Origin of the sequence: uncultured Thiohalocapsa sp. (genome assembly GCF_913062725.1) — a bacterium.
GTDB lineage: Bacteria > Pseudomonadota > Gammaproteobacteria > Chromatiales > Chromatiaceae > Thiohalocapsa.
This window is the reverse complement of record NZ_CAJXWY010000012.1, coordinates 1-57393: the sequence shown is the minus strand read 5'-3', so window position 1 is coordinate 57393 and position 57393 is coordinate 1. Positions and strand designations below refer to the sequence as shown.

50 protein-coding genes and 1 tRNA gene (1 of these 51 only partly in view) are annotated in these 57393 nt (G+C 66.7%); 20 read left to right on the top strand and 31 right to left on the bottom strand.

Going from position 1 to position 57393, the window contains the following annotated elements:
• A protein-coding gene (locus QZ588_RS05010) for a putative DNA-binding domain-containing protein (protein WP_295540508.1) crosses the window boundary here: on the top strand, nt 1-593 show its 3' portion. Its footprint begins 253 nt before the window's first position; the window shows 593 of its 846 coding nt (coding positions 254-846); the start codon falls outside the window, past its left edge; it ends in the stop codon at nt 591-593.
• A gap of 152 nt (nt 594-745) precedes the next feature.
• On the opposite strand, the gene QZ588_RS05005 is transcribed toward QZ588_RS05010, so the two are convergent.
• A complete protein-coding gene (locus QZ588_RS05005; RefSeq protein WP_295540505.1) occupies nt 746-1873 on the bottom strand; it encodes an FIST N-terminal domain-containing protein in 1128 nt (375 codons plus the stop codon).
• Nucleotides 1874-1934: 61 nt separating this feature from the next.
• A complete protein-coding gene (gene parE, locus QZ588_RS05000) occupies nt 1935-3821 on the bottom strand; it encodes a DNA topoisomerase IV subunit B (protein ID WP_295540503.1) in 1887 nt (628 codons plus the stop codon).
• A 127-nt stretch (nt 3822-3948) separates the two neighbouring features.
• Between parE and QZ588_RS04995 the strand changes: the two genes are divergently transcribed.
• From QZ588_RS04995 to folE2, 3 genes are all read left to right on the top strand, one after another.
• Entirely contained in the window at nt 3949-4260 is a 312-nt protein-coding gene (locus QZ588_RS04995) for an exodeoxyribonuclease VII small subunit (protein WP_295540502.1), read from the top strand.
• Nucleotides 4261-4329: 69 nt separating this feature from the next.
• Nucleotides 4330-5259 (top strand): farnesyl diphosphate synthase, encoded by a 930-nt coding sequence (locus QZ588_RS04990; protein WP_295540500.1) that lies wholly within the window; start codon nt 4330-4332, stop codon nt 5257-5259.
• Between the two features lie 234 nt (nt 5260-5493).
• Nucleotides 5494-6306: a GTP cyclohydrolase FolE2 gene (folE2, locus tag QZ588_RS04985; protein ID WP_295540498.1), complete on the top strand. Its 813-nt coding sequence runs from the start codon at nt 5494-5496 to the stop codon at nt 6304-6306.
• Between the two features lie 66 nt (nt 6307-6372).
• Here folE2 and QZ588_RS04980 read toward each other — a convergent pair whose 3' ends face one another.
• Complete coding sequence (locus tag QZ588_RS04980; RefSeq protein ID WP_295540496.1) at nt 6373-8331, bottom strand: ATP-binding cassette domain-containing protein; 1959 nt, start codon at nt 8329-8331, stop codon at nt 6373-6375.
• 118 nt (nt 8332-8449) lie between these two features.
• Between QZ588_RS04980 and QZ588_RS04975 the strand changes: the two genes are divergently transcribed.
• The 3 genes from QZ588_RS04975 to QZ588_RS04965 all read left to right on the top strand — a co-directional run bounded on the left by QZ588_RS04975 (nt 8450) and on the right by QZ588_RS04965 (nt 10231).
• On the top strand, nt 8450-9157 hold the full coding sequence (locus tag QZ588_RS04975; protein WP_295540494.1) for a Crp/Fnr family transcriptional regulator: 708 nt from the start codon (nt 8450-8452) through the stop codon (nt 9155-9157).
• A 230-nt stretch (nt 9158-9387) separates the two neighbouring features.
• Entirely contained in the window at nt 9388-9786 is a 399-nt protein-coding gene (locus QZ588_RS04970; protein WP_295540492.1) for a NifB/NifX family molybdenum-iron cluster-binding protein, read from the top strand.
• A 67-nt stretch (nt 9787-9853) separates the two neighbouring features.
• The gene (locus QZ588_RS04965; RefSeq protein WP_295540491.1) at nt 9854-10231 is read left to right on the top strand and encodes a hypothetical protein; all 378 of its coding nucleotides are present in this window, start codon (nt 9854-9856) and stop codon (nt 10229-10231) included.
• 14 nt (nt 10232-10245) lie between these two features.
• Here the strand turns inward: QZ588_RS04965 and QZ588_RS04960 are convergent, their stop codons facing one another.
• Nucleotides 10246-10965 carry an OmpA family protein gene (locus QZ588_RS04960; protein ID WP_295540489.1) on the bottom strand — a complete coding sequence of 240 codons (720 nt, stop codon included), beginning with the start codon at nt 10963-10965 and terminating at the stop codon, nt 10246-10248.
• A gap of 193 nt (nt 10966-11158) precedes the next feature.
• Between QZ588_RS04960 and QZ588_RS04955 the strand changes: the two genes are divergently transcribed.
• The 4 genes from QZ588_RS04955 to QZ588_RS04940 all read left to right on the top strand — a co-directional run bounded on the left by QZ588_RS04955 (nt 11159) and on the right by QZ588_RS04940 (nt 13825).
• On the top strand, nt 11159-11752 hold the full coding sequence (locus QZ588_RS04955) for a DUF2878 domain-containing protein (RefSeq protein WP_295540487.1): 594 nt from the start codon (nt 11159-11161) through the stop codon (nt 11750-11752).
• Nucleotides 11745-12524, top strand: coding sequence for a DUF1295 domain-containing protein (locus QZ588_RS04950; RefSeq protein WP_295540485.1), 780 nt, complete (start codon nt 11745-11747; stop codon nt 12522-12524). The genes QZ588_RS04955 and QZ588_RS04950 overlap by 8 nt, the downstream gene beginning before the upstream one ends.
• Nucleotides 12525-12641: 117 nt before the next feature.
• Nucleotides 12642-13265, top strand: a complete 624-nt coding sequence (locus tag QZ588_RS04945) for a DUF6134 family protein (RefSeq protein WP_295540483.1) — start codon at nt 12642-12644, stop codon at nt 13263-13265.
• A 104-nt stretch (nt 13266-13369) separates the two neighbouring features.
• The gene (locus QZ588_RS04940; RefSeq protein ID WP_295540482.1) at nt 13370-13825 is read left to right on the top strand and encodes a lipocalin family protein; all 456 of its coding nucleotides are present in this window, start codon (nt 13370-13372) and stop codon (nt 13823-13825) included.
• An 87-nt stretch (nt 13826-13912) separates the two neighbouring features.
• Here QZ588_RS04940 and QZ588_RS04935 read toward each other — a convergent pair whose 3' ends face one another.
• Complete coding sequence (locus QZ588_RS04935) at nt 13913-16594, bottom strand: bifunctional acetate--CoA ligase family protein/GNAT family N-acetyltransferase (RefSeq protein ID WP_295540480.1); 2682 nt, start codon at nt 16592-16594, stop codon at nt 13913-13915.
• A gap of 72 nt (nt 16595-16666) precedes the next feature.
• On the opposite strand from QZ588_RS04935, the gene QZ588_RS04930 reads away from it, so the two are divergent.
• The 4 genes from QZ588_RS04930 to QZ588_RS04915 all read left to right on the top strand — a co-directional run bounded on the left by QZ588_RS04930 (nt 16667) and on the right by QZ588_RS04915 (nt 20415).
• Nucleotides 16667-17599: a histone deacetylase family protein gene (locus QZ588_RS04930; protein WP_295540478.1), complete on the top strand. Its 933-nt coding sequence runs from the start codon at nt 16667-16669 to the stop codon at nt 17597-17599.
• Between the two features lie 175 nt (nt 17600-17774).
• Entirely contained in the window at nt 17775-19229 is a 1455-nt protein-coding gene (locus QZ588_RS04925; protein ID WP_295540476.1) for a deoxyribodipyrimidine photo-lyase, read from the top strand.
• Between the two features lie 246 nt (nt 19230-19475).
• The gene (locus QZ588_RS04920; protein WP_295540475.1) at nt 19476-20111 is read left to right on the top strand and encodes a V-type ATP synthase subunit D; all 636 of its coding nucleotides are present in this window, start codon (nt 19476-19478) and stop codon (nt 20109-20111) included.
• Nucleotides 20112-20214: 103 nt separating this feature from the next.
• The gene (locus tag QZ588_RS04915; protein ID WP_295540472.1) at nt 20215-20415 is read left to right on the top strand and encodes a hypothetical protein; all 201 of its coding nucleotides are present in this window, start codon (nt 20215-20217) and stop codon (nt 20413-20415) included.
• Between the two features lie 87 nt (nt 20416-20502).
• Here the strand turns inward: QZ588_RS04915 and QZ588_RS04910 are convergent, their stop codons facing one another.
• Both QZ588_RS04910 and QZ588_RS04905 read right to left on the bottom strand, forming a co-directional pair.
• Nucleotides 20503-23676: an efflux RND transporter permease subunit gene (locus QZ588_RS04910; RefSeq protein WP_295540470.1), complete on the bottom strand. Its 3174-nt coding sequence runs from the start codon at nt 23674-23676 to the stop codon at nt 20503-20505.
• A 54-nt stretch (nt 23677-23730) separates the two neighbouring features.
• Complete coding sequence (locus QZ588_RS04905; RefSeq protein WP_295540468.1) at nt 23731-25056, bottom strand: efflux RND transporter periplasmic adaptor subunit; 1326 nt, start codon at nt 25054-25056, stop codon at nt 23731-23733.
• A 307-nt stretch (nt 25057-25363) separates the two neighbouring features.
• Here QZ588_RS04905 and QZ588_RS04900 point away from each other — a divergent pair, with 307 nt between their 5' ends.
• Nucleotides 25364-26665 carry a hypothetical protein gene (locus tag QZ588_RS04900; RefSeq protein WP_295540467.1) on the top strand — a complete coding sequence of 434 codons (1302 nt, stop codon included), beginning with the start codon at nt 25364-25366 and terminating at the stop codon, nt 26663-26665.
• Nucleotides 26666-27075: 410 nt separating this feature from the next.
• Nucleotides 27076-28083, top strand: a complete 1008-nt coding sequence (locus tag QZ588_RS04895) for a sodium-dependent bicarbonate transport family permease (protein ID WP_295540465.1) — start codon at nt 27076-27078, stop codon at nt 28081-28083.
• A gap of 188 nt (nt 28084-28271) precedes the next feature.
• On the opposite strand, the gene QZ588_RS04890 is transcribed toward QZ588_RS04895, so the two are convergent.
• The 3 genes from QZ588_RS04890 to QZ588_RS04880 form a co-directional block, all read right to left on the bottom strand.
• Nucleotides 28272-28586 (bottom strand): hypothetical protein, encoded by a 315-nt coding sequence (locus QZ588_RS04890; RefSeq protein WP_295540463.1) that lies wholly within the window; start codon nt 28584-28586, stop codon nt 28272-28274.
• A 179-nt stretch (nt 28587-28765) separates the two neighbouring features.
• Complete coding sequence (gpmI, locus tag QZ588_RS04885; RefSeq protein WP_295540461.1) at nt 28766-30445, bottom strand: 2,3-bisphosphoglycerate-independent phosphoglycerate mutase; 1680 nt, start codon at nt 30443-30445, stop codon at nt 28766-28768.
• Nucleotides 30446-30666: 221 nt separating this feature from the next.
• The gene (locus QZ588_RS04880; RefSeq protein WP_295540459.1) at nt 30667-31002 is read right to left on the bottom strand and encodes a hypothetical protein; all 336 of its coding nucleotides are present in this window, start codon (nt 31000-31002) and stop codon (nt 30667-30669) included.
• A gap of 275 nt (nt 31003-31277) precedes the next feature.
• Here QZ588_RS04880 and QZ588_RS04875 point away from each other — a divergent pair, with 275 nt between their 5' ends.
• Nucleotides 31278-32588, top strand: a complete 1311-nt coding sequence (locus tag QZ588_RS04875) for a dicarboxylate/amino acid:cation symporter (RefSeq protein ID WP_295540458.1) — start codon at nt 31278-31280, stop codon at nt 32586-32588.
• A 51-nt stretch (nt 32589-32639) separates the two neighbouring features.
• On the opposite strand, the gene QZ588_RS04870 is transcribed toward QZ588_RS04875, so the two are convergent.
• The 16 genes from QZ588_RS04870 to QZ588_RS04795 all read right to left on the bottom strand — a co-directional run bounded on the left by QZ588_RS04870 (nt 32640) and on the right by QZ588_RS04795 (nt 51576).
• On the bottom strand, nt 32640-33845 hold the full coding sequence (locus QZ588_RS04870; protein WP_295540456.1) for an O-succinylhomoserine sulfhydrylase: 1206 nt from the start codon (nt 33843-33845) through the stop codon (nt 32640-32642).
• A gap of 55 nt (nt 33846-33900) precedes the next feature.
• Complete coding sequence (purF, locus tag QZ588_RS04865; protein WP_295540454.1) at nt 33901-35412, bottom strand: amidophosphoribosyltransferase; 1512 nt, start codon at nt 35410-35412, stop codon at nt 33901-33903.
• Between the two features lie 205 nt (nt 35413-35617).
• Nucleotides 35618-36109, bottom strand: a complete 492-nt coding sequence (locus tag QZ588_RS04860) for a CvpA family protein (RefSeq protein ID WP_295540453.1) — start codon at nt 36107-36109, stop codon at nt 35618-35620.
• Nucleotides 36110-36311: 202 nt separating this feature from the next.
• Complete coding sequence (locus QZ588_RS04855) at nt 36312-37010, bottom strand: SPOR domain-containing protein (RefSeq protein ID WP_295540452.1); 699 nt, start codon at nt 37008-37010, stop codon at nt 36312-36314.
• Between the two features lie 71 nt (nt 37011-37081).
• Nucleotides 37082-38419: a bifunctional tetrahydrofolate synthase/dihydrofolate synthase gene (gene folC / locus QZ588_RS04850; protein ID WP_295540543.1), complete on the bottom strand. Its 1338-nt coding sequence runs from the start codon at nt 38417-38419 to the stop codon at nt 37082-37084.
• Between the two features lie 3 nt (nt 38420-38422).
• A complete protein-coding gene (gene accD, locus QZ588_RS04845; RefSeq protein ID WP_295540451.1) occupies nt 38423-39331 on the bottom strand; it encodes an acetyl-CoA carboxylase, carboxyltransferase subunit beta in 909 nt (302 codons plus the stop codon).
• Nucleotides 39328-40155: a tryptophan synthase subunit alpha gene (trpA, locus tag QZ588_RS04840; protein ID WP_295540449.1), complete on the bottom strand. Its 828-nt coding sequence runs from the start codon at nt 40153-40155 to the stop codon at nt 39328-39330. The genes accD and trpA overlap by 4 nt, the downstream gene beginning before the upstream one ends.
• Nucleotides 40152-41381: a tryptophan synthase subunit beta gene (gene trpB, locus QZ588_RS04835; RefSeq protein ID WP_295540541.1), complete on the bottom strand. Its 1230-nt coding sequence runs from the start codon at nt 41379-41381 to the stop codon at nt 40152-40154. Before trpB ends, trpA begins: the two co-directional genes overlap by 4 nt.
• Before the next feature lies 1 nt (nt 41382).
• Nucleotides 41383-42012: a phosphoribosylanthranilate isomerase gene (locus tag QZ588_RS04830; RefSeq protein WP_295540447.1), complete on the bottom strand. Its 630-nt coding sequence runs from the start codon at nt 42010-42012 to the stop codon at nt 41383-41385.
• Nucleotides 42013-42043: 31 nt separating this feature from the next.
• Nucleotides 42044-42871, bottom strand: a complete 828-nt coding sequence (gene truA, locus QZ588_RS04825) for a tRNA pseudouridine(38-40) synthase TruA (protein WP_295540446.1) — start codon at nt 42869-42871, stop codon at nt 42044-42046.
• A 164-nt stretch (nt 42872-43035) separates the two neighbouring features.
• Nucleotides 43036-45420, bottom strand: a complete 2385-nt coding sequence (locus QZ588_RS04820) for a FimV/HubP family polar landmark protein (RefSeq protein ID WP_295540445.1) — start codon at nt 45418-45420, stop codon at nt 43036-43038.
• Between the two features lie 149 nt (nt 45421-45569).
• On the bottom strand, nt 45570-46685 hold the full coding sequence (asd, locus tag QZ588_RS04815; protein ID WP_295540443.1) for an aspartate-semialdehyde dehydrogenase: 1116 nt from the start codon (nt 46683-46685) through the stop codon (nt 45570-45572).
• Nucleotides 46686-46828: 143 nt separating this feature from the next.
• Nucleotides 46829-47917, bottom strand: a complete 1089-nt coding sequence (gene leuB / locus QZ588_RS04810; protein ID WP_295540441.1) for a 3-isopropylmalate dehydrogenase — start codon at nt 47915-47917, stop codon at nt 46829-46831.
• 101 nt (nt 47918-48018) lie between these two features.
• Nucleotides 48019-48660: a 3-isopropylmalate dehydratase small subunit gene (gene leuD, locus QZ588_RS04805; RefSeq protein ID WP_295540540.1), complete on the bottom strand. Its 642-nt coding sequence runs from the start codon at nt 48658-48660 to the stop codon at nt 48019-48021.
• 8 nt (nt 48661-48668) lie between these two features.
• Entirely contained in the window at nt 48669-50075 is a 1407-nt protein-coding gene (gene leuC / locus QZ588_RS04800; RefSeq protein WP_295540439.1) for a 3-isopropylmalate dehydratase large subunit, read from the bottom strand.
• Nucleotides 50076-50226: 151 nt separating this feature from the next.
• Nucleotides 50227-51576 (bottom strand): replication-associated recombination protein A, encoded by a 1350-nt coding sequence (locus QZ588_RS04795; protein WP_295540438.1) that lies wholly within the window; start codon nt 51574-51576, stop codon nt 50227-50229.
• Between the two features lie 209 nt (nt 51577-51785).
• On the opposite strand from QZ588_RS04795, the gene QZ588_RS04790 reads away from it, so the two are divergent.
• Nucleotides 51786-51862: transfer RNA gene (locus QZ588_RS04790), tRNA-Arg, on the top strand.
• A gap of 165 nt (nt 51863-52027) precedes the next feature.
• Here QZ588_RS04790 and QZ588_RS04785 read toward each other — a convergent pair.
• A complete protein-coding gene (locus tag QZ588_RS04785; protein ID WP_295540437.1) occupies nt 52028-53524 on the bottom strand; it encodes an OFA family MFS transporter in 1497 nt (498 codons plus the stop codon).
• Between the two features lie 276 nt (nt 53525-53800).
• Complete coding sequence (locus tag QZ588_RS04780) at nt 53801-54211, bottom strand: hypothetical protein (protein WP_295540436.1); 411 nt, start codon at nt 54209-54211, stop codon at nt 53801-53803.
• 1 nt (nt 54212) lies between these two features.
• Here QZ588_RS04780 and QZ588_RS04775 point away from each other — a divergent pair, with 1 nt between their 5' ends.
• Nucleotides 54213-54338 carry a hypothetical protein gene (locus tag QZ588_RS04775; RefSeq protein ID WP_295540435.1) on the top strand — a complete coding sequence of 42 codons (126 nt, stop codon included), beginning with the start codon at nt 54213-54215 and terminating at the stop codon, nt 54336-54338.
• 93 nt (nt 54339-54431) lie between these two features.
• On the opposite strand, the gene QZ588_RS04770 is transcribed toward QZ588_RS04775, so the two are convergent.
• From QZ588_RS04770 to QZ588_RS04760, 3 genes are all read right to left on the bottom strand, one after another.
• Nucleotides 54432-54617, bottom strand: coding sequence for a hypothetical protein (locus QZ588_RS04770; protein ID WP_295540434.1), 186 nt, complete (start codon nt 54615-54617; stop codon nt 54432-54434).
• A 390-nt stretch (nt 54618-55007) separates the two neighbouring features.
• Nucleotides 55008-57056, bottom strand: coding sequence for a DUF262 domain-containing HNH endonuclease family protein (locus QZ588_RS04765; protein ID WP_295540433.1), 2049 nt, complete (start codon nt 57054-57056; stop codon nt 55008-55010).
• A gap of 34 nt (nt 57057-57090) precedes the next feature.
• Nucleotides 57091-57393 (bottom strand): transposase (locus QZ588_RS04760; RefSeq protein ID WP_295540432.1); only part of this gene is annotated, 303 nt, incomplete at its 5' end.

Genomic DNA, 57393 nt, shown 5'->3' with positions numbered 1-57393 from the left:
CCCTGATCCGGGACTTCATGGTGCAACACCGGGCGGCGACGCCCTTGTTTCTCGAAATCTCCCAGGAGTTCCTGGACTATCTCGGCACCACCCGCGCCCGGCAGGCCACCGACGACCCGCCCTTCCTGCTGGAGCTGGCGCACTACGAATGGGTGGAACTGGCGCTGGGGGTCAGTGACGACGAGCCCGACCCCAGCCGGGCGAACCCCAACGGCGATCTGCTGGACGCCGCCCCGGTGCTCTCGCCGCTGGTATGGAACCTGCGCTATCGCTTTCCGGTGCATCGCATCGGACCCGAATTCCAGCCCGACGCGCCCGCCGACGCCCCCACCCATCTGGTGGTCTATCGCAACCGCGCCGAGCGCATCGAGTTCCTCGAAGTCAACGCCGTCACGCACCGCCTGCTGGCGCTGCTGGAGGACGCCACCCCGCGCACCGGCCGCGAGGCCATGCAGGTCATCGCCGCCGAGCTTGGGCATCCGGCGCCGGACAAGGTCATCGCCGCCGGCGCCCGCATGCTCGCTGACCTTCGCCGCCGCGACGTCATCCTCGGCACCCGCTGGCTGGACCCCGGCTCGCCGGACGCGATTTAGCGTAGGTCCGGGGCCAACGCCGACTGACCCGGCGCTCGCACAGTCCCACGGCCACGGGCGGCCGTCGCGCCTGCGACGGGTGTGCGCCGGCGCCACCAGGGCGCCCCTGCTGACGGGCGGAGACCGCCGCCAGCACCCGCCGCTGACGGTAGTCAGGTGAACAGGGTCAGCACACCCGTGTAGCCGTAGAGCCGGTCGCGGAAGATCTCGCCGTTGGCATAGAAGCCCACCAGCGGAAAGTCGCCGAGCTCGTCGCGAATCTGCTTCAGCTCCTGGGAGTCGTCGCCGAAGAGGCTGGCGCCGCGGCCGAGACAGGACACATAGACGCCGCCCCGCGGTGGGCCGCTGAGGCGGGCCTTGAGGTGCGTGAGCATACGGCTCAGATCCTCGCGGGCGCTGGCGGCATCGCGCCGGCAGAACATCATGTCCCGGCCCTGCTCCACCAGATCGCCGATGCCGAGCAGCTTGCGCTCGGTGTCGGCGCCGATGAGATTGCGCACCAGATAGTCGCCGGTGTCCGAGCCGGGGATGGGGAGCCCGGCGAAGATGTAGCCGGCGACGCGGGAGAGATCGCGCGCCAGGACTTCGCCGATGTCCTCGTTGAAGACATCCAGCGCCGGGCGGTTGTCCAGGCGAATCAGCACATTGCGCTCGGACTCGGTGATGGCATGGTGCGGGCCGATGGGTGAGCAGCCCTGGCTCAGGTTGGTCTGGATGCCAACGGCGTCGGTGAACAGGACGCCGGCCACGCCACCCTCTGCAGGCGTGTCCGCCACCACCCGCGCCGTCTCCCGGGCGCTGGCGAGGCCGCCGACGAGGAAGCCCGTGGTGGTGCGCTCGGCGATGCCGCTCACCAGGGTCTCGGTCAGGGGGTTCGCCGGGTCGCCATGGACCAAGCCGATGAAGGGACCGCTGAAGGGCTCGTTATTCGGCCCGAGCCACTCGGCCAGCAGGTCGTCGAGCACCGCCGCGTCCTCGCGCACCGGCGGAAACACCCGAAAGGCCTCCGCCGGCAGGTCCGCGAGCATCGCGGCGATGGCAGGCCGCTCGTAGTACTCGACGCCGGTGGCGCAAATGCCGATGCCGACGGCGCCCACCCAGTGCTCGGCGCCGGTAACCTCCCGCAGCCGGGCGAGGACCGTATCGAGATGTGGATTCACGGCCTCGGTGACGTAGATAAAGCCGAGGTTCCCGCGGGCGTCGACGAGACCGTCGGCCACCTGCGCGAGCGCGGCTTCCCAGTCGTCAGCGGCGGCATGAGCGTAGCAAAATGGCGTCATGGCGGCACCTGCAAGTGTGGTTGATGGCGATGGGCGCGGTGGGTGTCGGCGGCGGCTGGGCTTACACCGCCGCCAGGTCACCCTTCTCCTGCAGCCAGGCGCGGCGGTCGGCGGCACGCTTTTTTGCCAGCAGCATATCCATCAAGGTGCCGCTGCCGTCGTCGGGCACAACCGTCAGCTGCACCAGGCGCCGGGTATCCGGGTGGATCGTGGTCTCCCGCAGCTGGGCCGGATTCATCTCGCCGAGTCCCTTGAAGCGTTGCACACTGACCTTGCCCTTGAGCTTCTCGGCGGCGATGCGATCCAAAATGCCCTGGCGCTCGTCGTTATCCAGGGCGTAGAACACCTGCTTGCCCACGTCGATGCGATACAGCGGCGGCATGGCCACATACACATGCCCCTCCGCCACCAGCCGCGGGAAGTGCCGGTAGAACAGGGCACACAGCAGGGTCGCAATGTGGGCACCGTCGGAATCCGCATCCGCCAGGATGCAGATCTTGCCGAAGCGCAGTCGGGTCAGGTCATCACTGCCCGGGTCGACGCCGATGGCGACGGCGATATCATGCACCTCCTGGGAGCCCAGTACCTCCGCCGGGTCGACTTCCCAGGTGTTCAGAATCTTGCCCCGCAGCGGCATGATCGCCTGGAACTCCCGGTCGCGCGCCTGCTTGGCGGAGCCGCCGGCGGAGTCGCCCTCCACCAGGAAGAGCTCGCTGCGCTCGGGATCGGTGCTGGTGCAGTCGGCGAGCTTGCCGGGCAGCGCCGGTCCCTGAGTGACCTTTTTGCGTGTGACCTTGCGCCCCGCCCGCAGTCTGGCCTGGGCGCCGGCGATGGCGAGCTCGGCGATGCGCTCGCCATCGGCCACGTGCTCGTTCAGCCACAGACTGAACGCATCCTTGACCACGCCGGATACGAAGGCGGCACACTCCCGCGACGACAACCGCTCTTTGGTCTGACCGGAGAACTGCGGCTCCGTCAGCTTCACCGACAGCACCCAGCTGGCCCGGGCCCAGACATCCTCCGGTGCCAAGCGTACACCCCGGGGCAGCAGATTGCGGAACTCACAGAACTCCCGCACGGCCTCGGTGAGCCCGGTGCGCAGGCCGTTCACGTGGGTGCCGCCCTGCACCGTCGGTATCAGGTTCACGTAGCTTTCGCTGACGGGGTCACCGTCCTCGGGCAGCCAGGTGACCGCCCAGGCGGCGGCCTCTGTCCTCCCCTCCATATTACCGACGAAGGGCGGTGACGGTACCGTCGACAGCGTTGCCAGGGCCTGCTGCAGGTAGTCCTTGAGACCGTCCTCATAACACCAGGTGCGCTCTTCTCCGCTCGCCTCATCCCGAAAGCGGACCTCGAGGCCGGGACAAAGCACGGCTTTGGCCCGCAACAGGTGGGTGAGCTGGCGGACCGAGAACTTGGGCGAGTCGAAATACGCCGGATCCGGCCAGAAGTGCAGCCGGGTGCCGTTGTTGCCGCGCCCGACGCTGCCCACCGCCGCCAGCGCCGTGCGCTTGTGCCCATCGGCGAAGGCCATATGGTATTCCTTGCCGTCGCGCCTGATCCAAATCTGCAACTGCTTGGAGAGCGCGTTCACCACCGAGACACCAACACCGTGCAGGCCGCCGGCGAAACGGTAGCTGTTGCTGTTGAACTTCCCCCCCGCGTGCAGCTTGGTGAGAATCACTTCGACGCCCGGCAGCCCCAGCTGTGGATGGACGTCGACAGGCATGCCGCGGCCATCGTCGGCCACCTCGCAGGAGCCGTCGGCGAACAGGGTGACGTCGATGCGTGTGGCATGCCCTGCCAGCGCCTCGTCGACACTGTTGTCGATCACCTCCTGCGCCAGGTGGTTCGGGCGGGCGGTATCCGTGTACATACCCGGGCGCTTGCGCACCGGGTCAAGGCCGCTCAGGACCTCGATGGAAGAGGCGTCGTAGGTGCCTTTCATCGGCGGGGCAATACTCCTGCGCAAGGGTCCACCCCCGGCCCGCTCACCAGTCGGCGGTGGGCGCGCGGAAATTGACCACAAAATTCCCCTAAGCTACCGTATCCGCGATGCATCACACAAACCACACATGAGCAAGAACACTGTCACAGACGTCACCGACGCCAGCAACCCCAACGCAGAGACCAGCACAGGCGAGCCCGCCGACATCGCCGAGCCGCCGCAGTTCGAGCGCGCCATGGCGGAGTTGGAGGCCCTGGTGGAGCGCCTCGAGGGCGACGGGCTCACGCTGGAGGAATCGCTCGCGGTGTTCGAGCGTGGCATCGGCCTCACCCGTGCGTGCCAGCACGCGCTCGACGCCGCCGAGCAACGCGTGCGCATCCTCACCGAGTCGTCTGAGACGGCGGCCCCGGAGCCCTTCGGCGATGACACACGCGACTGAGCCGGGTGCGCAGCCGTCGCGGCGCCGGCCCGTTGCAACCAGAAGCCGATCCCGCTGCAGGAATGCCCCATGAGCGAAGACCCCCTAGGCCCGCTGATGGCGCAGTGCCGCGCGCGCATCGAAACGGTGCTCGACGCCTCGCTGCCGGCCGCCGACACCTCGCCCGAGCGCCTGCATGCGGCCATGCGCTACGCCGTGCTGGGTAGCGGCAAGCGCGTGCGTCCCATTCTCGCCTACGCCGCCGCCCGCGCCACCGGCGTCTCCTGGGAGCGTGTGGACGCAGCCGCAGCGGCACTGGAGCTGATCCACGCCTCCTCGCTGGTGCACGACGATCTGCCGTCGCTGGATGACGACGATCTGCGCCGCGGCCGCCCCACATGCCACAAGGCCTTCGATGAGGCGACGGCGTTGTTGGCCGGGGACGCCTTGCAGACGCTCGCGTTCGAAGTGCTCGCCACCGATCCGCACAACCCGCCCGCAGCGCGGGTGGCCATGGTCGCGCGCCTGGCGCAGGCGGCGGGCGCCGGCGGCATGCTCGGCGGCCAGGTCCTGGATCTCGCCTCGGAAGGCCGACAACTCGATCTGGACGCGCTCAAGAACCTGCATCAGCACAAGACCGGGGCGCTGATCCGCGCCGCCGTCGCCATGGCCGCCATTGCGGCCGACACGCCGCCGCATGGGCAGGCGGCGGATCAGGATCCGGCGCAGGCCCAGGCACGGGCCGCCGCGATGGACCACTACGCGGCCTGTATCGGGCTCGCTTTTCAGGTGCAGGACGATTTGCTGGATGTGGAGGGCGACACCGCGGTCATCGGCAAGACCAGCGGAGCCGATGCGGCGCACCACAAGGCCACCTACCCCTCGCTGCTCGGCGTCGAAGCCGCCCATGCCGCCGCACGCGCGTTGGTGGACTCGGCGCTCGCCGCCCTGCGCGACTTCGGCGCGGGCGCGGACCCGCTGCGCTGGATCGCGGACTACATCATCGCCCGGGATCGCTGACGCCCCCGCCGCCAATGCCGTGGGCGGCCCGCGCACTGGCATGGTCGTCCGCATTTGCCCTCCCAGATCCGATCCCCGATAATCCCGGGCTCATGCAAGTGCCGGTCTGTGCGGATAATATCCACGAGGACTACCCGTTTTCTTCGGCCCAACCCGCGCACACCTCCCCGCAACCACCCATTCGGTACCGCCCGCCGGTGCCCCGAGCGGGACTTCTCGTTGAGGATGCAGTCAATGGATTCCAGGCTCTCGACAGCCACAACCGCCATCGCCGATGTCCAGGGCAGTGCCGACAGCAGGCAGATCGCCATCGACAAGGTCGGCATCAAGGACATCCGCCATCCGGTGCGCATCAAGGACCGCAGCGGCCACGAGCAACACACGGTGGCCACTTTCAACATGTTCGTGTACCTTCCGCACAATTTCAAAGGCACGCACATGTCGCGCTTCGTCGCCATCCTCAATGGGCACGAAGACGAGATCGGCGTCGGCACCTTCAAGCAAATGCTGGTGGAAATGGCGCAGCGGCTGGAATCGCAGGCCGGCCACATCGAGATGCGCTTTCCGTTCTTCGTCAAGAAGCACGCGCCGGTCAGCGGCGTCCCCAGCCTGATGGACTACGATGTCACGCTGATCGGCGAGATCCGCGACGGCAGGTCGCAGATGTCCATCAAGGCCGTCGTGCCCGTCACCAGTCTCTGCCCCTGTTCCAAGCAGATCTCCGACTACGGCGCTCACAACCAGCGCTCCCACATCACGGTGGAGGCTCGCACCCGGGGCTTTTTGTGGATCGAGGAGCTGATCGAAATGGTCGAGGCGGAAGCGTCCTGTGAGCTCTACGGGCTCCTGAAGCGCCCCGATGAGAAGCACGTCACCGAGCGCGCCTACGACAACCCCAAGTTCGTCGAGGATACCGTCCGCGACGTTGCCCGGCGACTCAACGACGACGAACGCATCAGCGCCTATGTGGTGACGGCGGAGAACTTCGAGTCCATCCATAACCACTCGGCCTATGCGCTGATCGAGCGCGACAAGACCCTCGACTGACGCCGCCGACGCGGCTGTCTTTCAGACCCGCCACAGGTCCGTCTCGGTGCACCGCACTCGTCGGGGCTAAGTCGCGGCCTCGAGGGTTTCCCAGCGGGCGTAGTCGGCGGCGAGTTGCTCCTCCAATGCCGCCAATCGGCCCTGCACGGCGGTCACCTCGGCGCCACCCTCGCGGTACAGGGAGGGGTCGGCCAGGCGTTGTCGCAGCACCGCCTGCTCGGCTTCCAGCTGCTCGATCCGCGCCGGCAGCGCCTGCAGCTCCCGTTGCTCCTTGTAGCTGAGCTTCCTGCGTGTCGCCGCGTCCCCAGTGTTTGTCCGCCCAGTGTTTGTCCGCCCAGTGGGTGTCTCCCCGGCCGCCGGCGACCCGGGCGCGCGCGCCGGCTTCGGCGCTTCGGCAGGCGCCGCCGGCGCACGCCGCCGCTGGCGCATCCAGTCGGACCAACCGCCGACGTACTCCCGTACCTTGCCATCGCCCTCCAGCACCAGCGTCGAGGTCACGACATTGTCGAGCAGTTGACGGTCGTGACTCACCAACAGCAAGGTGCCGTCGAAGTCCGAGAGCAATTCCTCCAGCAGCTCGAGCGTCTCCACATCCAGATCATTGGTGGGCTCGTCCATCACCAGCAGGTTGGCCGACTGGGTGAAGAGCCGCGCCAGCAGCAGGCGATTACGCTCGCCGCCGGAGAGTGCCGAGACGGGCTGCTGGGCGCGCGCCGGCGCGAACAGGAAGTCCTTGAGATAGGAGAGCACATGGATGCGGCGCCCGCCCACCTCGATCACGTCGCTGCCGCCGCCGACGTTGTCGCGAACGCTGCGATTGGGGTCCAGTTGGGCCCGGAGTTGGTCGAAGTAGGCGATTTGCAGGCTGGTACCGAGACGGATGTGGCCGGCGTCGGGTTGCAGCTGGCCCAACAGCAGCTTGAGCAGCGTGGATTTGCCGGCGCCGTTCGGCCCGATGATGCCGACGCGGTCGCCGCGCAGGATCAGGGTGTCGAGGCCGTCGATGACCGCCGCATCGCCCTCCCCTTGTCCGTAGCCAAAATGCACCCCCTGGGCCTCCACCACCAGCTTGCCACTGCGCTCACCGCTGTCGAGCCGCAGACGGGCGTTGCCGGGCCCGTGACGGCGCTCACGGCGCTCTGCGCGCATGGCCTCGAGCGCGCGCACGCGACCCTCGTTGCGGGTGCGCCTCGCCTTGATGCCCTGGCGAATCCAGACTTCCTCCTCGGCGAGCTTTTTGTCGAAGCGCGCCTGCGCCTGGGTCTCGGCATGCACCCGTTCCGCCCGGCGGCGCAGGTAATTGTCGTAATCGCCCGGCCAGTCGGTGAGCCGGCCGCGGTCGAGCTCCAGGATGCGGGTCGCAAGCCGGCGCAGGAAGCGACGGTCGTGGGTGATGAACAGGATGCTGCCGCCGAAGCCCAGAAGGAACTCCTCCAGCCACTCGATGGTATCCACATCCAGATGGTTGGTGGGCTCGTCGAGCAGCAGCAGATCCGGCTCCGAGACCAGCGCCCGCGCCAGCATCACACGCCGGCGCAAGCCGCCGGAGAGGTTTGCATACCGAGCCTCCGCATCGAGCCCCAGGCGGCTGATGACCCGCTCGGCGCGTTGCTCGATGGCCCAGCCGTCCTCTGCGTCCAGACGTTGCTGCACGGCCGCCAGCCGCGCCAGGTCGGTCGCACTGGGCTCGGCGCTGGCCGCGAGCAGGTGGCTCAGGTGCAAATACTCGGCGGCTGCGGCGCCGAGGGACCCGAGTCCGCCCATCACCACGTCCAGCACGCGCTCGTGCGCGCCCGTGGGCGCTTCCTGTGCCAGCCGTGCGATCCGCACGCCATCGCCGCGGCGGACCTCCCCGGCATCCGGCTGGACATCGCCGGCGATGATGCGCAACAGTGTCGATTTACCGGTGCCGTTGCGCCCGAGCAAGCACACCCGCTCCCCGGGCTCGATGGTCAGATCGACGCCATCGAGCAGATTGGGTGCCCCGTAGGAGAGCACGATGGATTGCAGAGAGAGCAAAGACATGGCGTTGTACGAGCGCTGGCGCCGCTTCAGCGGAAGCGCCAAAGGCTAAGCAAAATCGTTTACAATTTGACGATTGTCATTCATCCGGTATTGTACAGGGCGAGGTTTAATCAGTCTTATGGTGAAGTCCGTGACACTGCGCGAGGCCTGGGCCGGCGAGGCCGACTGCCGCAACTGCGCGTTGCGCACCACGGCGCTGTTCGCCGGGCTCTCAGAAACGGACTTCGACCTTATCCACGATCCCATCGATCAGTTCGATCTGAAGCCCGGCACGACCCTGTACAAAACCGGGGATTCCAGCGCCTACATGTACACCGTTCGCTCCGGCTCCATCAAGCTGGTGCAATACCTGCCCGATGGCAGCCAGCGCATCGTGCGCATCGTCCGCGGGGCGGACGTACTGGGGCTGGAGGCGATGCTGGATGAAGGCTACCATCACGACGCCATCGCCCTGCAGCGCTCCGAGGTCTGCCGCTTCCCGACCCGGGTGGTCCGTCAGCTGAGCCAGGATAACCCACAACTGCACCGTGAGCTCATGGCGCGCTGGCAGCGGGCGCTGAACGAGGCGGACGCCTGGCTCACGGAGCTTTCCACCGGCTCGGCCCGGCAACGGGTCGCGCGCCTGCTCCTGCGCCTGGTGCGCGATCACGACGCCACCGAGTGCGAGCTTTTCGGCCGCGAGGACATGGGCGCCATGCTCGGTATCACCACCGAGACCGCCAGCCGGACCATCGCGGGCTTCAAGCGCGAGCGCCTCCTGGTGGAGACGCGCCCGAACCGTTTCATCCTCGACATCCCGAACCTGCGCCGACTCGCCGAGGATTAGCCCGCGGCGGGGGCGCCAGCGCGATGCCCGGGGCGCGCCGCCGGGGAATGCTCGCGCAGCAGCGTCCCGTTGATCCTTTTCAATGCCATGCGCCCGCTGGCCCGTTAGTTTGGACGCATGCCGCGGGTCTTCCTCATGTCGGTGGGGCGTGGCGAGTCGCCGCTCTCGGGACTTGCCCCGAGCCAGCGCCGCCGAGCCAATACGGCCGATTTCTCAGGTACCACCCATCCATGCGTATCGCAGTCTCCAGCCAAAACTTCCGCACCATTACCGGCCATGCCGGGAAGTCCCGACGCTTCATCGTCTACCACGCCAAGCCGGGGGAGACGCCACAGGAACTGGAGCGTCTCGACCTGCCGAAGGCACTCTCCCTGCACGAGTACCACGGCGACGATCATCCGCTGTTCGGTCTGGGCCTGGACGCCGTGATCACCGCCAGCGCCGGCGCCGGCTTCGTGCAGCGCATGGACCGGCGCGGAATCCGCGTGGTGGCCACAGCGGAGACGGATATCCGGCGGGCGGTCACCGCAGTGGCGGCGGGCGCGTCCCTGCCGGAGGCGCCGCCACACGACCATGGTGCCGGCGGCGGGCGCGGCCACGGACACGGTTTCAGCGGCCCGGAGGCTTGACGGCCAGGGCGGTGGGCAGGGACTATCGTAGGAATCGCCAGCGTTCAACCCTGCCTGATGGCTCCTCATGCGCCCGACTCCGTTGCCGACCCTCATCGTTCTGGTTGCGCTCGGCGCGCTCGCGGGATGCGCCGCAGGCCGCATGGGACCGGTGCCGTCGCTCACGTCGACAGAGCCGGCGGCGCGTGTGACCGTACAGCGCAGCCGCTCGGTGCTCGGCGCCCCGGTATCGATGTTGGTCAAAATCGATGGCCGCCATGTCCACGCACTGCGCTGGGGCCAGCAATTCAGCTTCACGATCGACCCGGGGGAGTATCGGCTTGGCTACGACCTGGGCTTCAACCACTGCCAGCAGCGTGTCGTCCTGGCGCCCGGCGAGCGCTATGTGGTGCGCATGACGCCGGTGTGCCAGATCGAGCTGTTGCGCGCCGACGAGCTCCGCTGACACCGGCGTTGTCATCAGCCGGTTTCGGCGACGATGGGGTCGATGGTGATCTCCACGCGCCGATTCAGGGTGCGGCCGTAGGCGCTGGTGTTGCTGGCCACGGGCCTGGACTCGCCATAGCCGCTGCTGCGCAGGCGCTGGGGCAGCACCCGCTCGGTGAGCAGGTAGGATTCCACCGCCGCCGCCCGTCGCTCGGACAGGCCCTGGTTGTAGGCCGCCGTGCCGGTGTCGTCGGTATGCCCGGCGATATCGAGCCGGGTCTTCCCGTACTTGTTCACCACGGCGCTGATCTTGTCCAGCGTGCTGTAGAATCCGGGCTTGATATCGGTGGAGTCCACATCGAAGGCGGTGCTGCTGGTCATCCCGACCCGCAGACGATCGTCGGGCAGCGCCTCGACACGGATATCACCACGGGCGATCTCCGCCGCCAGCACCCGCTCGAAATCCTTGCGCTGGCGCTCCATATAACTGCCCACGAGGCCACCAGCAATGGCACCGCCAACGGCACCGATCAACGCCCCTTTACCGGCATCCGCGCTGCGTGAGCCGAGCAGCGCTCCAGCTGCGGCGCCGGCCGCAGAGCCAATGGCCACGCCGGCCTCGGATTCGGTGAGCGCGCGGCGATTGCCGAATTCGTCCGTCGCGCAGCCCCCCAAGACCAGGCCGCACAGCGTCGCCAGCGCCAAGTCCCGTCGGACGCCGGGCACCGATGCCCGACGCGGTTGATTGGACATGTGTTTCATAGGCCTCCAAAACGACTTGCTCAAGATGACGGACGCGGCGCACACCAGGCCAGCCCGCACCACGACCATGGTATCACCGCCGTGGCGGCCCGCCAGCCGCCGGGGGCTTGTGATGGCCCCCGCCCCGCTCAACGTTGCGCCATAACGAAACTCTGAGACGGCACCACGCCGGCACTGTCCAAGTATGTCCTACCCCGACCGCTATCAGCCCACTCTGGCGCGCATGTTGCTCGGCTTGCTGCTGTTCGCTGGCTGCTGGCTCGCCTGCGTGCTGGGCGGCGCGAAGGGGCTGCCCTGGCTGGGTGTGGCCGCCGCGGTCGCCGTCGTCTGGCTGCATCTTCGCATGGCACCGCAGCCGCGGCGTGAGGCCATGGTGATTGCTGCAGCGGTGGCCCTGGGTGCACTGTGGGATGGGCAGATTGCGGGCCATGGCTGGGTCGCTTACACCGGCGGCACACCGGTGCGCTGGCTGCCGCCGCTGTGGATTCTGGCCACCTGGGCCGCCTTCGCCACCTTGCTCAACGTATCGCTGCGCTGGCTGCGTGGCCGCTACGCCCTAACCATGGCCATCGGTGCTCTGAGTGCGCCTCTCGCCTACGCCGTGGGCGCAGAGTTCGGCGCCGCGAGCTTCCCCGACAAGCTCGTCGCCATGGTTGCGGTTGCCGTCGGCTGGGCGGTGGCCCTGCCGGTCTTGGTAGCGCTGGCGGCTCGCTGGGACGGCCTATCCCCGCCAGCACCAGCGCAGACGGGCGACGCAGGAGCCGGCAGCCATGTTTGACGTCGACGTCTATGGTGCCGGCCTGGCGGTGGTGCTCGGCATGGCCGTCGCGGCGTGGCTGCTCAGCATTCCCAAGCGCGACGTGAGCTTCATCGACTCGCTGTGGTCGCTGTTCTTCCTCGCCCTGACCATTACCTACATCACCCTGGCGCCGGCATTGACCGAGCGCGCATACCTATTGTTGTTCATCGTCACCGTCTGGGCCGTGCGCCTGTCGGTGTTCATCACCCTGCGCAATCTGGGCCAGCCGGAGGATCGACGCTATCGGGCCATCCGCACCGACAACGGGCCCGGCTTCTGGCTCAGGAGCCTGTACATCGTCTTCGCACTTCAGGCGATCCTGGCATGGATCATTTCATTGCCGCTCCTGGGCACCGTGCTCGGCGCCGCGCCGCTTGGCTGGCTGGATTTCGCCGCCGTGGCCCTGTGGCTGCTGGGCTTTGGTTTCGAGACCATCGGTGACCAGCAGCTCGCGCGCTTCAGGTCACAGCCAGGCAGCCACCATCGGGTGCTCGACACGGGGCTTTGGCGCTACACCCGCCATCCCAACTATTTCGGCGAGGCCTGCATCTGGTGGGCGTATTATCTGTTTGCCCTCGCCGCCGGCGCCTGGTGGACCATCATCGGTCCGCTGCTCATGACCTATCTGCTGCTGCGGGTCTCCGGTGTCAGCCTGCTGGAGAAGGACATCGACGAGCGCCGTCCGGCCTACGGCGACTACGTTCGCCGCACCAATGCCTTTTTCCCCGGTCCGCCCAGGACATCGCTCTAGCGCCACCACCACTTTGCCCCGCAGCCGTGCCGGGCTTATCAGGAGGACTCCACCATGCGCTCGAACAAGCCCCCCGGCCGGTGTGCGAACAGGGCCCGCCACCTGGCGTCGGCGGCAATGGTCGCCGTACTCTCGATGGCCGGCTACATGTCCGCCAGCGCCGCCTGGGCCGAGCAACTGCGGTTTCAGGTGTACCTGGACAACCGTCCCATCGGCGAGCACAGCTTCCGCATCGCCGAGAATGGAGCAACCACCAGCGTCACCAGCCGGGCGGCCTTCGAAGTCGGCTTCCTCTTCATCACCGCCTATCGTTATCGCCACACCAGCAACGAAGTATTCCGTGACGGCTGTCTGCTGGCCATCGACGCCACGACCAACGACAACGGCAAGCGCTACGCGGTCAACGGCGAGGCCATGGACGACGCCTTTCGTATCAGGACCGAGGACACCATTGAGCGCGCAGACGGTTGCGTGAAAACCTTCGCCTACTGGGACAAGGCGTTTCTGGACATGCCTCGGCTACTCAACCCGCAGACCGGCGATCTCGAGCGGGTGCGGGTGCAGCCGCGGGGACGCGACACAGTCGAAGTGGACAGTGGTGATCATGTACCGGCCGAACGCTATGCGCTGGAAACAGGGGAGCTCACCATCGACCTCTGGTACAACGACGACTTCGGCTGGGTGGGGCTCGAGAGCGACACCGGCCAGGGTCGACGGCTCATTTATCGGCGGGTCATGTGATGCATCGGCTATCGCGCTCACTCCGATACGCGGCGGCCGCCGCACTGGCCGCGGCCGCGGCGCTCTTTCTGGTCTCAGGCTGCACTGAAGGTGGAGGCGAACCCATGGATACCGTTCCTTACGTCGATCTGAAGCGTTTCATGGGCGATTGGTACGTGGTGGCGAACATTCCGACCTTCGTCGAGAAAGACGCCTACAACCCCATCGAGCGCTACAAGCTCAACCCCGACGGCACCATCGCTACCACCTTCACCTTCAACAAGGGCGGTTTCGACGGACCACTCAAGACCTTTCATCCCAAGGGCTTCGTGCTGGACACAACGACCAACGCGCACTGGGGCATGCAGTTCCTCTGGCCCATCAAGGGCGACTTTCGCATCATCTATCTCGATGAGGACTATCAAACCACGGTCATCGGTCGCGCCAAGCGCGACTACGTCTGGGTCATGAAGCGCACGCCGGAGCTCAGCGACGCCGAGTTCGCCCGGATACAGGCGTTCATCGAATCCGTCGGCTACGACGCAGACAAGCTCCAGCGCCCACCCCACGAGACCGGCTGATGCCGCATCTCCGTCGGCTCTCATCTGTACCAACCGCATCCATGACACCGCCGTGCCCGCCGCCTGCTCGGCACGGACCGTCGCGAGTCAGAGCACCTTCGTCACCAACTTGACGCTGGTGTCGTTGGGGTCGGTGGCGACGCGAAAGCCGAGGGACTTCATCAGCGCCAGCATGCGCGTATTGGCAGCGAGCACCTCCCCTTCCATGATGCGCAGCCCACGGGCACGGGCGTTTTGCATGAGCGAGCTCATGAGCCGCGCACCGATGCCACGGCTGCGCACATGGTCGGCGACGACGATGGCGAACTCGCAGCTATCGCCATCGGGATGGGTCATGTAGCGCGCCACACCCACCTGATCCTCCCGCCCGCTATTGTCCATCACGCCGATCAGGGCCATCTCGCGGTCGTAGTCGATCTGCGTGAAGCGCACGAGCATCTCCGGCGACAACTCCTTGATGGCCTGCATAAAGCGGAAATACTTGGTCTGCTCCGACAGGCCGCGGACGAAGTTCTGCTCCATTTCCGCATCCTCCGGGCGAATGGGGCGGATGGTGAGATCCGAGCCGTCGGGCAGCGGCACCCGCTCGATGAGATGCTGTGGATAGGGGTGGATGGCCATATGGCCATAGAGCGACTGCTGCGGCGGCCGGTAAGCGACATGGATACGGGCATCCACGGCGATGACTTCGAGGTCGTTGCCGATGAGCGGGTTGACCTCCATGGCCATGATCTCCGGCACCTCGCACACCATCTCTGACACGCGCTGGAGGATGCGCGCGAGCGCCTGGCGGTTCATGGGTGGCTTGTTGCTGTAGGCGCCCATGAGCCGCGCTACCCGCGTATGCGCAATCATGGTCTGGATGATGAAAGCGTTGAGCGGCGGCAGCCCGAGCGCCTGATCCAGCATCAGCTCCATATCCGTGCCGCCGGCGCCGAAGCTGATGACGGGGCCGAACACCGGATCCCGGCAGACCCCAATCATGAGCTCCCGCGCCGCCCGTGTCGGCACCATATGCTCGACGGTGACGCCGTCGATGCCTGCCTCCGGACGCAGCCTGGCGGCGCGCTCGGTGAGCTCGGTATAGGCGCGGCGGATGCTCTGGGCATCGCACAGATTCAGGCGCACGCCGTCCACATCCGACTTGTGCCCGAGATCCGGCGAGCTGATCTTCAGCACCACCGGAAATCCCAAGGTCTCCGCCGCCATCAGTGCCTCGTTGGGGCTGCGGGTGATCACCGCCTGCGTGGTGGGGATGCGAAACGCCGACAGCACCGCCTTGGCCTCGATGGTGCCGAGTGTCTTGCGCCCCTCGGCCATCACGCCTTCAATGATGAGGCGTGCCCCCTCCACATCCGGCGCGCTTTGCTGGGACAGGGGCCCGGGCGACTGCACCAACAGCCGCTGATTGCGCGTGTGCTCGGCCAGATAGGACATGGCGTCCACCGCCACCTCGGGGGATTCGAAGTGCGGTACGCCGGCCTCGGAGAACAGGCGATGCGCCTCGCCGACACTCGCCTGCCCCATCCAGCTCGTGAGCACCGGCTTGCGGGTCTGCTTGCAAGCGGCGATGACCTGTTCCGCACTGGCGGTGGGATCGCCGCAATCGGCGACCGGCGCCAGCAGCGCCACCACACCGTCGACGTTCTCGTCCTTCAGGCAGGCGTCCAGCGCGGCGCGGTAGCGCGCTTCGGTGGCGTCACCGATGACATCCACCGGATTGTTGTGCGACCAGTGCCGCGGCAGGGCCTGCTCCAGGGCGGCGCGGGTGGCGTCGGTGAACTGCGCGAGCTTGAGACCGCGCTCCACCGCCCGGTCCGCCGCCAATACACCGGGGCCGCCGCCATTGGAGATGATGGCGATGCGGTCTCCGGCCAGCCGGCGCCCGGCGCCGAAGACCTGCGCCGCGGCGAACAACTGCCAAAGCCGTTCCACCTGCACGGCACCGCTGCGCTCCATCGCCGCCGAAAACACCTCCACGGAGCCCACCCAGGCGCCCGTGTGGGATAACGCCGCCCGCGAGCCCGCCGGATGACGGCCGCTTTTCACCACCACCACCGGCTTCAGCCGCGCCGCCGCCCGCAGACCGCTCATGAAGCGCCGGGCGTTGCGGATGCCTTCCACGTAGAGCAGGATGCTCTGGGTCTTGGGGTCCAGCGCCAGGTAGTCGAGCACGTCACCGAAATCCACGTCCGCCGCCGCCCCCAGGGAGACCACGGCCGAGTAGCCGAGCCGTCTCGGCCCGGCCCAGTCCAGCATGGCGCTGCACACCGCGCCGGACTGCGACACCAGCGCGATGCGGCCGTCCCGCGCCAGCGCCGGACCGAACAGGGCATTGAGCCCGTTGGACGGGCGCATGACCCCCAGGCAGTTCGGACCCAGTACGCGGATGCGGTTGCGCCGGGCGGCCTCCACCATGCGCTCCTGCAGCACCGAGCCGCGCGTGTCCTTCTCGGCGAAGCCCGCCGAGTGCACCACCGCCGCGCGCACGCCGAAGTTGCCGCATTGGTCCAGGATCTCAGGCACGCTCTCGGCGGGTGTTGCGATCAGGGCCAGGTCCACGTGCTTGTCGAGCGCCGCCAGATTCGGCCAGCAGGGATGGCCCTGGATCGTGTCGTACTTCGGATTGATGGCGTAGCAGTGCCCCTTGAAGCCCGCCGCCAGCAGGTTGCGGAACACCAGCGTCCCGAGCGCATCGTCGCGCTCGCTGGCGCCAAACACGGCCACCGCATCGGGTACGAACAACTGATCGACATCGGACAGCCGCATGGAGACTTGCCCTCCCGGGCGGTAAAGGGATTAAGCTTTGGTGACACAAAGTATCACCACGGGGCCGCCAGCATGAATCTCGCCTTCATCTCCCACGAAGACTGCCGCCTGCACCAGATGGGCGCCCACCACGTCGAGGTGCCCGAGCGCCTGCACGCCATCACGGACCGCCTGATCGCCGCTGGCCTGGAGATGCTGGTGTCACATTATGACGCCCCCAAGGCGACCCGCGAGCAACTGCTGCGGGTCCACGATGCGGGCTATGTGGAGACGGTGTTCGAGGCCGCACCGGATGCCGAGGACGTGTTGGTGTGGCTCGACGGCGACACGGCGATGAACAAGGGCACGCTCAATGCCGCCTTGCGGGCCGCGGGTGCCGCCGCGTACGGCGTCGACCTGGTCATGGGTGAGCGCCACCATGCCGCCTTTTGCGCCGTGCGCCCGCCGGGGCACCATGCCGAGCGCAAGGCGGCCATGGGCTTTTGCTTCTTCAACAACGTCGCCGTCGGCGCCGCCCATGCCATGGCCGAGCACGGCCTCGAGCGTATCGTCATCGTCGACTTCGACGTCCACCATGGCAACGGCACGGAAGACATCTTCGCCGGCGACGAGCGCGTGCTGTTCTGCTCCAGCTTCCAGCATCCGTTCTACCCCGGCACGGGCGCCGACAGTCGGGCACCGAACGTGCTGAACCTGCCGCTGCCCGCACGCACCGACGGCGCCGCCTTTCGCAGCGCCGTGGAGCAGCAATGGCTGCCCCGGCTGGAGGCCTTCGCGCCGCAGCTGGTGATGGTCTCCGCGGGCTTCGACGGCCACATCGAAGACGACATGGCGCACTTCAATCTGCGCGAGCCGGACTACGCCTGGATGACCAAGCAATTGCATGACCTCGCCGAGCGCCACGCCGGCGGCCGCATCGTCTCCTGCCTGGAGGGCGGCTACAACCTCTCCGCCCTCGGGCGCAGCGTCGCCGTACATCTCGACGAGCTCATCGGCCACGGCTGACCCTGGCGCCGCGGCCCGGCTGGGTCCGCCGGATGGGTCCCTGCTGGCGGCCACCTGGTTGCCGCCGCGGGCAGCTCAGGCGTCGGCCAGGCGCTTTTCCAGACACCAACTGCGTGCGGGCTCGCCGCCCGCGCGCGCCGTCGCCGGTTCAACTCATAACACCAGGGCAGCGTGCATGTCATCCTCGTCCTCCAAGACCGCCCTCCTCTGGCTCCGCCGTGATCTGCGGCTCGCCGATAACCCGGCGCTGGCCCATGCCCTGGCGCGCTGCGAGCGGGTGGTGCCCGTCTACATCCACGCGCCGGACGAAGAGGCGCCCTGGCAGCCGGGCGGTGCCGCGCGCTGGTGGCAGCATCACAGCCTGACGGCCCTGGCCGGCGAGCTCGCGGCGCTGGGCTCCGCGCTGGTGGTGATGCGCGGCGAGTCGCTGCCCGCCCTGCGCCGGCTCATCGCCGCTACCGGGGCCAGCGAATGCCACTGGAACCGGCTCTACGAGCCGGCCACCGTCGCGCGCGACACGGCGGTCAAGCAGGCCCTGCGCGCCGACGGCGTCCATTGCGAGAGCCATAACGCGGCCATGCTCTTCGAGCCCTGGACGTTCAAGACCGGCGCCGGCGAGCCCTACCGCGTGTTCAGCCCCTACTGGCGGCGCTGCGTGCCCGCGCTTGCAGAAATACCGGCGCCCGACCCGCCACCCGCCGCACTGCCGCCGCTCCCGCCCGGCCTGGACAGCCTGCCCGTGGAGGCGCTGGGGCTGCTGCCGCGCATTCCCTGGGACCAGGGCCTCGCCGCCACCTGGCGCCCGGGCGGCGCCGGCGCCGCGGCGCGCCTGGATACCTTCCTGGAGGGCGCCATGCGAGGCTACACCGATGGCCGCGAGCGCCCCGCCGAGGCCGGCACCTCCGGACTCTCGCCGCACCTGCACTGGGGCGAGCTCGGGCCGCGGCAGGTCCTTGCGGCCGTGCGCGCGGCCGGCGGCGATGTCGCCGCCGACGGCGCCGGACACTTCGTGCGCGAGCTCGGCTGGCGTGAATTCAGTCTGCAGATGCTGTTTCACTTCCCGCAAACGCCGTCGGAGCCTCTGGACCCCAAATTCGCCCACTTCCCGTGGCGCGCCGACGACGGCGCCCTGCTCGGCGCCTGGCAGCGCGGGCGCACCGGCATCCCCATCGTCGATGCCGGCATGCGCCAGCTCTGGCAGACGGGCTGGATGCACAACCGGGTGCGGATGGTGGTCGCCTCGTTGCTCACGAAGAATCTGCGTCTGCCCTGGCAGGAAGGGGCGCGCTGGTTCTGGGATACCCTGGTGGATGCGGACCTCGCCAGCAACACCCAGGGCTGGCAGTGGGCCGCCGGCAGCGGCGCCGATGCCGCCCCCTACTTTCGTATTTTCAACCCGGTGCGCCAGGGCGAGCGCTTCGACCCCGACGGCGCCTATGTGCGCCGCTGGTGTCCAGAGCTCGCGGCGCTGCCGAACAAGTTGATCCATCAGCCGTGGGCCGCGAAGCCCGCCGCACTGGACGCCCTGGGTGTTCGCCTCGGCCGGGATTATCCGGCCCCGGTGGTGGATCTGAAAACCTCGCGGGCGGAGGCGCTGGCGGCCTTCGAGCAGATCAAGCAACGCCACTGACGGCGGGGCCGGCGTTGACGCCGCACATCGCTCAGCCGCCCGTCGCGGGTTACCCTATGCGCATGCAACGTGAGCCGGAGGTCCGTCCCGATGCCCCCGCCCCGCACGCCGGCGCCAGAGCGCACCCCGCGGGCCATCGCGGCCGAGTGTCCAGAACCCATGTGCCCCAGCGGCCACCGCGGACGCTGAACGCCCAACGTCGTCTCCGGCGTCGTATCCAGCCTCGTAACCGCCAGAGCTGAACCCATGGCCCAGCAAGTCCTCAAGGTCCCGCCCACCAAGAACACGCTGCTGAAGCTGAAGAAGCAGGTCAAATTTCTTGAAGAGGGCCACGACCTGCTCGAGCGCAAGCGCGAGCTCTTGACCCGGCTGGTGTATGAGCGCATCGGCGAGTACCGCCGGTTGCGCGAGGAAAGCCGGCACGCGCTGGACGACGCCTATCGGTGCCTGGGTATCACGCATCTGCGCATGGGCAGCCGCGGACTGCATCAAGCGGCGCTGGGTGCCCCGCCGGCGCTTAGCGTGGAGATCCTGCCGCGCCGCTCGCTGGGCGTGGAATACCCGGCCGTCAACGCCGAGCGCCGCCCCATCGAGCCCGTGGGCCTGCTCGGCAGTGATGCGAGCTTCGACAACACCCGCGAGCGCCTCGCCGACGCCGCCGTGGTGCTGGCGCGCCTGGGGGAGGTGGAAATCGCTCTGCACCGGCTCATGGAGGAGCAGCGCAAGGCGCAAAAGCGGGTCAATGCCCTCAAGTACAACATCATTCCGTTGTATCGCCGCAGCATCCACTTCATCCAGTCCGCGCTCGAAGAGGAGGAGCGCAACACCTTGTTCCAGGTCAAGGTGCTGCGCGAGCGCCAGCAGCAGCCAGGCGCGGGCTGAGTCGCAGCCGCCGGCTTGACGCAGAGTCCGCGCGCCTCACTACGGAGGCTGGGGCGCCGTCTCGGTCAGCGCCCGTCAATAACCCACCCGGAGGATTCAGCCCATGGACTCAAGCGCCCTCAAAGGCATCGAGTTCCTCGTCATCATCGGCGCCGTTGCCTGGTTCTACGTCTCCCAGCAGCAGAAGCTGAAAAAGCTCAAAGCCGAGCGGGAAGCCAAGCGCCAGGCCGACGAAGCCGACGCGGCCGAAGTCGACACCAAAGAACAATCACGCGGCTGCACCCGAGCCGACGCCGACGGGTGACACACGAGCGGTCGACCACGGACCCACACGCCAACGGCGCGCCCGTGGACCTTGCCCGGGGCCAGGCAGGGCCAGCGCCCGCGCGCCCTAACGGCTTGTCTCAGCGGGTTCGCCGGCGGGCTTGGGTGCGGTTTGCTGACGCTTGCCGCCGAGCAGTGCGTTGACCTGCTCGCGGAGGGTCTGCACGACGAAGTAGGTGACCGGGATGAGCAGGATGCCGACCACGGTGGCGGCGAGCATACCGCCGAAGACGGCGGTGCCCAGCGCCACGCGGGAGCCGGCGCCGGCGCCACTGGCCACCACGAGCGGGACGATCCCCAGCAGGAAGGAGAGCGCGGTCATCATCACGGCGCGAAAGCGCAGACGCGCGGCCTTGAGTGCGGCCTCGACGATGGACAGCCCCTCGGTCTCGCGCTGCTCTTTGGCGAACTCCACGATCAGGATGGCGTTCTTGGCCGCGAGGCCGATGAGCATGATGAGCCCGATCTGGGTGTACAGATTGATGTCCAGGCCCGCCGCCCCGGTGGCCGCCAGCGCGCCGAAAACAGCCACTGGCACCGCCAGCAGCACCGCGAAGGGGATGGACCAGCTCTCGTACTGCGCCACCAGAAACAGGTACACGAAGATCAGTGCGAGCGCGAAGATGATGGGCGCCTGCCCCGCCGCCTGAATCTCCTGAAAGCTCATGCTGGTCCACTCGTAGCCATAGCCGGCGGGCAGGTCCGCCGCCGCCGCCTGCTCCATGCCGGCGATGGCCTGCCCGGAGCTGAAGCCGGCGGCGGCGTCGCCGGAAATCTCGGCGGAGCGGAACAGGTTGTACCGCGAGATGATCTGCGGTCCCGTGCGCGTCTCCACCTCGGCCAGCGTCGCCACCGGCACCATCTCGCCGCCGCGGCTTCGCACGAACAGTCGGAGTATGTCCGTGGGTTGGTTGCGGAATTCCCCTTCGGCCTGGGCCAAGACCCGCCAGGTGCGTCCAAACTTGTTGAAGTCGTTGATGTAACTGGCGCCGAGCTGGGCCTGAAGCGTGGTGAACAGCTCGCTCAAGGGCACCTGCAGCGTCTGCACCTTATCGCGGTTCACGTCCAGATACAGCATGGGCACGTCGGCGCGGAAGGTGCTGTATGCGGCGCCCACGGCGGGCCGCGTATTGGCGGCGACGACGAAGCCCCGCATCACCGCCGCGAAGTCCTGGATGTCGCCGCCGGTGTAGTCCTGCAGCACGAACGAGAAGCCGCCGGAGGCGCCGAGCCCGGGAATCGCCGGCGGCACGAAGGGGATGATGTTGGCATCCGCGGTGTCGGCGGCGATGGCGCGGGTCTGATGGACAATGGAGCGCAGGCGCAGCGCCGGCGCCTGGCGCTCGTCCCAGGGCGCGAGAATGGGGATCACCAACGCGCTGTTGGAGCCGAAGGCGCTGTTCAGCAGCGAAAATCCCGACACCGAAATGATGTTGGTCACGCCCGGGATCGCGAGCAGCTGCTGCTCCAGCCGCTCCAGCGCCGTCTCGGTGCGGGTGAGCGATGCCGCATCCGGCAGCTGCACTTCGATGAAGAAATAGCCTTGGTCTTCCTCAGGCAGGAAGCCCGACGGCAGGCTCGCGAACATCCAGGCCGTCGTGGCGATGAGACCGACATAGAGCAAGGCGATGAGCGCCGCTCGCCGCAGCGTCATCTGCACCGCGGCGGTATAGCCGCGGGTGAGCTTCCCGAAGCCGACGTTGAACCCGTTCAGCCACCTGAGCGGCTCCTGCCCGCGCTTCAGCAGCACCGAGCAGAGCGCCGGGCTCAGCGTCAGCGCATTGATGGAGCTGATGGTGACGGCGACGGAGATGGTCACCGCGAACTGCTTGTAGAGCTGCCCCGTGATACCGGGCATGAAGGTGACGGGGACGAACACCGCCAGCAGCACCAGGGTGGTGGCCACCACCGCACCGCCCACCTGATCCATGGCCTTGGCGGTGGCGGCTTTGGGCGCGAGCCCCTCCTCGTCCATCAGCCGCTGCACGTTCTCCACCACGATGATCGCGTCGTCCACGACGATGCCGATGGCCAGGATCAGCGCGAACAGCACAATGGTGTTCAGCGTGAAGCCAAAGACCGCCAGCAGCGCAAAGGTGCCGATCAGCGAGACCGGGATGGCGATGCCGGGGATCAGCGTCGAGCGCCAGTCGCCCAGGAACAGGAACACCACCAGCACCACCAGCGCCACCGCAATGTACAGCGTGGCGATCACCTCGCTGATGGACGCTTCGATGAAGTTCGTCGTGTCGTACAAAATCGCGTAGTCGAGATCGTCGGGGAAACGCTCGCCGAGCTCGTCGAGGGCGGCCTTGACGCCGTCGGCGGTGGCGAGCGCGTTGGCGTCCGGCGTCTGGTAGACGGCGAGCACCACCGACGGCTGACCGTCCAGCCGCCCGTTGGCGGAATAGCCCTGGGCGCCCAGCTCCACACGCGCCACATCCCGGATGCGGATTGCGGAGCCATCCGGCTGCATGCGGATGACGATGTTGGCGAACTCCTCCACCTCCGACAGCCGTCCCTTGGTGGTCACCGTGTACTGGAACTGCTGGTCCGTCGGCGCCGGCGGTGCGCCGATCTGACCCGCCGGCACCTGCACGTTCTGCTCGGCGACGGCGTGCTGGATGTCGCTGACGCTCACGCCGAGCGCCGTCATGCGGTCCGGCTTCAGCCAGAAGCGCATGCCGTAGTCCATCACGCCCATGATCTCGACTTTGCCGACGCCCTCCACGCGCCCGAGGGGGTCTTTGACGTTGATCGTCGCGTAATTGTTCAGAAACAGGGCATCCAACGTCTCGTTGGGCGAGAACAGGTTCACGATCAACAGCATGTTCGTCGACTGCTTCTCGGTCTTCACGCCCTGGCGCTGCACCTCCTGGGGCAGCTTGGGCATGGCCGTGGCCACGCGGTTTTGCACCTTCACCTGCGCCATGTCGGCGTCGGTGCCGATCTCGAAAGTCACCGTCAGGCTGTAGCGGCCGTCGTTGTCGGACTTGCTCGACATATAGAGCATGCCCTCGACGCCGTTGACCTCCTGCTCGATGGGCGCGGCGATGGTCTGCTCCACCACGTCCGCGCTGGCACCCGGATACTGGGTGCCCACGCTCACCGTCGGCGGTGTGATCTCCGGGAACTGGGCCACCGGCAGGCCCATCAGCGCCAGCAGCCCCGCCAACGTGATGACGATGGAGATGACGAAGGCAAACTTCGGCCGGGTGATGAAGAATTTGGACAGGGGCATCGGGCGGCTCTCCGGGCGGCGTGGCGCGGTGTGGCTGGTTGCAGCGAATGCCGACTACTCGGCCGCCGCCCCGCTTGCCCGCCCACCGTCCGATGGGTCGTCCCCAGATGCCGCGCCGGCGCTTGCAGCTGCTTCGCCCGGGGCTGCTGCCCCGTCCGCGGCGCCCTCGTCACGCGGGGTTTCGCCGGCACCGACGGCAGCGGCAGCCACTGTCTCGGCGTCGGCGGCGGCACTCACGCCGACCCCGTCGTGCTCCGATGTGTCCATGGGGTCCGACGGCGATGCCATGCGCTCGGGCTTCACCGTGAGGCCCGGACGCACCTTCTGGATGCCATAGAGCACCACATGCTCGCCCGGCGCAAGGCCCGTCTCCACCACCACATTCGGCCCGAAGCGTTGGCCGGTGCGGATGCGCCGGGTCTCGATCACGTTCGCGTCGTTCACCGCCAGCACATAACTGCCACCCTGATCCGTCAGCATGGCGGCCTGGGGGATCATGACGGCATCCACCGCATCCCGGCGCTCGATGACCACGGTGACGAACTGTCCCGGCAGCAGGATACGATCCGGGTTCGGGAACTCGGCGCGGATGGTCACCGTGCCCGTCGCCTCGTCCACCTTATTGTCGATGAAATCGAAGCGGCCCGGATGCTCGTACAGCTGACCATCGGACAGCCGCAGCAAGGGCACGTAGACCGCCGCCTGCGGCGCGCCCTCGTCGCGCTGCTGCGCCTGCGCCGTGCGCAGGATGTCCAGATACCAGGTCTCCGCCAGCGCGAAGCTCACCCGAATCGGGTCCATGCGGTTGATGGTGGCGAGCACTCCGGACTCCGGACCGATGAGGTTGCCGACATCGAAGGCCGCCAGGTCGATGCGCCCGGCGATGGGGGCTGTGATCTCGGTGTAGTCGACGTTGAGGCGCGCCTTCTCGATGTCGGCCTTGGCGGTTTCCACCGCCGCCTCCTGCACCAGCACTTCAGCCTGGATCTTGTCCACCTCCTGCTGGCTGACGTTATTGTTCTTGCGCAGCTCGCGATAGCGGGCCAGATCCACCCGGGCGCGGTTCAGCGACGCCTCGGCGGCGCTCAACGCCGCCTCCATTTGCGCCAGCGTGGCCCGGTACTGGTCCGGCTCGATGCGCAACAGCACCTGCCCCCGCGTCACGTCTGCGCCCTCGGTGAAGCTGCGCGCTTGCAAAAAGCCCGTCACACGGGCGCGCAGCTGCACCGATGCCACCGCCTGCGTCTTGCCGACGAACTCGAAGAACGGATTGACCTTCTCTTCGCCCACCTCGATCACGCCCACCGTCGGTGGTTCCGCGGCCTGCTGAGCCGGCTCGCCGGCGCCACAGCCTGCGAGCGACAGGAGGGCAGCGATCATGGCGCTGCCGCACCCCAGGCACACGCGATGCCGCCGGTGTCGGTCGGCCTCGGCGCCAACTAAGCGGGCGGCGATGAGCGACATGGCGTGAATCCCTCGGGTTCGGTGGTGGCGCCGCGTCGCGGGCGCTTGATCCAGGCGGGTGGCGGGGCGCGCTGACACCGGTGAAGACGGGCCCCACGCCGGTGAAGCATACCACCGTCCAGCCGCCGGCCAGCGCACTCAACCGACCGCCTGACCCGGGCGATGACGACGCGCAGTACACTGCGCCCAGACCGGCCATGCCCACGTATCCCCCGAGCGCTCCATGACCCGACGTGCGCAGCACCTGATGATCATCTTCATCGGCATCTTCGCCGGTCTCGTCCTGTGGCTCACTCCCCCGCCGCTGGACACGCCGGCACCGCCGGTGCCCCGCCTGGCGCAGCCGGACACCCGGGAGGCTCGCGAGCGCTCACCGCTGGACCTGCTGAACTGGGGCCGCGACCCGGCGCCGCTCTTTTTGGTGGACGTGCCCGAGGACGCGCTGCCGAACGGCCTGGCGCTGAGCATGGTTCCGTTCTTCGTGGACTGGGAGCGCAGCGTGCCGGATGGGCCGTTTGCGCAGGTGCGGGTGCGCAACGTCTCGGTCGGCGGCAACCCCACCGCCGGCGAGAATCTTCTCGGGACCGTGGAAATACCGCTGCGCGGCGTGACGGACGTGCAGTGGTGCCTGACGCCCGATCGCAATGCCCGAGGCAAGGACACGGCCATGGGGCACGCGCAGCTGCGCTTTGTTTTCGCCAAGGACGCGCGACCCGTCGTGCTCGGCCGCGACGGCCGCCCCCAGCGCCTGCTGCGAGCGCTGGACGATCTGGTGCTGAGCTGGGAGGCCTGGCGGCCGCCGCGCACCCGTTACGATCCGGTCGCCGGCATGAATCCCGACACCTACGCCCTCACCGCCCGCGCCTACAGCGGGCGCACCCGATGGCTGGGCGACGCCCTGCGCGGCAATCCCTGGCGCTGCTACCCACTCAAGCTGCCAGACACCGGCGACGCCGAGGCGACGCTGCTCATGACCGGACTCCTGATGGGCGATGCCCTCGCACGCCGGACCGTCGCAGCCATGATCGACGACGGCGACCTCGAGCTGCCGCATGCCGACGCCCTGACGGACTTCTCGCCCGCCGATCAGGCGGCCATCGCCGCCGCCCTGTCCTTGTCGGCGTTACCGGATGATCCGCTGACCCATCTGATGGGCAAAGCCGACCTCTCCTACCAATTGCTGGAGCGCTCCTGCATCACCTACTCCCTCGGCGTCGTACAGTTCGCTCTGTTGCGGCTGCACGCGGCGCACGACCTGGGACCGGCGCCCAGGCTCGGCATCGTTCCACGCGATCTGCCGCCGTGGATCGAGGACCTCTCCAGCGCGGATACCGGCAAGCTGCTCAGCTACCTTCCCGGCGCCTTGTTGTTCGTGGCCCGCAACGCTCAGGTGATTCCCGGCAACGCCCATCGTATCCTCGACGAGGCCGATTTGCTCTACCAGCAGGACGGCGTCCCCCTGATGTACGAGTATTTCTTCCGCGACCGTACCCCCTACGGCGATCTCCGCGACAACCTGATGTAGCCGCGACCCTCGCCGGCCAGACAGACCCGGCCGGCGGCCGGCGTCTCGGCCGCGGACCGCCCTCACCGCCGCAGCGACAGACAGCCTGCGCCGCCGCCGCAACATTGGCGCTGCCTGCTGTCGTCTCAAACGCTTTTCTCCGCGCTAATGCTCGGTTTTTGCGAATCAATAAACGCTCGTTAATGGCATTGACCAGGCATTGACAATGCTTTCGCGCTGATTCCAAAAACTATTTGCGCTTCGCTCCATGAATCCTTATCTTCGGCCACGAGTGCCAGGCGATCTGCACCGCAATGGCCATCGCGCCCACCGGTGCACCGCGGCCTGCATGTATCCATTCGCCCAGGCGTTGAGGAGGCCATGGCCTCGTGGCCTGATTCCAATGATCTTGACTTCAGAGGAGTGACAACGTGGACGCGCTGTTGGATTTTTTGATGCGCTTCGCCTCGCAATTGCAGTCGCCGACACTCGGGTTCCTGCTCGGCGGCATGATCATCGCCGCACTCGGCAGCCGGCTCGAGATTCCCGATGCCATCTACAAGTTCATCGTCTTCATGCTGCTCATGAAGGTCGGTCTCAAAGGCGGCATGAAGATCCGCGAGGCCGAGCTGGGTGAAATGCTGCTGCCGATGATCTTCGCGGTGGCCATGGGCGTGCTCATCGTCGTGATCGGGCGTTATACCCTGGCCATGCTGCCCAATATCAAAAAAGAGGATGGTATCGCCACCGCCGGTCTGTTCGGGGCCGTCAGCGGCTCGACGTTAGCGGCGGCGTTGGCGGTGCTGGAATCGGAGAACATCCCCTACGAAGCCTGGTCCGTCGCCCTTTATCCGTTCATGGATATCCCGGCTTTGGTGACCGCTATCGTGCTCGCCAGCATCTATCTGAACAAGCAACGGGGCGGGCGCGGTGAATCCGTGAGAATCTGGCCCATCGTCAAAGAGAGTCTGCAGGGCTCAGCCTTATCGGCACTGCTGCTCGGCATTGCCCTCGGCCTGATCACCAACCCAGCACCGGTCTACGACAGCTTCTTCGAGCCCCTCTTCCGCGGCCTGCTGTCGGTGCTGATGCTGGTGATGGGGATGGAAGCCTGGGCGCGCGTGAACGAGCTGCGCCGGGTGGCACATTGGTACGCGGTGTATGCCGTCGTCGCGCCGCTCACCCATGGCCTCATCGCCTTCGGACTCGGCTGGATTGCGCATGTCACCACCGGCTTCAGCCCCGGCGGCGTCGTGGTGCTGGCCGTCATCGCCGGCTCCAGCTCCGACATCTCCGGTCCGCCGACACTGCGTGCCGGCATTCCCACCGCCAACCCGTCCGCCTATGTGGGCGCCTCCACCGCGGTGGGCACACCGGTGGCCATCGCCCTGGGTATCCCGCTCTACATCGGTCTGGCGCAGGCTCTGATGGGCGGTTGATGTTCCGCGCATGAGCGACTGCGGCCCGGGTTCATCGGCGCCGTATACGATCACGACCCGCCAGCCCATGTCCGCTCCCCGCGGGCATGGGCGCGTTTTCTCTGGCGCGCTGACCACTGCCCGCGGCGAGCCACACAAAAAGCCGGGCGCTTGGCCCGGCTCACACCGTCTTGTGATGCGGCGGGGGCTCAGAACTTGTGCGCCCGGAGCACCTCGGCTTCATGAATGTAGGTGATACCGGAATAGTTATCGAAGAACTGTTTCGCCACCGTATCCGAGATCTGCAGCGCGACATCGCGGCTCGCCGTCAGAACCTCGATCTTGACATTGGAGAAGGTATCGGACACCGCCGGCTGTCCCGATGAGCGGATATTCCGGCTACCTTTACCACCCGCCGCCACCACCGTGTAGCCAGTGGCACCGGCGGCGTCGATGATCTTGGCGATCTCTTTCAGCAGTAACTTCTCTGTGACGATCACGAGCTTGCTGGCCTGCTGGGTCATTGCGATTGCCTCTTGCTGAATTTACCCTGCGCCCGTCGAATGAGAGACATGCGCCGTCAAGTGCAAGCTAGCCTCGCACCCGTCCGGCGTCAAGCGCAGCATATTCGACATTCATGACTGAGACGTCGATATTCATGACACGTGGTGAAGGCGCCAATGCCATGCGGCGCAGGCGACCCTCACCCGGCATCGGCGTGCTCCGTCATCGGGCGAATCAACGAGCCCTCGTAGGGTACCGGCGCCGCATAGCCCAGGAGGTTGAGCACCGTGGCCGCAACATTGGCCAGTCCGGGCCGGGCCAGGTCTCGGCGCACGGCGTAGCCGGGCGTTTGGCGCTGGTCGACGATGAGGAAGGGCACCAGATTCAGCGTATGACTGGTCTTGGCAATCAGGTTGCCGTCGGCGTCGCGCTTGAACGCCGCGGTCTTGGCACTCCACTGCAGCATCTCCTCGGCATTGCCGTGGTCGGCGGTAATCACCAGCACACCTGCACGATTGTGCACGGCATGATGGATGCGGGTGAGGGCCGCGTCCACCGCCTCCACGGCCTTGACGGCGGCCGGCAGATTGCCCGTGTGACCCACCATGTCACCGTTGGCAAAATTGACCACGATGAGTCGGTAGCGCCCGGCGTCGATCGCAGCGATCACGTCGTCCGCCACGTCGGCGGCCTTCATTTCCGGGTGCTCGGCGGGGTCCAGGCCACCGGAGCTGACCTCATGCACCGTGGCGTGGGCGAACGGCTTGGCGCGCATTCCGAACAGGTAGTAGCTCACATGGCCGAATTTCGAGCTCTCGGCGACATGGTAGCTGGGGACGCCGGCGCCGCTCAGCAGTTCGATCATGGTGTTGTTGATGGTGGGCGGCACCAACAGGCAATGGCGCGGCAGCTTGAGATCGCCGTCATACTGGAGCATGCCCACGAAGAGCACGTCCGGTCTGCGGCCACGCTCGAAGAAGTCGAAGCGCTCCTGCTCGAATGCCGCCGACAACTCGATGGCACGGTCACCACGGAAGTTGAACAGCACCACGGCGTCCCCGTCGGCCATGGCGCCGACGGGCTCTGCGTCGGCATCCACCACCACGAAGGGTGGAATTTGCTGGTCGGAAGTCACCCGCTGCGCATAAGCCCGTTCCACCGCCTCACGGGCACTCGAAACCCCGGGACCCACGCCCAGCACATGCGCCTTCCAGCCCGCCTCGACGACACTCGGGTGCTCCCAATAGCGATCCATGGTGGTGCGCATGCGCCCGCCGCCGGAGGCGATCCGGTAGTCGCGGTCGGCCCCACGGGACATTTCCGCGAGCAGTGTCTCCAGCTTATCGAGATAGCGCAGCGCCGAATGCGGCTCGACATCGCGGCCGTCCAGCAATGGATGCACACGCACGCGGGCGATGCCGGCGGCATCGGCCTGCCGCAGCAGGGCGAACAGATGGTCGATGTGGGAGTGGACGTTACCGTCCGACAGGAGTCCGATCAGATGCAGGGTGCCCGCCTGCGGTCCCGTGCACTTGGCGATCACCTGCTGCCAGGTCTCACCGCTGAACAGCGAGCCGTCCTGGATGGCCCGTTGCACCAGCGAGGCGCCCTGGGGCAGCACCCGACCGGCCCCCAAAATGGTATGGCCCACCTCGGAGTTGCCCATGTCCTTGTCGGTCGGCAAGCCGACGGCGGTGCCGTGGGCGGCCAGTTGCAGGGAGCTATGCTCCCGCCACAACCGCCGCAGCGTGGGAATATGGGCCTGAGCGACGGCGTTGCCGTCGTTGGGCGGGGCCAGACCGATGCCGTCCATCACGACGAGCACGACGGGGCCGGTGGGTGGCGTGTAACCCTGGTGCCAAGGTTCGAGTGTGGTCATACCGGTGTGTCTCCATAAGCGAGGCAGGACAATCACCGGAAATTCTATCGCTCATCGGTGGGGCGCACCGCCGCTGATGACCGTGGCATGTGATTCGGACCCATCGCGATGGACACGGAATCAGCACTTTTAACACGAAAAGGAGTCTTCAAAGCGAGCGCGCCTGCGGGCTGGCTCTGAGCCGGAATCGGCCGCGGCTGAAAGCGCACCTCGGTGACGCGTCACCAGGGACGGTAGGTGAGACCGGGGATACTGCGCTCGTCGAAGGTGGGCGGCAGGCTCAGCACCAGTTCTTCGAGCTCGGCGCGGGTGACATAGCGACCGAAGGAGGCCTTGGCGGCGTCGATGGGGACTTCGACGTAATAGCGCTCTTGGTCGGGCTCGGGCAGCACCTGGAGGGTGGTGTCCTCGGCATCGAGGATGCCCAGGTAGTCGTCCTCGGACTGCAGGCGATCGAGCATTTGCTCGCAAATGGTCTTGGGTGTCATCGCCACGGCACTGGTCGAAGACACGCACTCGCCCGAGCGATTGATCAGATAGAAGACGCGGAACTGCATGGCATGGGCTCACCGCCATTCATCGCGGAAGCGCCCGAAGATGAGGCTCGGGCCCGAGCGCGGTTAAGATCTCCGACTCAAGCCTACAAGTATAGCATCCTCACAGCCTTGGCGGGAAGCGCTACGACCGTCACGACGAGGCGGGCCGCCAATATCCGCAAAGGCCCGCAACGCCACCGTTCCGCCGCCGCCGTGCATCGGGTAATCTGCGCCGGTGTTTTTGCATGCGCGCACGCGTCTGCCGCGCGCCTGGGTTGTCTTACCGGGAGTTTCTCATGGCCCTCATGAAGCTGAAGCTGCACTGGCAGATTCTCATCGCCCTCGGGCTCGCCATCGTCGTGGGCTTGATGGTCGGTGCCGACGGCATGCTGCTGGGCCTCGACCTCGCCAGCGCCCTGACATTCGTCGGCCAGCTGTTCCTCAATGCGCTGAAAATGCTGATCGTGCCCTTGATCGTCTCGTCGATCATCATCGGTGTCGCCGGCATCGGCGATTCCGAGGACCTCGGGCGCCTCGGCGGCAAGACCCTCGGCTACTACGCCATGACCAGTACGCTGGCCATCCTCGTGGGTCTCATGGTCGTGAATCTGGTGCAGCCCGGCGTCGTCGAGGGGTCACCCGAGGAGGTCTTTGGCCTGAGCAGCGATGGCGCCGCACTGCAAGAGCAGCTCGGCGACAAGGGTGCCGATGACATCGTCGCCATCTTTTTGCGCATGATCCCGACCAATGTCGTGGCGGCGGCGAGCCAGGGGCAGATGCTCGGGCTCATCTTCTTCAGCCTGCTCTACGGCTTCTTCCTGACCCGCATCCCCAACCAGTACGCCGAGGCCCAGTACAACTTCTGGAACGGCATGTTCGAGATCATGATGCGCATCACCGACCTGGTGATGCGATTCGCCCCCATCGGCGTCTTTGCGCTGGTGGCGGCAACCGTCGCCGAAACGGGGCTGGCGGCCTTCGTGCCGCTGGTGGCCTTTTTCTTCAGCGTGGTCGCGGCCCTCGCCATCCACTTTTTCATCACCCTGCCGCTGCTGCTGCGCTTTCTCGGTGGCGTGCAGCCCATCCGACACTACCGCGCCGTCAGCCCGGCCCTGCTCACCGCCTTCTCGACGGCCTCGTCGTCGGCGACGCTGCCGGTGACCATGGACTGTGTCGAGAAGAACGCCGGCGTCTCCAACAAGACCACCAGCTTCGTGCTGCCGCTGGGGGCTACGATCAACATGGACGGCACGGCGCTGTACGAGTGCGTGGCCGTCATGTTCATCGCCCAGGCCTACGGCATCGAGCTCTCCCTGGCGACCCAGTTCATCGTGGTCCTGCTGGCGCTGCTCACCTCCATCGGCGTCGCCGGCATCCCGGCGGCGAGCCTGGTGGCCATCTCCATCATCCTCACGGCCGTGGGGCTGCCGCTGGAGGGCGTCGGACTGATCCTGGCGGTGGACCGCATCCTCGACATGATGCGCACGGCGGTCAATGTCACCAGCGACTCCGCGGGTGCGGTCATCATCGCCAAGTCCGAGGGCGAAACCGGCATTTTGGAGGACGGACCGCCGCAGCCGGAGTGGGCGCAGACGCCAACCCAGTAGCTGGACCAGCCCCCGGCCCAGCACCCGTATCGGCGCCGGGGGCGCTCGATCTCAGGGCTGCGGCTCCAGGCCGCGCGCCAGATCGGCCTGGATATCCGCCACGCATTCCAGGCCCACGGCGAGGCGGATCAGCCCCTCGCCGATGCCGGCGCTGGCCCGGGCCTCGGCGCTCAGGCGGCCATGGGTGGTGGTGGCGGGATGGGTGATGGTGGTCTTGGTGTCACCCAGATTGGCCGTGATGGAGCACAGGCGCGTGGCGTCGATGACCCGCCAGGCGGCGGCCCGCCCGCCGCGCACTTCGAAGGCGACGATGCCGCCGCCGCTGTGCTGCTGCCGGCCCGGGCCCACCAGGTGATGCTGCGGATGCGACGCGAGCCCGGGATAGTGCACACGCTGCACCGACGGATGCCCATCCAGCCACTGCGCCAGCGCCAACGCCGCCTGCGCATGGGCGTGCATGCGCAGCTCGAGGGTTTCCAGCCCCTTGAGGAAGACCCAGGCGTTGAAGGGGCTCATGGACGGCCCCGCCGTGCGCACGACACCGAAGATGTCTGCGCCGACGCGCTCGGCATCCCCCACCACCGCGCCGCCGACACAGCGCCCCTGCCCGTCCAGATACTTGGTGGCGGAGTGGATGACCAGGTCCGCGCCAAGGTCCAGCGGCCGCTGCAGCACCGGCGTACTGAAGCAATTGTCCACCACCAGCGCACAGCCATGGGCATGCGCCAAGTCCGCCAGCGGGGCGATCTCGGCCATCTCGGTGAGCGGGTTGGACGGCGTCTCCAGGAACAGGAGCCGGGTCTTGGGTCGGATGGCCGCCGCCCAGGCATCCCGATCCGTCAGGTTTACATAGCTGGTGTCAACGCCGAAGCGGGCCAGATACTTATCGAACAGCATGGTGGTGCTGCCGAACAGGCTGCGGGATGCCACCAAGTGGTCCCCGGCCTGCAGCAGCCCCATGCAGGTGGCCAGGATGGCCGACATGCCCGAGGCCGTTGCGACACAGGCGGCGCCCCCCTCCAGCGCCGCCAGGCGCTGCTCGAAGGCGCGCACCGTGGGGTTGGTGAAGCGGGAGTAGATGTTGCCGGGCGCCTCGCCCGCGAAGCGCGCGGCTGCTTCAGCGGCGCTCGCGAAGACGTAGCTCGACGTGGTAAAGATGGGCTCGCAGTGCTCGCCCTCGGCGGTGCGAGCATGGCCGGTGCGCAGGGCGCGGGTGGCCAGGCCCCAGGACGCGTCTTGGGAGTCGTCGTCGTGCACGGTGATGGCGGTCTCTGTGATTTGCTGCCTTCGCTCGCTTGTCGGCGCGGGCGCGCTACACCGAGTTGTGCAGCTCGAGCACCGTCTCGTCGCTGCGGGACTGCCGCTTGGCGCCATCGTTGCGTACCTGCTCCAGCGCTTGCAGGTAGTCTGCGGTCACGTCGTTGGTGACGTAGACGCCGTCGAAGACCGAGGTGTCGAAGCGGTCGACGTGGCTCTTGCCCCGCTTTTGGATGGCTTCGATCAGGTCGGTCAGATCCTGGAAAATGAGCCGGTCGCAGCCGAGCTCCGCCTCCACATCCGCCTCGGTGCGGTTGTGGGCGATGAGCTCGCTCGCCGCCGGCATGTCGATGCCGTAGACGTTAGGATAACGCACCGGCGGCGCCGCAGAGGCAAAATAGACACGCTTGGCGCCGGCGTCCCGGGCCATCTGGATGATCTGCTGCGACGTGGTGCCACGGACGATGCTGTCATCCACCAGCAGTACGTTCTTCTTGCGAAATTCCAAGTCGATGGCGTTCAGCTTCTGGCGCACGGATTTTTTGCGCACCTGCTGCCCCGGCATGATGAAGGTGCGGCCGATGTAGCGGTTCTTGATGAAGCCCTCGGCGTAGGGCACACCGAGCTGGTAGGCGAGCTGCAGCGCGGCGGTGCGGCTGGTGTCCGGCACCGGAATGACCACGTCGATGTCATGCTCCGGCCAGACGCGCTTGATCTTTGCGGCGAGCTTCTTGCCCATCCGCGAGCGGGATTTGTGCACCGAAATATTATCGATGATGGAATCCGGCCGCGCGAAGTAGACGAATTCGAAAATGCAGGGCGAAAGCACCGGTTGTTGTGCACACTGATGCCGATAGAGGTTGCCGCGCACGTCCACCAGCACGCATTCGCCGGGGGCAATGTCATCGATGAGCTCGAAGCCGTTGGTGTCGAGGGCCACGCTCTCGGAGGCGATCATATACTCGGTGCCGCGGTCGGTCTCGCGCTTGCCGTAGACCACGGGACGGATGCCATAGGGATCGCGGAAGCCGAACAGACCAAAGCCCGGGATCATGGCCACGGCCGCATAGCCGCCGCGGCAGCGCCGGTGCACGCCCTCCACGGCGCGAAAGATGTCGTCCTCATCGATGCGCAGCCGATCCTGGGCCTGGAGCTCGTGGGCGAAGACGTTGAGCAGGATCTCGCTGTCGGACTCGGTGTTGATGTGTCGCAGGTCCTGGACGAAGACGTCCTGCTTCAATTCTTCGGCGTTGGTGAGATTGCCGTTGTGGGCCAGGACGATGCCGTAGGGTGAATTCACATAGAACGGCTGCGCCTCCGCGGAGCTGGACACCCCGGCGGTGGGATAGCGCACATGCCCCACACCCATGTTGCCCTTGAGCTGCAGCATGTGGCGGTTGCCGAATACGTCCCGGGTGAGACCCGCATCCTTGCGCATGTGCAGCTTGTCGCCATCACTGGTGACGATGCCCGCGGCGTCCTGGCCGCGATGCTGCAGCACCAACAGGGCGTCGTAGAGGGACTGGTTGACTGCCTGCTTGCCAACGATGCCGACGATACCGCACATGATTTACCTCGCATGCATCCGGCAAACACCGCCGGTGCGACCGTCGAGCGGCGATCCAACAGCGCTGCGGGGGGCGCAGGCGGCGGACAATGGTGTCGGCGATATCAACGACATAAGACTAGCTCACACCTGAGGGTCGAACCAAGCCGTCCGCGTTCCGGGGTCGGCGTCGGGGCATCGGCGCCGGACGTCGCCGCGGGCTCGGTCAGATGGATTTTATTCTCTGGGTCACCTCTGGCGGGATCAGATCCAGCATCGCGTCCGCCAGCAGTTGGAATTTGGGCAACAGCGCCGACTGGGACCACCAGGGATCCTCGATCAGCGGCGTCAGGGATGCCAGGAACACGAGCAACGCCACCAGGACTGCGCCACGGCCCGCGCCGAAAACCATCCCGAGCAGCCGGTCGGTGCCGGTCAGACCGGTCTTCTCCACCAACAGTGACAACACCCAACCGAGGATGGCGCCGGCGATCAGCACGCCGAGCACGATGATCACCACCGCAGTGCCCATGCGTAGCGAGGGTGTCGCCAGCCAGGGAGTCAGCTCGTCGGCCACGGGTCGATAGAAGACCCAAGCCGCCAGCAGTGCGGCGATCCACACGCCCAAGGCCAGGACTTCTCGAATCAGGCCGCGCGCCAGACCGATGACGGCCGACAGCGCGATGACTCCGATGATGACATAGTCGACCCAAATCATGATGTGGCGTCAGCCTTCAACCTTTGGTGCGGGGCGCGCGCCCCGCGGTCTTGCACCATCCCGTCTTGCGCTGGCGCAAGCACAAGTGCGCGTTGGCGATCGACTACAGGTGCGCTCGGTCCATGCACCCCGGTCCAGGCGGGGCGCCATGTATGCGAGCCGCGGGTGCAGCCTCTCGACCGTCTCGCGAGCGCCGGCACGCTCAAGGGTAACGTTGCACCAGGGGCTTGTTGCCCGTGACACCCTCTAGCTCTGTCGCCAGACGCTCGGCGCGCGCGCGCTCGACTTCGGGCCCGACGCGTACGCGGTAATAGCGCTTCCCGTCAACCGTGGCCTGCTCCACAAAGGCCGTATAGCCCGCCCCGCGCAGTTCGTCCTGCAGCCCCTTGGCGGCATCGGCTGAGCCGAGACTCGCCACCTGCACCACCCAGGAAGCGGTGCCCGCGGGCACGGGATTCGGCTCGGCCGCCAGCGGCGGCTCCGGTGGGGACTCTGGTGGGGACTCTGGTGTGATCTCCGGCGGCGGTTCTGGCAGAGGCTCTGGCGGCGGTTCTGGCAGAGGCTCTGGCGGCGGCGGCATCGTGCCGGCCTCCGCGTCGGGCCCATTCGCCTGCACCGGACTCGACACCACACCGGGCGGTGGCTCAGGCACCGGTAGGGGCGGCGTGAAGTCCTCGTCCACCGTCAGCGCCTCGGTTGCAGCCGCGGCCGGCGACGCGTCGCTTGTGGCATCATCGTCATCCGCCGGGCCTGCGATTTCCACCTCCGGCTCGTCGGGGATCACGATGGGCTCGCCCAGGCCGTCGGGATCGGGCTGCTCCACCAACATGGGCACGAAGATCACGATCAGCGCCACGAGCACCGCTGCGCCGACCAGGCGTCTTTTCGCACCTTCATCCATTCACGAGGCTCCAAGGTTTATCCGGCGTTGGAAATGTGCTTGTGCGCCCTGCCCCCGCACGCTGGCGCCAATTATACCGCAGCGATAGCAGCGTTGCGCAGAGCCGCTTCGACCAGGGTGAAAGACCCGAACACCAGGACGCAGGCATCCTCGGCCAAGCCCCCACGAATGGCCGCGACCGCCGCATCGAGGCTGGCGTGCGCTTGGGGCGTCGCCCCCGGGATAGCGGCTGCAATGGCGCCCGCCAGCACGTCTTCGGCCATGCCGCGGGGTCCCGGTGCCCGCACCACATGCCACCGATCCACCCACCGGGCCAATGCCGATGTGACGGCGACGGCTTCTTTGTCGGCGGAGAGTCCGACCACCGCGTGGCGCGGGCCAGTACAGCCCAGCGCTGCCAGGTTTTGCGCCAGCACCTGCGCCGCCTCGGCGTTATGGGCCACATCCAGCACCCAGGTGGGCCGGCCCGGCAGGACCGTGAACCGCCCCGGCAGCCGCACCCGTTGCAGGCCCTGACGCAATGCGGCGTTGCCCAGCGGCAGGCGCTCGCGCAAACAGTCCAGGGCACAAATCGCCGCGGACGCATTGTCGTACTGATAGCGTCCGCGCAGCGCCGGCGCCGGCAACGCCTCGCGGCGGCGATCCTGCGGTCCCTGCCAGGCCCATTGTCCGGTATCGAGCCGCCAATGGAACTCCCGTCCCAACTGCAGCGGCTCGGCACCCAACTCCAGCGCCCGCTCGCGCAGCCGCGGCGGTGCCGCCGCCTGCCCGATGATCGCCGGTCTGCCGGGCCGGAAGATACCCGCCTTCTCAACGGCGATCTGCGCCGGCGTCTCCCCGAGCCAGGCCATGTGATCGCGGCCGATACTGGTGACGACGGCGACGTCGGCATCGATGATGTTCACCGCGTCCAGGCGTCCGCCGAGTCCCACTTCCAGCAGCACCACGTCCGGTGCCGCCCCGGCGAACAGCGTCAGGGCGGCGAGGGTGGCGAACTCGAAATAGGTGAGCGAACGGTCACCACGTGCCGCGTCGATGCGCGCAAAGGCATCGCAGATGGCGGCATCCGTCGCATCGGCGCCGTCGAGGCGGATACGCTCGTTGTAGCGCAGCAGATGCGGCGAGGTGTAGGCGCAGGTGCGATGACCGGCGGCGCGACAAATGGCGTCCAGACAGGCCACCACCGAGCCCTTGCCATTGGTGCCGCCGACGGTGACCACCGGGCAGGCGAAGGGCCCAAGGCCGAGGGTGTCCCAAACCGCCCCGACCCGCTCCAGGCGCAGATCGATTGCACTGGGGTGCAGGGTCTGCTGCCAGGCGAGCCAGTCGGCGAGCTGATCGAAGCGCATCGGCGAAGCGGCTTGGCTGTGGGGCCTGGAAGGACTGGGCGCGCCGGGGCGGCGATCCAGCGGCTAGGCGCTCAGCTCCAGGCCTTCGTCCTGGGGCCGGCGCATCAGCATGGACAAGAGGGTGGCGACACGCTCACGCAGGTCGCGACGATCACAGATCTGATCCAGGGCGCCGTGCTCCACCAGGAACTCACTGCGCTGGAAGCCCTCCGGCAGGGTCTCGCGCACGGTCTGCTCGATGACGCGGGGCCCGGCGAAACCGATGAGCGCACCGGGCTCGGCGATGTTGATGTCGCCGAGCATGGCCAGGCTCGCGGAGACGCCACCCATGGTGGGATCGGTCATCACCGAGATGAACGGCAGGCCCTTGTCGCGCAGGCGCCCGAGGGCGGCGCTGGTTTTGGCCATCTGCAACAGCGAGAACAGCGACTCCTGCATGCGCGCCCCGCCGCTGGCCGAGAAGCAGACCAAAGGCAGGTGATCACGCACGGCCACCTCGACACCGCGCACGAAACGCTCCCCCACCACCGAGCCCATCGAGCCACCCATGAAGCGAAACTCGAACGCGCCGGCGACGATCCCCATCCCCTTCAACTGTCCGCGCAGCACCACCATGGCCTCGCGCTCGCTGGTTTGCTTCTGCGCCTGGGCGAGTCGCTCGCGGTACTTTTTCAGATCCTTGAACTTCAGCGGGTCGACGGACTCCAGCTCGGCGCCAATCTCCTCCGCCGCGGCGGCGTCATCCAGGAAGAGTGCCAGCCGCCGCCGCGCACCGATACGGTTGTGGTGACTGCACTTGGGGCAGACGTCGAGATTGCGCTCCAGCTCGGCGCGATAGAGCACGGCATTGCAGCCTGGGCACTTGTCCCAGAGCCCCTCGGGCACCGCGCGCTTGCTGTTGGCCTCGGTGCGGATGCGACTCGGGATCAGCTTTTCGAACCAGCTCACGGCATCGCCCTTGGGCCGGCTCATGGCGCCTCCCGGCGCCGATCGGCCGCATCGATGGCCTGGCGCAGCGCGCCGATGAAGTCCGCCACCGCATCGGCGATCGCCGCCGGCGTCTCCATCAGGGCCTCGATCCGCTCGACGATGGCACTGCCGACGATGACCGCATCCGCCACCGCCGCAACGCGTGCGGCGCTCTCGCCATCCTTGATGCCGAAGCCCACGCCCACCGGCAGCGGGATGCGGGCGCGGATCTCCGCCAGCTTGGCGCCGACGCCGTCGATATCGAGATTACCCGCACCGGTGACGCCCTTGACGGCGACATAGTAGACGAAGCCCGAGGCGACCCCACCGATGCGCGCGATGCGCTCGGCATCCGATGTCGGCGCCAGCAGATACACCAGGTCGAGCGCGTGCGGGCGCAGCTTGCCGGCGAGCTCAGCGGCCTCCTCCGGCGGCACGTCCACCACCAGGGCACCATCCACGCCGGCCGCGGCGGCTTCTGCGGCGAAGGTCTCGACACCCATGATCTCGATGGGGTTCAGATAGCCCATGAGCACCACCGGTGTGACGGTGTCCTGGGTGCGGAAGGCGCGCACCATCTCCAGCACATCGCGCAGGCGCACCCCCGCCGCCAGCGCGCGCTCCGTGGCGCGCTGGATCACCGGACCGTCGGCGATGGGATCGGAGAACGGCACACCCAGCTCGATCAGGTCTGCGCCGGCGGCCACCATCCGGTGCATCAGTGCCACCGTCACATCCGGCTGGGGGTCGCCGGCGGTGACGAAGGGAATCAGCGCCGTGCGGCCCTGGCCGCGCAGGCGCTCGAACAGGCCATCGATACGGCTCACAGCACGATCCCGTCCAGTTGGGCGACGGTGTCCATGTCCTTGTCGCCGCGGCCGGAGAGGTTCACGACGATGGTCTGGTCACGGCGCAGGGTGGGCGCGAGCTTGGCGGCGTACGCCAGCGCATGGCTGGTCTCGAGCGCCGGCATGATGCCCTCGGTGCGGGTGAGGCCATGAAATGCCGCCAGCGCTTCATCATCGCTGACGGCGATGTACTCGGCGCGGCCGGAGTCTTTGAGCCAGGCGTGCTCGGGGCCGACGCCGGGGTAATCGAGGCCGGCGGAAACCGAATGGGTGGCCGCGATCTGGCCGTTCTCATCCTCCATCAGGTAGGTCCGGTTGCCGTGCAGCACGCCCGGCTTGCCGGCACACAGCGGCGCCGCGTGGTGGCCGCTGGCGATGCCCTCGCCCCCGGCTTCGACGCCGATCATGCGCACATCGGCATCATCGATGAAGGGATAAAAGAGGCCGATGGCGTTGGAGCCGCCGCCGACGCACGCCAGCACCACATCCGGCAGACGGCCGCTGCGCTCGAGCATCTGGGTGCGGGCCTCGCGGCCGATCACCGCCTGAAAGTCCCGCACCATGGCCGGGTACGGATGCGGACCGGCGACGGTGCCGATGATATAGAAGGTGTTGTCGACATTGGTGACCCAGTCGCGCATGGCCTCGTTCAGCGCATCCTTGAGGGTACGGGAACCGGACTTCACCGACACCACCTGCGCCCCCAGCAGGCGCATGCGATAGACGTTCGCACGCTGGCGGGCGACGTCCACTTCGCCCATGTACACCACACACTCGAGCCCCATGCGCGCCGCCACCGTGGCCGAAGCGACGCCGTGCTGGCCGGCGCCCGTCTCGGCGATGATGCGCGTCTTGCCCATGCGCTTGGCGAGCAGCGCCTGGCCCACGGTGTTGTTCACCTTGTGGGCGCCGGTGTGATTCAGATCCTCGCGCTTGAGGAAGATCTGTGCGCCGCCCAGCTCGCGGCTCCAGCGCTCGGCGTGGTAGAGGGGCGACGGCCGTCCCACGTAGTCACGCAGGTCGTTGTCCAGCTCCGCCAGGAAGGCCGGGTCTTTCAGGTAGCGCTCGTAGGCGTCCGTCAGCTCCGCCAGCGGATGCATCAGGGTCTCGGGCACGAAGCGCCCGCCATAGCGGCCGAAATGGCCGTTGGCGTCCGGGTAGTGGTAGCCGGTCTGCACGGCCTCGGCCGCAACCGGCTGTTGCATCTCATCGGCGATGGTCGCCATCGCGTACCCCCTGCATGAATTCGTTGATCTTACGGTGATCCTTGAGGCCTTTATCGGCTTCGACACCGCCGCTCACGTCGACCGCGTACGGCTTGACGCGGGCGATGGCGGCGGCGACGTTATCGGCGCTGAGTCCCCCGGCGAGGATGATCCGGGGCGCCAGCGCCGGCGGCACCCGTTGCCAATCGAAGCGCCGGCCCGTGCCGCCCGCGAGCGCCGGGTCATAGGTATCCAGCAGCAGCGCCGCGGCCGCATGATACGCCGCCGCCGTCGCCTCCAGGTCGATCCCCTCGCGCATGGCGATGGCCTTGATCCAGGGCCGGTCGCAGCCGGCGCATGCCGCCGGCGGCTCGTGGCCATGGAACTGGATCAGATCCAGGGGCACCCGGCGCACGGCCTCGGCGATGCGCGCGGGCTCCGCATCCACGAACAACCCGACGCGGCTGACGAAGGCCGGCACCTGCGCCGCCAGCGTGGCCGCCTGCTCCAGATCGACGGCCCGGGGGCTCGGCGCATGAAACACGAAGCCGAGGGCGTCGGCCCCGGCGGCGACGGCGGCGGCGACATCCTGCTCGCGGGTCAGACCGCAGATCTTGACGCGTGTTCGCATGGACGGGTAGCAACGAGGACTCAGCCCGACATTACAGCACAGGCGGGCCGGCCACGTCGCCGCCCGTGGGCAGGCCGAAGTGGGCCGGATAATCGACGCCGGTCAGGTACAGCCCATGGGGCGGCGCCGTCACACCGCCGCGCGCGCGATCGCGCAGCGCCAACAGCTCGGCCGTCCAGGCCACCGGCGCCTCGCCGCCGCCGATGGCCATCAGCACACCGGCGATGTTGCGGACCATATGGTGCAGAAAGCCGTCCGCGCCCACCGTGAGCATGATCAAATCCCCCTGCCGCGCCAGATGCAGGTAGCGCAAGGTCCGCACGGGACTCTTGGCCTGACAGGCGAGCGCCCGAAAGCTGGTGAAATCGTGCCGCCCCACCAGCAACGCACCCGCCGTGCGCATGCGCCCCAGATCCAGCGCCTTGTGCGTCCACACCGCCCGCCGGCGCCAGAGCGCCGAGCGTGTCGGCCGGCACAGGATGACATAGCGGTAATGACGACCGGTGGCGCTGAAGCGGGCGTGGAAGTCCGGGGCCACCCCCTGCGCCCAGCGCACGGCGATGTCGTCCGGCAGATGGCTGTTGATGCCGAGCACCCAGCTGCGCAAACTGCGCTCGGCCTGCGTATCAAAATGCACGACCTGCCCTGAAGCGTGCACGCCCGCATCGGTGCGCCCCGCGCAATGCACCCGCACCGGCTCGGCGGCGACCCGGCTCGCGGCGGCCTCGAGCCGCGCCTGCACCGTGTCCGCGTGGTGCTGGAGCTGCCAGCCGCTGTAGGCGCCACCGTCGTATTCCACCGCCAGGGCGATACGCCGGGCACCCACATCGCGTGCCACGCCGCGCTCAGTCTGGCGCATCCGCGCATGCCCGGGCAGGATGATTGGGCGACTTTGCGGTTGTGGCTGCGGCGGCACGGCGGTCCGGGCTATCCCCACTGCGACGGTGGCCGCTCGACGAGCGCTGACGGGGTGAATGGATAAGCATCACAAGTCCGCCTTCATACCAGCGACGGCGCTTCGGCTCAACCGAGCGTCGCCAGCAGGGCTTCGGCGTCGGTGCGCTGGCGCTCATCGCCCGCAGCCACCACGGCGTTCAGGAGGGCCCGGGCCGCAACCGGGTCGTCCACATCCAGATAGGCACGCGCCAGGTCCAACTTGGTGGCCACATCGTCCCAGCCTCCGGCGTCGGTGTGCCACTGCGCAAAGGGTGCCCCGCCGGGGATGCTGTCCGGCCCGCCACCACCGGCGGCGGTCCCCTCGTCGCCCGCGGGGCAGGCGGCCACAGACACCTCCGGCTGGTACTCCAGCGCCGCCAGCGCAGGCGGCTCCCGGGCCGGCGCCTGAGGATCGGGCGGCGCCAGGCGTGGGCCTGCGCGCAGCTCGCGGCGCTCGATGTCCCCGGTCGACGCCGGCGATGCTTCGAAGCCCGGCACATCGCAGTCCGTCGGCTGCGTATCCGCCGGCGATCGCAGGCGCCCCATCCCGTCGTCCAGCGCCAGGCCGAGGCGGTCATCCGCGCCCCACTCGCAGGACTCCACGGGCTGCGGGGCATCGAACGCCGCAACCGGGTCCGGCGCCGCGGGCGTGTCGCCGTCGAGGTCACCCCCGGGGCGCTCGGCCGCCCCGGTGCAGGCGTCCCCGGCCGCGTCCAGGGGTGATTGCGGCGCCGACGTCCTCCCGCCCGCGTGCGCCCCTGCCACACGGTCATCATCCACGCCGTCATCATCCGCCCCGACGGCGAGCTGGCGCCGGCGGCGATCCGCCAATAAGCCGAGCCCGCCGAGCAGCATGCCGCCGGCGGCAGCCAGCGCCCAGGGTGGCATGTCGATGGTGATGCCGCCCACCAGCGCCGGCGCGCTGCGCCAGGACGCGGGCTCGGCCGGGGTCTGGGTCGAGGGCTGGGTCGAGGGCTGGGTGGAAGCCTGGCCGGCGCCGGGCGCCCCGGCATCTTCGACCCGTGCCGTCGTCGCCGCCGGCGGATCTTCGGCATCGCCCGTCATCGCGCCGGCGGCCGCGGGCGCCTTGTCGCCGCTATCCGCCGGTGCGAGCGGCGCCGACGGCGGCGCCTGGACGAGCGCCGCGCGCGCCGCGTCCGGCTGGACGTCGCCGCCTCCGCCCTCGCCATCCGCAACGTCGCCGCCCGCCACCTCGCCGGTAGACCCGGGCATTGTCGGCGCCGACGGAGCCGCCGCCGATGTTGCCGCATCGGCTGTCCGAGCCGCCGGCGGGGACTGCGTCGGCTGCCCGTCGCGCCGCGCCAGCAAGCGCTGGATCTCGGCGAGCCGCCGTTCCAGCTCAGCGACGCGCTGACGCAGCGCCCTGGTCGCTTGCCGGTGGCGCTCGGTGGTGTCCTGCACCAGCGACAGCTCCTGCCGCGGGCGCGGGCCCGTCGCCGCCGTCGGCTGCGCCAGCGCCCGCGGGTCGGCCGCGGTGGCGCCGGTCGTCGGCGATGACGGTGGCGGCGCGTCCGCGGCTGCCATGGGCGGCCCGGCGGCGCCCGCTCCATCGGTGAGGGGTGCGTCATGGACCCGGCGCCCGGCGAGGGCCTGCTCGAACGCGCGTTGGGCCGTTGCCCGGTCGAGCGCGAAGAGGGCGGCGGCGCTGGGCACCACCAGATGGGCCCCCCGGCGCAGATGATTGATGTTGCCGCGCGCAAAGGCGTTTTGGTTGTTGCGAAAGAGGGCCAAGGCCGTCTGTGCGACGCTGGCGCCCGCTGGTGTCATGGCGCGCGCAATGGCGATGAGGTTGGCGCCCGGGCGTACCGGACCATGGTGGAGCGGAAAACGCGTGTCCCGGACCTGCGCCGGCACAGGCACCGCCACCGGCGCGCCGGCGCCCGGCCGGCCCTCGGCGGCCTGTTGCGGCGGCGTTCGCACCGCGCCCGCGGGCGCGGCCTGTTGTTGGCGCAGCGGGCTGCCGGGCGCCGCCGGTGCGAGCCCTTGACGCGGCCGCGGCTGCGGCGCCGAGCCCGTCGGTGCCACCATCCGCGGTGCCACCGGCCCACCGCGGCCGGGCGGGTCCAGCAGCACGGCATATTCCTTCACAAGCCGACCCGCGGGCCAGATCGCCTCCACCAGAAAATTGAGATAGGGCTCGCGGATGGGCTCGGCACTGGAGACCTGAATGTAGGGCCGCGCATCGGTGCCGAGGGCGGCGGTGAACCGCAGGCGGCGCAGAAACGCCGGGCGCTCGGCGCCGGCCCGGGCGAATGCGTCCTGCTCCGCCAGCCGCACCTGGATGTTGTCGATGTCGGCGGCATCGACGTCCGTGAGCGCGATCTCGGCGTAGAAGGGCTGGTTCAACACCGCCTGGGTGCGGATCTCCCCCAGGCCCAGGGCGGCGGCAGCGTCCGCCACACAGGCCAGCACGACCGGCGCGGCGATGACCAGGGGCGGCTTTCGCAACATCCCTCCATCCCTTGCGGAGCCCGGCGCTCGACACCCGACCGCCGGCCGCGGCGGTTGGGGCTGTCGCCGGGTATCGGCGACACGAGCACGAAACGTACTCGGACTATAGCCGTAATGATGGGGGAAACAACCAACACATTATGGGGATATTACCGAGCCAACAGCAGCGCAAGCATGCGGCGCAGGGGCTCTGCCGCGCCCCACAACAACTGATCGCCCACGGTGAAGGCGGACAGATACTCGGGGCCCAGATTCATCTTGCGCAGGCGGCCCACGGCGATATCCAGTCGGCCGGTGACAGCGGTTGGCGACAGCTCGGCGATGGTGCGCGCGCGCTCATTGGGCACCACCCGCACCCAGTCGTTGGCGGCGGCGAGCATATCAGCGATCTCGTCGATGGGCAGATCGCGCTTCAGCTTGATGGTGAGGCCCTGGCTGTGGCAGCGCATGGCCCCGATGCGCACGCAGGTGCCGTCGATGGGGATGGGGCGGCCCTCGCGGCCGAGAATCTTGTTGCTCTCGACACCGCCCTTCCACTCCTCGCGGCTCTGGCCGTTTTCCAGGGCCTTGTCGATCCAGGGGATCAGGCTGCCGGCGAGGGGCACCGTGAAGAGCGGGTCCGGAAAGTCATCGCCGCGCATGGTCTCGATGACCTTGCGGTCGATGTCCAGGATGGCGCTGTGGGGGTCGGCCAGCTCGGCGGCGACGGCATCGCGCAGCGCGCCCATCTGCAGCAGCAGCTCGCGCATGTTGCGCGCCCCCGCCCCCGAGGCGGCCTGATAGGTCATGGCGCTGACCCACTCGACGAGATCCCGGCGCAACAGGTCGCCGACGGCCATCAGCATGAGGCTCACGGTGCAGTTGCCGCCGATGAAATCGCGCTTGCCGGCGGCCAGGGCCTGATCGATCACATCGCGGTTGACGGGATCGAGCACGATGGTGCTGTCGGGCTCCATCCGCAGGGTCGAGGCCGCGTCGATCCAATAACCGCGCCAGCCCTGGGCCCGCAGCGGCGCGAAGACCTCGGCGGTGTAGTCACCGCCCTGGCAGGTGACGATGGCGTCCATCGCCGCCAGCGCGTCCAGGTCGCGGGCATCGCGCAGCGGCTGCGCGCCGGTGCCCACGTCCGGGCCCGGCTCGCCCTGCTGCGACGTGGAGAAAAACACGGGCTCGCGGATGCGCGCGAAATCCCCTTCCGCGCGCATGCGCGCCATCAGCACCGAGCCCACCATGCCGCGCCAGCCGACGAAACCGATTCGATTCATGATCAACCCCCAGCAATCAGTCAGTCGGCCATCTTACCGAGCCCGGTATACCGGGTGGGTGAGACAGCGCAATGGGAAAGGGCCCGGGCGTAGGGCGTGGGGCCAACGTCACGCTCGCCGTATGTCGCGTCCCCCGCGCCCGATTAACCGGCGCTGGCCCGCAGCGCCGACACGACGGCATCCCCCATCTGCGCGGTGCCCACCGTCTGCGTGCCCGCAGCGGCGATGTCCGCGGTGCGCAGGCCCTGATCCAGCACATCCGAGACCGCCCGCTCGATGCGCTCGGCGTGGGTCGGCTCGTCCAGGGAGTACCGCAGCATCATGGCCACCGACAAAATGGTGGCCAGCGGATTGGCGACGCCCTTGCCGGCGATATCCGGCGCTGAGCCATGGATGGGCTCGTACATGCCCTTCTCCTCGGCGTTCAGCGACGCCGACGGCAGCATGCCGATGGAGCCCGTCAGCTGGGCGGCGCAGTCCGAGAGGATATCGCCGAACATGTTGGTGGTGACCACCACATCGAACTGCTTCGGCGCCCGCACCAGCTGCATGGCGGCGTTGTCCACGTACATGTGCGACAGCTCCACGTCCGGATAGTCGGTGCCCACACGGGTGGCGACCTCGCGCCACAGCTCGGTGCATTCCAGCACATTGGCTTTGTCCACGGAGCACACCCGGTTCCCGCGCTTGCCGGCGAGATCGAAGGCCACGCGACAGATGCGCTCGATTTCCGATTCGGTGTAAACCAGGGTGTTGATGCCCTGGCGCTCGCCGGACGCCAACGTCTCGACGCCGCGCGGACGACCGAAATAGATGCCGCCGGTCAGCTCGCGGACGATGAGCAGATCCAGCCCCGCGACCACCTCCGGCTTCAGGGTCGAGGCCGCCGCCAGCTGCGGATACAGGATGGCCGGGCGCAGGTTTGCGAACAGCCCCAGCTCCGAGCGCAGGCCGAGCAGCCCCTTTTCCGGGCGCACCGAGATGTGCAGGGGCTCCCATTGGGGCCCGCCCACGGCGCCGAGCAGCACCGCGTCGCAATCGTGGGCCAGACGCAGCGTTTCTTCGGGCAACGGATGACCATGCTCGTCGTAGGCGGATCCGCCCACCAGGGCCTCGTAGATGTCCAGGTGCAGGCCGTACTCCGCCCGCAGGCACATCAGCACCTTGACGGCCTCGGCGACGATCTCGGGGCCGATCCCGTCGCCGGGCAGAATCAGAATCTGCTTGCTCAAAGCGTCTCCCTCGTGGGTGTATCAAGACTGCACCGGGCCGACGCCGGCCGCCGGTGCCATGAACGGCGCGTCCGCCCGGGTGCGGCGGACGCATACTGCCATCAGGCGAAGAGCCAGGGCGCCTCGGCCCGCCGCCGCGCCTCGTAGGCGGCAATGTCGTCGGCGTGGGTGAGCGTCAGCCCGATGTCATCCAGCCCGTGGATGAGGCAGTGATGGTGGAAGGGGTCGATGTCGATCTCGATGCTGCCGTGGCCGTCGGCATCGAGCGTCAGGTTGTGCAGATCCACATCGATGGTGAGCGGCTCGTCGCCGTCGGTGGCGAGCTCGAACAACCGGTCGACGACCGCCTCGTCCAGCACGATGGGCAGCAGGCCGTTCTTGATGGCGTTCTGGTGGAAGATGTCGGCGAAGCTCGGCGCGATCAGCACCTTGAAGCCGTAGTCCGCCAGCGCCCAGGGGGCATGCTCGCGCGACGAGCCACAGCCGAAGTTGTGCCGGGCCAGCAGGATGGTGGCGTGCGCATACCTCGGGTCGTTCAGCACGAAGTCCGGATTCAGCGGGCGGTTGGCGCAGTCCTGTCCGGGCTCGCCGCGGTCGAGATAGCGCCATTCGTCGAACAGATTCGGGCCGAAGCCGGTGCGCTTGATGGACTTGAGAAACTGCTTCGGGATGATGGCGTCGGTATCAACGTTGGCGCGATCCAGCGGCGCCACCGTGCCGCGGAAATTCTCGAAGGGCTGCATGGGCATGGTTAGATCTCCCTCACGTCGACGAAGCGGCCGTGAATGGCGGCGGCGGCGGCCATGGCCGGGCTCACCAGGTGCGTGCGCCCGCCCTGCCCCTGGCGGCCCTCGAAGTTGCGGTTGCTGGTGGACGCACAGCGCTCGCCGGGCTCGAGCCGATCAGCATTCATGGCCAGACACATGGAGCAGCCCGGCTCGCGCCATTCGAAGCCCGCCTCGATGAACACCTTGTCCAGCCCCTCGGCCTCCGCCTGTGCCTTCACCAGCCCCGAGCCCGGCACCACCATGGCCAGCTTGATGGAATCCGCCACCTTGTGGCCGCGGGCCACGGCGGCCGCCGCCCGCAAATCCTCGATGCGTCCGTTGGTGCAGGAGCCGATGAAGACCTTGTCCAGCGGGATGTCAGCGAGCGGCGTCCCCGGCGCCAGGCCCATGTAGGCCAGCGCATGGCGGTAGCTGCCGGACTTGACCGGGTCGACGATGTCCGCCGGGTCCGGCACGGCAGCGTCCACCGGCAGCACCATCTCCGGCGAGGTCCCCCAGGTGACCTGCGGGCGAATGCTGGCGGCGTCGAGGGTCACCACCCGGTCGTACTCGGCACCGGGGTCGGAGTTGAGACTGCGCCAGTAGGCGGCCGCCTGCTCGAACAGCGCGCCCTGCGGTGCCATGGGCCGACCGCGGACATAGTCGATGGTGGTCTCGTCGATGCCGATGAGACCGGCGCGGGCGCCGGCCTCGATGGACATGTTGCAGACCGTCATGCGCCCTTCCATGCTGAGTGCATAGATGGCATCGCCGCCGTACTCGATGACATGGCCGGTGCCGCCGGCGGTGCCGATCTCGCCGATGATGGCGAGCACGATGTCCTTGGCCGTGACGCCGCGCCCCAGTGGGCCGTCCACGCGCACCAGCATGGACTTGGACTTCTTCTGCAGCAGGCACTGGGTGGCGAGCACGTGCTCCACCTCGGACGTGCCCACGCCGAAGGCCAGCGCACCGAAGGCGCCGTGGGTGGAGGTATGGCTGTCGCCGCAGACCATGGTGAGGCCCGGCTGCGTGAAGCCCTCTTCCGGGCCGATGACGTGCACGATGCCCTGGCGCTTGTCCGCCATGTCGAACAGCTGAATGCCCACCTCGCGGCAGTTGGCCTCGAGGGTTTCCACCTGGATGCGCGAGATGGGATCGGTGATCCCCAGGTGCCGGTCGGTGGTGGGCACATTGTGATCTGGCACCGCCAGATTGGCCTCGGGGCGGCGCGGCTTGCGCCCGGCGAGCCGGAGCCCCTCGAACGCCTGCGGCGAGGTCACCTCGTGGACCAGCTGCCGGTCGATGTACAGCAGCGACGTGCCGTGCTCGTCGGTGCGGACGACATGGTCGTCCCAGATCTTGTCATAGAGCGTGCGGGGCGTGGGCATGGGGGCGGTCTCGGGCGCGAACACGAAGCCGACTAGCGTACCGCGGCGATGGGGGGAACTCAAATGCTGCGCCGCCCGGCGCCGGCGGTTCGGGCGACGGCGGCCCGGGTCCAGCATGAGCGCCGCCGCGCCGGCCGCACGGCATGGGCCGCTACGCCTGCCCGCCGCCGTCCTTGCCGGCCGCCCGATCCAGCGCCCGCAGCCGCGCCAGCTTCTCGCGGATCTTGATCTCGAGCCCCCGCGCCACCGGCTGGTAGTAGCGCCGCTCCTCCATGGCCTCCGGGAAGTAGCGCTCACCCGCGGCGTAGGCGTCCGGCTCGTCGTGGGCGTAGCGGTAGGCGGCGCCATAGCCGAGCGCTTTCATGAGCTTGGTGGGTGCATTGCGCAGCTGCACCGGCACCTCCAGCGAGCCCTGGCTGCGCGCATCCGCCAGCGCGGCGTTCCAGGCCGTGTACACGGCATTGCTCTTCGGCGCACAAGCCAGGTAAGCCACCGCCTGCGCCAGCGCCAGCTCGCCCTCGGGGCTGCCCAGGCGCTGCTGGGCATCCCAGGCGTCCATGGCCAGCGCCAAGCCGCGGGGGTCGGCATTGCCGATGTCCTCGCTCGCCATGCGCACGATGCGCCGGGCGAGATACAACGGATCGCAGCCGCCGTCGATCATCCGCGCCAGCCAATACAGGGCCGCATCCGGCGCCGATCCGCGTACCGACTTGTGCAGCGCCGAGATCTGGTCGTAGAACGCCTCGCCGCCCTTGTCGAAGCGGCGTACCCCGCCCTCGATCACCAGCCGCGCGGCCTCGACGCCGATCTCCGGCGCGCCGCCTTCCGCGGCCGCCTCCTGCGCGAAGTCCGCCGCCAGCTCCAGTAGGTTCAGCGCCCGGCGGGCGTCGCCGTCGGCGGCGGCGGCGATGAGCGCGCGCGCCTGCGGCGCAATCTCCAGCCCCAGCGCACCCAACCCGCGCTCGGCGTCGGTCAGGGCCCGATCCATGAGCGCCTCCAGATCCGTCGCCTCAAGCGCTTTCAGCACGTAGACCCGCGCCCGCGACAGCAACGCATTGTTCAGCTCGAAGGATGGATTCTCGGTGGTGGCGCCGATGAACACCACGGTGCCGTCCTCCACATGCGGCAGCAGCGCATCCTGCTGCGACTTGTTGAATCGGTGCACCTCGTCGATGAACAGGATGCTGCCCTGCCCCGCCTGCTCCCGGGCCGCCCTCGCCTCGGCCACCGCGGCGCGGATGTCCTTCACCCCCGCCAGCACGGCCGAGAGCTTCAGAAAGCGCCAGCCCGACGCCCCCGCCAGCAGCCGCGCCAGCGTGGTCTTGCCGCTGCCGGGCGGCCCCCAGAAAATCATGGAATGCGGCCGCTCGCTGCCCAGCGCCCGCGCAAGCGGCCGGCCTTCGCCCAGCAGATGACGCTGACCGATTACATCGCCGAGCGCGTGCGGGCGCATGCGCTCGGCCAGGGGCGGCGGCGGGGCTGCGGAGACATGGCTGGTCATAGGCTGGCAAGACGGCTGCTTGGCACGGTATGGGCGCCCCTCCGATTTCAGCCAACGGCGCGCCGAAACGCAACGCCCGCCCGCCTGTCCGGCTCCGAGGCCAGCACCGCAAGACCGGCGCGAGACCGGCGCCACACCGCGCAGACCAGCACAACCGGCACAAAGTACTTGACGTCCGACGGCCGCAATCACATACTGTGCGGCTCAACGCGCCCGTAGCTCAGCTGGATAGAGCACCTGGCTACGAACCAGGTGGTCGGAGGTTCGAATCCTTCCGGGCGCGCCATAACGCTAAGAAAGCCCGGCAGCCATCACTGCCGGGCTTTTTTCGTTTTGGGCCAGCTGGGCACCTCGCACCGAGGCGTCAGGCACCCGTTGCTGTGCCAGCGATCACCACTGCAGGCGCCGTGCGTGTCGCCGGCATCGAGCATTTGTGTGCACAGAGGCGCCCCTAGTGCACGTCCTGGTCAAAAACGATAGCATCCTCATTGCTGCCCGCCGTCGCTGCAGCGGGTTCTGCACGATGCGGGCTGCTGCGCCGACGTGGCTGTTTCAGCCGGTCGCGTTGAGGGGCCTGAAGCGCCAATGTCACAGCGGCTGCCGCGATGCAAAGGAGGCCGGCGGCGAGGAAAGCGGCATCGTACTCACCCAGCTGGAACAGGCGGGTCGCAAGCCCGCCGCTCGCGTCCAATGCCTGATACTGAACGGTTCCAGCGGTTTCGAACAGTACCGCAGCCAGAAAAGGTCCGAGCAGTCCGCCGCTCCCGTAAGCGGTGAACAAGAGGCCATAGTTCACACCGATGTGGCGGGTGCCATAGAAGTCAGCGACGATTGCCGGATAGAGGGCAAGGTAACCCCCGAAGCAGAGCGCGACAAGCGACACCCCAAGCAGATACAGCGGATAGGGCCGCATCCAGTCCAGCGCGAACAGGATCAGGCCGCACAGGACGAACATCAGGATCAGGGTCTGCTTGCGCCCGAGGCTGTCCGATACTCGCCCCCAGAGGATGCGCCCCGCCGCGTTGAACAACGCCAGGACCGCAACCGACATGGCCCCGGCGGAGGCGATCGCGGCGAAGCGCTCATAGGAGACCGGCACCTGGGTCACCGCTGAGAGACTGAAGGTCTCCCAGATCGGAGCCGCCTTCATGATCACCATCAGGCCGGCGGTACTGCCGGCCAGGTAAGTGATCCACAGTAGCCAAAAGGTCGGCGTGCGCAGCATCTCGCTGGGCGTGAAATGGGCTTGCCCCGCCGGGTCGGAAGGCTTGCCCGGTGCGCCGGCGGAACTGGCCCAACCCGGTGGGCAGTATCCCTCCGGCGGATTACGCAGCAGTTGGGCGCCCAGGACGACGGCGCAGAGGAAAATGCTGCCAAGCACGATGAAGGTCTCGAACACGCCGATCTGCGGGAGCGGAAAGAGCGCCAGCCCGAACAGCGCATAGTCGCCGCCGCCGATCAGCGCACGCGCCAGCGGTGCGAAGAAGAATGCACCAGCACCGAAGCCGGCGACGGCCAGACCGGTGATGAGTCCACGCTTGTCGGGGAACCATTTCACGCAGGTTGCGACCGGGCAGACATAGGCCATGCCGATTCCAAGGCCGCCCAGCACCGCGTAGGTAGCGACCAGCCAGACCAGCGCCGGCCCTTCGGCAAAGCGACCCGTCAAGCCAGCCAGCATGAGCCCGAGCCCAAGCACCAGGCCGCCCAGCGTCCCGACCAGCCGCGGGCCGAGCCGGTCTTGAACGCGCCCGCCAACGATCACCGCGCACGCAAACACCGCAATCACCAGCTGGGCGGGCAGCGTGACCTGCGTCTCCGACCAGCCCGGAAACTGCGCCAACAGCGGCGTTTGGAAGACGCTCCAGATGTAGACGGCGCCAAGGCTGGCCTGAATGATCAGGGCTCCGGCAACAATGAGCCAACGGTTGTCAGTCTGTTTGCGCATCAGGGTGCGGCCTCGGGTACTGCAGTGGCGAATCGGCAAGGAGAGCTGACGCCCGACTCGATACTATCGACACTCCTTGGCTTCCCGATGCCGGCTGATCTTCGAGAAAGCTTTCACTTTCTTCGGAATTTTCGCACCGACTTGATGGGCGCCCGGCCGCCCGAGCCGGGCGCATCCGAACGCCGGGCACCCGTTGGCGGGCTCCGGAGACCTTTCGTGCGTGGCGTCAACGAACAACCTTGTGGCATTGACTCCATGTGGACAGTTACGCAAGCATCACGGAATGCGGCACATGAACACAGAGCCCGCCCCTGCCGGCGTGCTCAACAGGGGACGTAACGGGTGCTCAAACTCGAAGACCTCAAACCCGGCGCACAGCTCCAGGGCGTCGTCCCCAACGAGATCGTCCGGGTGGTACAGGTCGAACCAATGGGCGATTAGGCGCTGACACTCTATTACAAAGGCGCCAACGGCCAGACCCAGGAACAGATGCTGTTCCGCAGCGACGAGCCACGCCTGGCCCTGGCCACCACCGGACGCGCCTGGGCCTTCGATGCCGACGGCGCCGGCTTCAAGCTGGGCGTCGAGGCCTGCCGCATCACACAGGCCGCGCTCTTCAGTGGGAACAACTCTCCAGCCTGCTGCAAGACCGCCCGGAGATGCACGACGCCGGGGCAGCCGCCGCAAGTTGATCCTCTTCACCGAGCACAAGGACACCCTCAACTACCTGAGCGCCCGGATTCAGAACCTGCTCGGCAATCCCGATGCGGTGCGTATCATCTATGGCGACACCAACCGCGACGCACGGCGATAGACGCCGACCTCGCAGTTCTCGACCTTGCCGCTGACACCCATCTTGTTATACGCAAATCCCAAATCACCAATAAAAACAATAACTTCTGATTTATTATATATTATTGTTTTTGTTGAATTTTTCAGACTTATGTGTAAGGGTATGGCTGACACCGGCATATTGTCGGGCGACACCAACGGACTGTTTGCCTTTATTGAGATGCGCCGATTCATCCAAGATATAGCCGACGTCACGGCGCTGATAGGTCGGCTGACTGGCGTAGAAGGCGGAGGTCTTCACCGCCACATCACGGGTTAACGCACTGGCAGATCAAGGCGAGTCGGAGATGAATTGCTGCAAGCGCTGTTGGCCGTCCCCTGATAAATCCACCTCTTCGTTCATCCGTTCCATGTTGCGCCAACTTGCTTCGGTTTTAAATAGGCTTTAGATATAGGCTGCGGCCATTTCATGCTTTGCTGACGTTACTGTGTGAAAATGGTGGTGATATTCTTCAATATGAAACGCCAGATTTTCTTTCAGCGACCGCAACGAATCTTGCGGCGCAAGGCTTTTGGTTTTGACCATGAGGCGTCCAGAATCGACTTGTTACGGGCTACCGGGAAAATGATAACTATATCAGACGTATAGAGCGAGATAACAAAGTAGCAATAATCACGACTGAAATCTCATTTATTTCGCTATGCCTGACTTTTGAATGATATTTTCTCTTTGTTCAACCATCCGCTTACGCTTATCAAAATTACCTTGGCTATCCAGCACTGCATTTTGCTTAAGCTTATTTGCATTTGATTCCTCATTCGCCTTGTACGCGACGCCAGAATGCGAAAATGAGATCACCCCGCAATAACGCGTTTTCACATACTCCTTCTCTTTCAGAAACATCCATGTCTTCAGAGCAAACCCAATCATATCCATCTCCCTCATATCGCAAAGTGTCTTTAGCAATGCAATCTGACGGTTTGCCTCCGTTGTAGGAGTGTAGAACTGACTGCCTACTGAGTCATCGAAATAAAATTCCTCGCGTTGCAGACCATTCCCACGGTTTTCCAAAGCTCTCTGGAACTTTATCGCCTTCTCCACATAGATAGAGAGCCTTTTCGACTGTAATCCAGAAACCCGTTTTGACTGTTCACTCAATTTCGTACGCTTTTCGTCCAAAGTTCCGTTGCTTAAAACTATGTTGACTCCCTTCGGTAGTAGCATCAAATTCCCAAGCCGCCGTATTAGCTGACGGTCGTTGTATGCATATTCAGGAGGAGTTTCTTCATCTGACGAATCGTGGTTCGGTTTCTGTGGGGTGATATGTTCAATTTCCAGCTCATCATTTGTGCCCAACAACTTGTTTCTAAGCGATCGCCAGTTAAAATTTTGCTTATCCATATTGGACTGCTCCCACCTTGCCAAAAAGTATCGCAGATTACTCCAGTCATAGAAGTCAGTCGTATCATTGTCATCCAGCGTTAATGCGTATGCAATCTGCTCGACTCCATCAGGATGTTTCGCGCGAACGATCTTTTCAAGCTCACTTGGCAGATCCGGTAGAGTTCTATTTTTTTTAAAGGATTTAAGGTATTCATGTGCAAGCGCATGCAGAGGAATTTTATGACTATCAGACCGCTTGGATGCGTTAAGTAATCCATATAGACGAAAGTTGGCTCTTTCTATAGCTTCGAGTATCGGCGCTTCATTATTTTTATTGGCATCCTCACGGACAAACTCTCGGCAGATGATTAACGGTAGGACACTGGTTATTGAGGCATGAAAATTTAAGTAGGTTAATTGTTCGGTTACCTTGTCTCCAGTTGTCTCAAAGGCACCTCTCAATTTCCTGAAGGTCTGGAAAGCACTCTGCAGAAAACGAAGAAGCAGATAAAATGTATTTTCGTCTGTGACATTTTCAGAAATCAAAGAAAAGTCCGTGACCCCCGCGCGCCTTCTTCCTGGGTGGAACATGGTCGCTACAACCGCATTCAACACCGTATCTGCTGTCTCACTGCCAACATAACGCGTTTCTTCGTCTTCACGAATAATGTCGGCCCATATCGTATTGACTTGAAAAACGTGCCAGTTATGTTCGTTCTGCAAATAGATCAAATGATTTTTAACCAAGTCCATCTGGGATAAAGGCTTGCCGCGGTTATTGATTGTCTCAAAGACCCTACTCACCTCATGGTCGTCTTTCAGTACAAATAGAATAAAGAACAAATGGTTATCAATCACCTCAAGTAGCTTACGGGCAGGATGACCTGATACTTTTAGCCACTTCTCAAATTCGTTATATGCTGCCCTATACTGGCTTTGGCTCGCTGTTTTGGGCTCGTCACGTTTTGCATACCTGACCACATTCTGGAAATAGAGCCTATCCATATCGCTTGGATTAAAAGGTACAGGCTGAAATGTCGAAGGCGCAACTACTCTACTGATCACAGAGTGGAGAATCGCTAGTGAGGTAATTCGCTGCTGCCCATCAACAATATTAAAAATATCTTCTGATGCCAGAGGAGTGCAGATGATCGTGCCACAAAAATGCTGCGTCGATTGTCTACAGTTATAATCACCGCGCTTTGGAAACAGGACTGTATTAGCTGTTCTCTCTAAATCATCAAGCAAATCTTTACGCTGACGCGTCTGCCAAGAATATCCACGCTGATACTCAGGAATCTCAAAAGAGCGTCTTTGTCTATCCCCTTCAAGAGCGAAAAGCTCTTTGAAAGACACGAGGTTTGCTGTTGGCGTCTTAATTCTGTTCATTTTACCCGGCCCCAAATAGCGGTTCGTTGAAGAGCGCGGTGAGCGCGTCGCGCAAGTCGACCGCCTCACGCAAGCGCGGGGCGTGGGTGAACAACAGCGCCAAGACCTGTCTCTCCTCATCGGTCAAGGTCTCGGGGGGTTTGCGCAAGGCCCACAGCGCGCCTTTGAGTTGGCGATAGGTTGCCTTCGGCAGGGTTTTCCGCAACCGTTTCATCTCGTTCTTGCGGAGGTTGTCGACGGCTTCGCGATAGAGCTTGGCGACATGGAAGCGATCGGCGACGACCCGGATGCGGCGTCCGAACAC

Excerpts from the sequence above, each read along its gene's own strand:
- QZ588_RS04860 (WP_295540453.1), bottom strand. The coding sequence starts at position 36,109 with ATGATTTGGGTCGACTATGTCATCATCGGAGTCATCGCGCTGTCGGCC.
- QZ588_RS04960 (WP_295540489.1), bottom strand. The coding sequence starts at position 10,965 with ATGTCCAATCAACCGCGTCGGGCATCGGTGCCCGGCGTCCGACGGGAC.
- QZ588_RS04970 (WP_295540492.1), top strand. The coding sequence starts at position 9,388 with ATGCGTATCGCAGTCTCCAGCCAAAACTTCCGCACCATTACCGGCCAT.
- QZ588_RS04935 (WP_295540480.1), bottom strand. The coding sequence starts at position 16,594 with ATGCGGCTGTCCGATGTCGATCAGTTGTTCGTACCCGATGCGGTGGCC.
- QZ588_RS04975 (WP_295540494.1), top strand. The coding sequence starts at position 8,450 with ATGGTGAAGTCCGTGACACTGCGCGAGGCCTGGGCCGGCGAGGCCGAC.
- QZ588_RS04980 (WP_295540496.1), bottom strand. The coding sequence starts at position 8,331 with ATGTCTTTGCTCTCTCTGCAATCCATCGTGCTCTCCTACGGGGCACCC.
- asd (WP_295540443.1), bottom strand. The coding sequence starts at position 46,685 with ATGAATCGAATCGGTTTCGTCGGCTGGCGCGGCATGGTGGGCTCGGTG.
- gpmI (WP_295540461.1), bottom strand. The coding sequence starts at position 30,445 with ATGACCACACTCGAACCTTGGCACCAGGGTTACACGCCACCCACCGGC.
- leuC (WP_295540439.1), bottom strand. The coding sequence starts at position 50,075 with ATGCCCACGCCCCGCACGCTCTATGACAAGATCTGGGACGACCATGTC.
- QZ588_RS04820 (WP_295540445.1), bottom strand. The coding sequence starts at position 45,420 with ATGTTGCGAAAGCCGCCCCTGGTCATCGCCGCGCCGGTCGTGCTGGCC.
- QZ588_RS04855 (WP_295540452.1), bottom strand. The coding sequence starts at position 37,010 with ATGGATGAAGGTGCGAAAAGACGCCTGGTCGGCGCAGCGGTGCTCGTG.
- QZ588_RS04905 (WP_295540468.1), bottom strand. The coding sequence starts at position 25,056 with ATGATCGCTGCCCTCCTGTCGCTCGCAGGCTGTGGCGCCGGCGAGCCG.
- accD (WP_295540451.1), bottom strand. The coding sequence starts at position 39,331 with ATGAGCCGGCCCAAGGGCGATGCCGTGAGCTGGTTCGAAAAGCTGATC.
- QZ588_RS04900 (WP_295540467.1), top strand. The coding sequence starts at position 25,364 with ATGACCCGACGTGCGCAGCACCTGATGATCATCTTCATCGGCATCTTC.
- leuD (WP_295540540.1), bottom strand. The coding sequence starts at position 48,660 with ATGCAGCCCTTCGAGAATTTCCGCGGCACGGTGGCGCCGCTGGATCGC.
- QZ588_RS04785 (WP_295540437.1), bottom strand. The coding sequence starts at position 53,524 with ATGCGCAAACAGACTGACAACCGTTGGCTCATTGTTGCCGGAGCCCTG.
- folE2 (WP_295540498.1), top strand. The coding sequence starts at position 5,494 with ATGGATTCCAGGCTCTCGACAGCCACAACCGCCATCGCCGATGTCCAG.
- QZ588_RS04930 (WP_295540478.1), top strand. The coding sequence starts at position 16,667 with ATGAATCTCGCCTTCATCTCCCACGAAGACTGCCGCCTGCACCAGATG.
- QZ588_RS04945 (WP_295540483.1), top strand. The coding sequence starts at position 12,642 with ATGGTCGCCGTACTCTCGATGGCCGGCTACATGTCCGCCAGCGCCGCC.
- QZ588_RS04890 (WP_295540463.1), bottom strand. The coding sequence starts at position 28,586 with ATGACCCAGCAGGCCAGCAAGCTCGTGATCGTCACAGAGAAGTTACTG.
- QZ588_RS04925 (WP_295540476.1), top strand. The coding sequence starts at position 17,775 with ATGTCATCCTCGTCCTCCAAGACCGCCCTCCTCTGGCTCCGCCGTGAT.
- QZ588_RS05005 (WP_295540505.1), bottom strand. The coding sequence starts at position 1,873 with ATGACGCCATTTTGCTACGCTCATGCCGCCGCTGACGACTGGGAAGCC.
- purF (WP_295540454.1), bottom strand. The coding sequence starts at position 35,412 with ATGTGCGGTATCGTCGGCATCGTTGGCAAGCAGGCAGTCAACCAGTCC.
- QZ588_RS04955 (WP_295540487.1), top strand. The coding sequence starts at position 11,159 with ATGTCCTACCCCGACCGCTATCAGCCCACTCTGGCGCGCATGTTGCTC.
- QZ588_RS04950 (WP_295540485.1), top strand. The coding sequence starts at position 11,745 with ATGTTTGACGTCGACGTCTATGGTGCCGGCCTGGCGGTGGTGCTCGGC.
- QZ588_RS04830 (WP_295540447.1), bottom strand. The coding sequence starts at position 42,012 with ATGCGAACACGCGTCAAGATCTGCGGTCTGACCCGCGAGCAGGATGTC.
- QZ588_RS04915 (WP_295540472.1), top strand. The coding sequence starts at position 20,215 with ATGGACTCAAGCGCCCTCAAAGGCATCGAGTTCCTCGTCATCATCGGC.
- QZ588_RS04875 (WP_295540458.1), top strand. The coding sequence starts at position 31,278 with ATGGCCCTCATGAAGCTGAAGCTGCACTGGCAGATTCTCATCGCCCTC.
- QZ588_RS04965 (WP_295540491.1), top strand. The coding sequence starts at position 9,854 with ATGCGCCCGACTCCGTTGCCGACCCTCATCGTTCTGGTTGCGCTCGGC.
- QZ588_RS04940 (WP_295540482.1), top strand. The coding sequence starts at position 13,370 with ATGGATACCGTTCCTTACGTCGATCTGAAGCGTTTCATGGGCGATTGG.
- trpB (WP_295540541.1), bottom strand. The coding sequence starts at position 41,381 with ATGCAACAGCCGGTTGCGGCCGAGGCCGTGCAGACCGGCTACCACTAC.
- parE (WP_295540503.1), bottom strand. The coding sequence starts at position 3,821 with ATGAAAGGCACCTACGACGCCTCTTCCATCGAGGTCCTGAGCGGCCTT.
- QZ588_RS04920 (WP_295540475.1), top strand. The coding sequence starts at position 19,476 with ATGGCCCAGCAAGTCCTCAAGGTCCCGCCCACCAAGAACACGCTGCTG.
- QZ588_RS04910 (WP_295540470.1), bottom strand. The coding sequence starts at position 23,676 with ATGCCCCTGTCCAAATTCTTCATCACCCGGCCGAAGTTTGCCTTCGTC.
- QZ588_RS04880 (WP_295540459.1), bottom strand. The coding sequence starts at position 31,002 with ATGCAGTTCCGCGTCTTCTATCTGATCAATCGCTCGGGCGAGTGCGTG.
- QZ588_RS04995 (WP_295540502.1), top strand. The coding sequence starts at position 3,949 with ATGAGCAAGAACACTGTCACAGACGTCACCGACGCCAGCAACCCCAAC.
- QZ588_RS04990 (WP_295540500.1), top strand. The coding sequence starts at position 4,330 with ATGAGCGAAGACCCCCTAGGCCCGCTGATGGCGCAGTGCCGCGCGCGC.
- QZ588_RS04795 (WP_295540438.1), bottom strand. The coding sequence starts at position 51,576 with ATGACCAGCCATGTCTCCGCAGCCCCGCCGCCGCCCCTGGCCGAGCGC.
- truA (WP_295540446.1), bottom strand. The coding sequence starts at position 42,871 with ATGCGCCAGACTGAGCGCGGCGTGGCACGCGATGTGGGTGCCCGGCGT.